This window comes from Mesoflavibacter sp., from assembly GCF_964226795.1.
Classification (GTDB): Bacteria; Bacteroidota; Bacteroidia; order Flavobacteriales; family Flavobacteriaceae; genus Mesoflavibacter; species Mesoflavibacter zeaxanthinifaciens.
Window position 1 is genome coordinate 173015 of record NZ_CAXQQP010000005.1, and the last position, 57671, is coordinate 230685.

The following is a 57671-nucleotide window of genomic DNA, read 5'->3' on the forward strand; positions in this document are numbered from 1 at the left end:
AAGATGCTTTTTCATATTCTAAGACATCTAATCCAGCACCTAAAATTTTGTTAGATTTTAAAGCACTTACTAAATCTGAAGTTATAACACTTTTACCTCTTGCGGTATTAATTAACCAAAAGGGTTTTTTAAAATTATTAATAAAGTCTTGGCTGACCATACCAATAGTTAAAGGCGTTTCTGGTGTGTGAAGACTTAAAACATCTGCTTCTTCTTGAAGTTTTTCTAAAGAAACTTGTGTAGCATTTTCATCCTCTACATTATCTTTTATATCATAACACAAAACGTTGACATCAAAACCACGAAGTTTTTTTGCAAACGCTTTACCCATGTTACCATAACCGATAAGTCCAACGGTTTTTCCATCAAGCTCGATACCTCTATTATCTTCGCGTAGCCATTTACCGTTACGTACTTCGTTATCTGCTTTATTTAATTTATTAAACAAGGATAAAAGCATAGCTAAACTGTGTTCTCCAACAGCATTACGGTTGCCTTCTGGAGCAGAAATTAGTGTAATACCTTTACTTTCGGCATAATCACAATCTATATTTTCTAAACCAGCACCAACGCGACCTATAAATTTAAGATTGGTTGCTGCGTCTAAAAATGTTTTGTCAATACTAAACCTACTTCTTATGATAAATCCATCATAATCTTTAATTTTTAGCTTGATTTCTTCTTTTGATGAGGTGTAATCTTCATCATTAATAAAACCTAAATCATTAAGTTGATTAAGTAATAAAGGATGATTGATGTCTAAGTGTAAAATTTTCATTTTAGTTAAAATCCTAAAATTATTTTGGCGACTAAAAAGTATAAAAATACACCAAAAATATCATTGCTTGTTGTTATAAAAGGTCCTGTTGCTACTGCTGGATCTATTCCTTTTTTATCTAAAAAAATTGGGATAAATGTACCTATTAATGCTGCCATAATAATTACAGTGATTAAGGCAATACCAATGGTGAAAGATACATTATATGGCGCACCAAATATAAAATGAGTGATAATAAATGCTAATAAGCCAATTGCTATACCATTAACTAAGCCTAAAAGTAATTCTTTTAGAAGTCTTTTAAATACATTGTTGCCAATGCTACCATTTGCAAGACCTTGTACAATAATTGCACTAGATTGGACACCAACATTACCAGCAGTACCTTGAATTAATGGCACAAAACTAAGAAGGATAATATATGGTCCTAAATTACCACTAAAACTATCAATAATACTTGCTGCACCAATACCACCGACAACACCAATTAGCAGCCAAGGTAAACGTGCACGTGTTAATTTAAATATACTATCATCTGCCTCTACATCTTGAGAGATACCTGCTGCCATTTGATAATCTTTATCAGCTTCTTCACGAATAACATCTACAATATCATCAATGGTTATACGACCCAGTAAAGTACGTTCTTGATCTATAACCGGTATTGCTTCTAAGTCATATTTTTGCATTATTCTTGCCACTTCTTCGGCTTCTTCATCTACAAAAACATAGTCTACATTTGCGTTAGAAAGTTCTGCAATTTTTTGTTCGCTTTTAGCGGTAATTAAATCTTTTAAAGAAAGTCTACCTACTAGTTTTTCTTGTTTATCTACAACGTAAATAGAGTGTACGCGTGTAACATCTTTTGCTTGACCACGTATACGACGTAAACAACCGGCTACTGTCCAAGTTTCGTAAACTTTTACAAGTTCTTTTGCCATTAATCCACCAGCAGTATCTTCGTCATACTTTAAAAGTTCTTTAATTTCGGCTTTGTGCTCTAAATCTTCAATTTTAGAGATGACTTCGTGCTGTCTTTCTTCTGGTAATTCGGCAATAATATCTGCAGCGTCATCGGTATCTAGCTCTTCAATTTCTTCTGCAATTTCTTTGGCAGAAAGATTTCTTAGGACTTTCTCTCGATTGTCTTCGTCAAGCTCCATTAAGATATCTGCAGTTGTTTCAGAATCTAAAAGCTTAATCACATACATGGCTTCTTCTAGATCGACTTCATCTAGTATTTCAGCAATATCAGCATAATGGTATTCGTCAAGTAGTTTTTTTAATTCTTTATCATTTTTTTGTTCGATAAGAATTTCTACTTGTTCTATAAGCTGATCTGTTAACTGAAATTGTATGTTTTCTTTTTCTTCCAAACGCAGATATTATTTGTCGTTTTCAATTAATTGGGTAAGCGTTATAAATTGATCAACGCTTAGTTGTTCTGGACGCTGGTCAAAGATACTATTTGCTTTTAAATTATCAGACAAATTGAAGGTTTTTAAACTGTTACGAAGTGTTTTGCGTCTTTGCTGAAAGGCTTGTTTTACAACCTTGAAAAATAAAGTTTCATCACACGGTAAACTATAATTGTCTTTTCTTATTAAGCGCAACACACCAGAATCTACTTTTGGTGGCGGATTAAAAACGTTTGGTGGTACAGTAAATAAATACTCTGCATCATAAAATGCTTGGGTTAATACAGAAAGAATGCCGTATACTTTAGAGCCTTCTTTAGAGCAAATACGCTTGGCAACTTCTTTTTGAAACATTCCAGAAAATTCTGGAATTTGGTCGCGCATTTCTAAAGTTTTAAACACAATTTGTGTTGATATGTTGTAAGGGAAATTACCCGATATTGCAAATGGTTGGTCCCCAAAAGTTTCTTTTAAATTGTATTTTAAAAAGTCTTTTTCTAAAATACGTGGCGCTAAATGCAAATAGTTATTTTTTAAATAATCTACACTTTCTGTATCTATTTCAATAACATAAGTTGTTATTGGTTTTTCTAATAAATATTTGGTTAGTACGCCCATTCCTGGACCAATTTCTAATACTTGATCGTAACCATTTAAGGTTAAGGCGTCTGCTATTTTTTGTGCTATACTTTCGTCTTCCAAAAAATGTTGACCTAAAAACTTTTTGGCTTTGACTTCGGTTTTATTTCTATGGTTTTTAGACATAATTTTTTTTGAAAGTTTTAAAATTATAATGAAATTTAGATTATTTAAAATCTACAGAATACTCGTCTATAACTTCAAGTTCTGTCCTAAAGGCAAGCATTTTATCTGCAAATTTTTGTAACCCATCTTGTCTTAATTGTTCTGCATGATTAGCATAATAATCTTGTAATGCTTCTTTGGAATGTGCACGATATTGGATAGAGTAGGTTTGTCCGCCCATTTCTTCTTCTACTAAAACCTTGGTTAATTTGGCTTCTGTAAATTTTCCTGTGGCTAATACTTGAGGAATATGCTCTTTTATCCAAACAAGCCATTCGTTATGCACAGAGTCGTCTATGTTTACGGTTACGTTATATATAATCATTTTGTTTTTTTTAGTTAATATCATCACCACGAAGTTTTCTAAACTTTTTACGCGCCTCTACATAAAAAATACTATCTGGATGATCAAAAAGAATCGTTTCGTAATAGGGTTTTGCTTCTTCGGGTTGGTTATAAGTGTTGTTTAATAATTCGGCTAAATTATAAAGTGCATTGTCTAATAAAATGCTGTCTTTGAAGTCTTTAATTATGCGCAGGTAATTAGCTTTGGCGCTGTCGTAATCGTGTTCTTTTTCAAATAATTCAGCTTGTTTTAATAAAGCTTGCGGGACAATAACCTCGGTTTTATGCGCTTTTAAAATATCGTTTAAAATAGCTATGGCTGGTTTATTTTTATTTTGAAATGCTAACAAATCTGCCTTAGCGTATTTTTTTAAAGCAGTTTGTGTACTGTCTTCGGCACGATTATCACTAATTAACAGTTTTAAATCTAATGCATCATTAGCGGTTAGTTGTGATGTAGATGCTTTTAAAATTTTAAGCTGAGATTCTGCCCATTTAAAATCGCCTTTATAATAGCTTGCTTTAGCAACTCTAAATCTAGCTTCTTGAGAAATTGGGCTGTTTTTTAAGTTACGTTGAATTTGAGTGTAATAAATTAAAGCTTGATTAAACTTTTCTTGAAATACTAGAATATCACCAAGTTCAAGTTTGACTTCGGCTAAATAAATCTCAGGAATATTATATTTTAACGTGTTTTTTAATATTGAAATAGCTTCTTCAGGCTGCTCTAAATAAAAGGCTAAAAAATGAGCATAAGATTTTTGAATGTTTAAAGTTTGAGGTGTTTTACCGTATTGCTCTAAAATTGAAGTATACGATTTTTCGATATCATTATAGTCTTTTGGTAAAGCTATTTCGGTCTTTAATTCTATAATTTTTAGTTGTGCTTCTAACTTAGTTGAAATCTCTTGAGATGTTTCTACAACATATTCAAAAATAGAAATAGCCATCTCGTAATCTTTATTATTTTTAGCAATAAATCCAAGTTCGATAACACGATCTAAACTTTCTTGTTGTCTTTTATAAATGGCTTTTTCTTGGGCAAATGCTTTGTTGTAGTCTTTTTGCTGAATAAATAACCAGCTTAGCATTTCATTCCACATTAAATCTGGATTTTGCTGTATTTTTTTCAACAAGGTTTTTCTTAAGATAATATTGCCTTCGTTGTCACTATCTTCTGCGATAAATTCGCTTATATATCGCTTTATTGTGTCTAGATACGTTGGGTTTGCAGAGATAAAATTTAAATAGCTATCAAACATTTTTTCTATGTTAGATTGCTCTCCATAAATACGTGCTAATTGCAAATTAAAGTTTAAGCTAGGTTGTAATTGCATAGCTTTTGTGTATGCTTGAATTGCTTCTTCTAACAATGAATGATTTTGAAATACACGACCTATGCTGTAGGCATTTGTAGGTCTTTGCTCTAGTGTAGCTATGGCTTTTTGATAGTTTTTATTAGCGTTAATTGTATCTTTTTGTAATTGATAGTTGTAACCAAGTTCTACTAATAAATTTGGAGATTTGCTTGTTTGTAAAGCTTTAATAAGTCTTTGCTCAGCGTCTTTATACAGTTCTAATTCTTGTTCAATTTCAACAATTTTAAGTAAGTAGTTAGTGTTGTTAGGCTTGTCTTTAAAAAGCCTTTTGTAGCTAGAAAGTGCTTTTTCAAATTCGCCGTTTTTAAAATATTCATTTGCAACAATTTCGTCTTGAGCGTAAGAACACAAGCAAAAAAAGAAGATTAATATTGTTAAAACGCGCTTTAAAAACATAGGGTAAATATAACAAATCCGATAGGGACATTATGTAAATATAATGCAAAAAAAATGCCTGAATTTAATCAGGCATTTGCCAATCTAATAAAAGTGCTATTAATCATATATTCACTATAAGATTCAATTACTAAGATTGGGGTATATCTATGTAATAAATTTTTAGTTTTTGGCTAAAACAATCCCATGTTTAGACTCTGAAGAGATGCTAAAATCTGTATTAAAAATTTTAGTCATTATTACAATAAAGAGAATACATAGTAAAATTCTAGCTATAGTCTTCATAATAAATGTAGGTTTTAATTAAGAAAACAATCAAATAAAAGGTTTTTTTAAATCTTAGCAAAACTAATAACTCAAAAATCGTTAAAAAACGTCGATTTTTAACACTTTAACGATTTCGATGATTGTTTTGTAAGGAAATAGTGACTTTTATCGGTGATTTTAGTCAATCCACTCAAAACCAGTATAAGGCACTAAAACATCCGGTATTTTAATTCCTTTTTCGGTTTGGTAATTTTCTAATATACCTGCTAAAACACGAGGTAAAGCTAATGAGCTACCATTTAATGTATGAGCAAGCTCGTTTTTTCCTTCTTTATTTTTAAATCTAAGCTTTAAACGATTAGCTTGATAGGTTTCAAAATTAGATACACTAGATATTTCTAACCAACGGTCTTGAGCAGTAGAAAATACTTCAAAATCAAAAGTTAAAGCAGATGTAAATCCAATATCACCACCGCATAATCGTAAAATACGATAAGGTAATTTTAACTCTTTTAAAATCTCTTTTATATGATTAACCATGCTGTCTAGAGCATTATAAGAATTATCAGGATGTTCTACTCTAATAATTTCTACTTTATCAAATTGGTGTAAGCGGTTTAAGCCACGTACGTGTGCACCATAACTTCCAGCTTCACGTCTAAAACAAGGTGTATATCCTGTAATACCAATTGGTAAATCACTTTCGTTTAATAATACATCTCTAAAAATATTAGTACCTGGTACTTCTGCTGTAGGGATAAGGTATAAGTTGTCTCCTGTAACGTGATACATTTGTCCTTCTTTATCTGGTAATTGACCTGTGCCAAAACCAGATGCTTCGTTTACTAAATGAGGAAACTGAAACTCTGTGTATCCTGCTTCTGTATTTTTATCTAAAAAATAAGCAATTAAAGCACGTTGTAATCTTGCACCTTTACCTTTGTATACAGGAAAACCTGCTCCAGTAATTTTATTACCAAGCTCAAAATCGATTATATCGTATTTTTTAGCTAATTCCCAATGTGGTAAAGCTTCGTTGTGTAATTGAGGTATTTCTCCTTCTTTATAAATCTCTTCGTTATCTTCATCGGTATTTCCCGATGGGACACTGTCGTGTGGTACGTTAGGGATTTGATAAAGCAATTGGTTTAAAGCGTCTGCCTTTTGGTTTAACTGTTCTGATAAGGTTTTAGAGCTTTCTTTTAAATCGCCAGTTTTAGCTTTAAGTGCATTAGCTTCTTCAGCTTTACCAGATTTAAACAACATACCAATTTCTTTGGAGATACTGTTAGATTCTGCCAATACATTATCTAATTGTGTTTGTAGTGCACGGCGTTCTTCATCTAAAATAATTACTTGGTCAATTAAAGGTTTAGCATCAATATTTCTTACAGCTAAACGTTTTATAACCGCTTCTTTGTTCTCTCTAATAAAAGGTAGTTGTAACATTGTTTTTTTATTATTTGGGCGTTACCTAAAGGTCAGGCTTTCAGTTATATCTTTTTTTGCCATATGTGGCAGCAAAAAAAGGATGCCACTTCAATCCTTAACGCAAATAAGTAACGCTAAAATTAAGTGGTAAAAGTAGTAAGATTTTGGGTTTATAAAAACAAATTATTTATCTAATTGAGAAGGTAATAACCAATCACTGTGTTTGTGCCAATACCAAGGGACAGCAGCTAAATCTACATTTTTGTCAATAAGACGTCTATAAGGTCTACCATTAACGCTAACTTTTGCGTCTACAAAGACCATAATGTCTTTACCGTTTTTAGCGTATTCTTTCTTTAAATGCTGTGCAAATTGCCATATCACATCTGGTTTACAGCTAGCAGATCTAATTTGCTTTTTGGTTAGATAGTTAGACATTACAATAAACTCTGACTTATTAGTTGCTTTATCTATAATTTTATAACTAGTTCTTCCGGATTTAGATCTTAACATCATTCGCCAAGATAGTCTGTGACCTTCTTCTGTCCATAACACATTGTCTGTAAAAACATGTTGTCTTAAAGGAAGTGCTATTTGAATGACAAAGAATATAACACCTATACTAACTAAAATAGGTTTGTAGCCTTTTACAATAATTTCAGCTTTTGTGTAAAGTGGTTTATTTTTTAAGAATATGTTTTTGATTTTTTCAGGTTCAAAGAAGAAAAGTGAAAACGCTAAAGCTAAATAAGGAAATATACCTACTTGAAAAACAATTGAATTAAATAAATGAAAGAAAATAGAGGCAACAAACATATATTTTCTTGTTGGCTTATAAAGTAGTAGTGGTATTACTAATCCATCATAGAGTATTCCTCCATATGCAATTAATTGAGCTATAAATTTATATTGAAGTAAATCTCCAATTATCATATAATTAGCCTTACTAGCCATTAATTGTTTAGGTACCGATAGGTCTAACCAATCAGGATATATTTTTGCAATAGAAGCGTAAGTGTATAGTATAAATAATTGTATAACAAAAACCCATTTTACCCAACTAGGCATGCTAATTTGCTTGATATTTGGATTTATTTTTGCATCTAAAGAAGCGTATCTATTTGCAGGCAAAAGCACCATTATGGCGCTTAACAGCATTAATAAATAATAATGGTTGTTATATGAAGTTTTTTGCATTAAATAAGTACATGACCACATTAAAGTAAATGCTAACATGCTTAACCTATATTTATAACCAAGCATTATTAATAAGCCAAAAATACCCATCAATACATAATACACATACATCCAATTACCAGGTAAAGGTTGTAAAAATTCAAAACCAATAAAATTGAAAGTAAACTTAGGTTCTACTAAAGTACGTGTAACCCAACCTGTAAAAATAGCGCCAACAGATTCTAAAAAACAAAGAGCTCCAAAAATAATACGAAACACTATTAGAGAACTATTATCAATTTGTTTAAATAAGAATTTGTTAAGCATGAGATTTTATAAATTCTAAAGCATTGTTTTTATCAATATGAAGCTGGCTTTGTAATTCTTGAACAGAATTAAACTTCTGTTCATCACGAAGTCTTTGTAATAATTCTATTTTTAAATTTTGTCCGTAAAGGTCATTATTAAAATCAAAAAAATGAGTTTCTATAGTTTGATGTTTGCCATTTACTGTTGGGTTGTGACCAATATTCATCATACCATAGACTGTAATATTATCTATTATTGACTTTACGATATAAACACCATGTTTTGGGATAAGTTTATAGGTTTCTTCTATGTGTAAATTAGCTGTTGGATAATTAATAGTTTGACCTAATTTTTTCCCATCAATAACTTTACCAGTAAGCATAAAGTTGTAGCCTAAATAAGTATTAGCAGTTTTTATGTTGCCTTCTTGTAAAGCGGCTCTAATTTTTGTAGAGCTTACCGCAACATCGTTGATGTCTTGTTTAGAAATTTCTTCGACTTCAAAATCAAAATCCTTTCCAAATTGTTTTAAATCTTCAATGTTAGCATTTCTATTTCTACCAAAATGATGATCGTATCCAATAATGATATGTTTTGCTTTAAGATGATCTACAAGAATGTTTTTTACAAAATCTTCGGCTGTTAGTCTAGAAAATTCTTTCGTGAATTCTTTTATGACTAAGTTAGAAATACCGAATTGTTTAAGAATGTCTTTTTTCTCATCAATTGTATTGATAAGTTTAATATTGGCATCTTTTTGTAAAACCATCCTAGGATGCGGGAAGAAGGTTAATAGTGAAGGTGTAAGATTTTTGATTTCTGAAATTTCAACCAAACGTTTGATGATTTTTTGATGTCCAATGTGTACACCATCAAAGGTGCCAATGGTTAAGACTGTATGGTTTGAGTTTTTGTTTTTCACTATTTAATTTCTAGATATACAAAAATAAAAAAGCCAATTGATTTTACTCAATTGGCTTTAGTTATTTATTTCCTAAACTATTTATTTTTTAATAAAAGGTAAAGTTAAGTTTCTATTTGATTTAGAAATTTTTATAAAATACATTCCGTCGCTAAAAGGTGTTGTATCAATTGTTAAATCACTAGCATTATTAATTTTATTGTCAATTAATAATTGACCTAACATATTGTAAACCTTATAAGAGTCTGGCATGTCATTTTGGTTATCTACTTTAATGTTTAAAACAGAAACTGTTGGGTTTGGATAGATAGAGATGCTATTAGCTAATTCAAAATCGTTATTTGATAAAAATGCTAATTGACTACCAAAGTAATAAGTACCAGCAATACCCATACTAAGGTTTGCAGTAAGCTTATAATCTGATCCAAAAGTAGAGTTTGTTACAGCAACAACTTCTCCTGTAGTTTCGTTTAATACAAATAAATCATTTATAGTATTACCAGTTGCAGTTTCCCATGCTGAAATTTCTGCTTGAGTAAAGTAGAAATTAATTGTAGCAGCATCTGAAGTACTAGCATTTGCTGTAGTAATGTCAAATGTTTTAGCAGTAACATAACCAGCAGGATCAGTACCACCATTATATGCTACAGCATCTGCTCCTGCAGTCGCTACGTCTCTAGATACAGCAACAGTAGTACATCCGTAATTAAATCCAGAAGTATTATCTATATCTGTCATAATATCTCCCGTTGTTACGTCTGTAGAGTATACTAATCCAGAAGTTAATAAGTTAAATTGATCTGGAGTAGATGTATTAACGTCTGTTTGAACACTAGTATCAAAAGTAGCGCTAACTTTTACATCATCAAGCTCTATAGAGAATTGATCTGATACGTTATGATGTCTAAATCCTACATAAATAGTTTGTCCTATAAAGCTAGATATATCTAATGTTCTTGTGGTTAACGTGTTTATTCCATCAAGAGTACTTTCGTTAAAGCTTGTTGGAGACGCTTGTAATGCAGTTATAGTATTAGAAGTTGCTACGTAAACTGTATAATTTTCTACATCCCAGTCTGGATCAACAGCTGCAATTTTCCATTGTAATTGTAAAGATCCTGTAACAGAAGTTAAATCTATAGCTGGTGTAATTGCCCAGTTATCTGGTGTTAAAGCTCCAGTAGTACTTACCCAAGAAAAAGATCTTAAAACAGAAATGTCTCCAGCACCTAAACCAGAATCTGTTAAAGTAACAGGAATCCAATTGTTTGTGTCTCCATCAGAATCAATAAATGACCAATCAGAAACATCACCATCGTTAAAATCGTCAAAGAATACATCTGTAGTTGTAGTTGTTGTTACAGCTTCATCATCATTAATAATCATTGTTTCGTAAACATTTGAAGATGCAGTTACGTTTCCTGTAGTAGAAACATTTACAGATAATGAAATTGTTTCATCAGCTTCTACAAAGTTATCATTAAAGATTCTTAGTGTAACTGAGTTACTTGGAGTTGTTGAACCAGAAGCAAAAGTTACAGAGTTGTTAATAAGTTCGAAGTCTTCATTTTCTGTAGCAGTTCCTGTGTTAACTAAACTAGCAGTTGCAGAAGCGTTACCTGCTATAGACATTGTTAAGTCAATTGTGATGTCTTGAAAGTTACAATCACTTCCTTCTGTAACATTTTCAGGTAAAGCTGTAGTTACATATACTGTTGGTGATATAGAACAAGCAGTTGAAGAGTTTAACTCGACACGTCTTGGTGCATTTGCCATAATGGCTTGTATACGGTCTTTTTGATCTTGAGTAAACGTATCCATACAAGCATCGTTAGTATAATCCATGTAGTTTTGTACTTGATCAAAATCAGGGTTGTCAGTACAAGAGTTGTTAAAAAGATTACAAGTGTAGTTGGCAGCTGCAGCATTTGGTGTGTCAGCACAATAGTCATCTACACTACAATTTCCGTCTCCCCAAATATGACGTAAACCTAACCAGTGACCAACTTCATGAGTCATTGTTCTTCCTAGGTTGTAAGTACCATCAAGCATAAAAGTACCATCGTTTTCAGCAATGGTTCCCATAACATAATAACCAGCTACTACACCATCAGTACTAGCCATTCCGCCAGTAGGATTTAAACCAGGTAAATTAGGTGTATTGTCAGGAAATTGAGCGTAACCTAATAATCCTCCTAATCCAGGATTAAAAAGGTCATTAATAGGATTCCCTCCTGGATTTATTGTCCACATGTTTAAATATTTGGTAGGGTCCCATTGTGTAACAGACTTCATAGACTCCACATTAGGTCTAGTTTCCCAATCAGTTGGGTCTGCAGGTGTTTGACTATTACTATAAGGTGTTATGTTATGTCTAACAATACCTGTAGTAGGTGCGCCATTAGGATCTACTTGAGCAATACAGAAGTTAATTTCAACATCTACAGCAAGACCTGTAGTGTTTGCTCCACCAGGTGTTCCAGCAAGACGTCTGTAATCTTCATTTAAAACTTGAATTTGTGATAATGCTTGAGCATCAGTAATGTTTGGTCCGGTACCAACTGCTTCACCTGTATGAACAACATGTATTACAACAGGAATATTATAAATTACTTGCTGCGATTCAGATCTTTGACTTGCTCTGTTTGCTTTTATTTCAGCAATTTTAGGAGCTAACCAATTTTCAAAATCAGTTCTGTCAGCTCTGTTGCGATATTGTTGCTGTAAAGCCTTTTCGTTTTCGTCAGTCAAACATCTTGCAAATCCAGTTTGGTTTATAGATTCTTTAGTTTGATCTGTAAGTTGGAAGTTCTGACCGTTAGTTGCTTTTTTATTTTGATTATTTTGAGCTTTTAAGGAGAAGCTTACAAATAAAATAAATAATAAAGCACTTAGAGTAGAGTTTTTCATTTATAGAATTTTTAAAATTATAGCCCAAATTTACTTAAAAATTAATTATTAGTAAGTTAATTTAATGGGTTTGTTTTAAATATTAACTATTTTTATAAGCAATTGAAATTTTAAATTATGAAACAACAACTACTTTTAACTGTCTTCATTTTATCTTTTTTTTCTGGTTTAGCGCAAAATTCATGGAAAAAAATATCAAGTAATAGTATTGAAAATGTTAACTTAAAGAAGTTTGATTCTAATAGTTCAGTTTTATTTAGTCTGGATATTGAAGCTTTTAAAGCAAAACTACAAAGCGCTCCATTAAGGTCAAGTTCTAATGGTCAGTCCAGTACAATTGTGTCGATACCTGATGAAACTGGTAAAACACTTCAATTTAGAGTTGTGGAAGCTCCTGTTTTATCTAAAGAATTATCGATACAATATCCTAATATAAAAACCTATTTAGGTTCTCTTGTAAACGATGTTACTACTAGAGTTAGGTTTAGCGTAACTCCGTTAGGTGTTAATGTTATGATTACACGAGCAAATCAAGAATTAACATTAATACAACCAGTGTCTAGATTTTCTAATGTAGAACATATAGCTTACAAAAGAAAATCTATAAATGAAGATGTTAAGAGGTTTGAATGTCTAACTGATGAAACTAAAAATAGAGATCAAAACATAGGTCAGTCTAGAATAATGGATGCAAATGACCAGTTATTAAGAGATTATAGAATTGCAGTTTCTACAAACGGAGAATATACCCAATTTTGGGATGATGGTAACGCAGCAAACGGAGACGCTCAACAAGATGCTTTAGCGCAAGTTGTATCTACATTAAACAGAGTAAATGAGGTTTATGAAGTGGATATGGCAATAACATTTACATTAGTTACAGGAACAGAAATTATTTTTCCTGATCCAACAACAGATCCTTACACGGGTAGCTTTAATAGCCAATTGCAAAACGAATTAACAAGTACCGTAGGAGAAGCAAATTATGATATTGGACATTTATTTGCTTATGGAGGTAATAATGGTAATGCAGGATGTATTGGCTGTGTTTGTGAAGATAATCAAAAAGGAAGCGGGTTTTCTTCTCACTCTTTCTTAGATAATGATGGTGGAGCTTACATGTCAGACTTTTTTGATATTGATTATGTGCCTCATGAGATTGGTCATCAAATGGGAGCTAATCATACCTTTGCTTTTAATACAGAAGGAACTGGTGTAAATTCAGAACCAGGAAGTGGTACAACAATTATGGGATATGCTGGTATTACTGGTGCAAATGATGTGCAAGATCATAGTGATGCTTATTTTCATTATCATAGTATTAATCAGATTTTAACAAATGTAGCATCAGCACCAAACAATTGTGCAACAACAACAGCTATTACAAATAATCCTCCAGTAGCTAATGCTGGTTTAGATTATACAATACCTAATGGTACTGCTTTTGTCTTAAAAGGAGCTGCTACTGATGCGGATTCTGGAGATGTATTAACTTATACTTGGGAACAAATAGATAGCGGATCTACAACTAGTACGTCTTTTGGACCAGCGCATACAGGTCCTGTATGGAGATCTAGACCACCAAGTACTAATCCAGATAGATATATGCCAATAATTGAAAGAGTTATTGCAGGTGAATTAACAGAAACTAACCCTGTAGAAACTTTTGATAATAGTTCTTGGGAAACCGTATCTACCATAGGTAGAACGTTAAACTTTGCTTTAACTGTAAGAGATAGATCAGATGCTGGCGGAGTTGGTCAAACACCTCAAAGCGATTTTGATACCATGACCGTAACAGTAGATGGTAGTTCTGGACCATTTGCTGTCACTTCTCAAACTTCTGCGGTTACATGGGACGCTGGTTCTACAGAAACAATCACATGGGATGTAGCTGGTACAGATACTGGTTCTGTTAACACACCTACAGTTAATATAAAACTGTCTACAGATGGTGGTTTTACTTATCCTTTTATATTAGCTACTAATGTGCCAAATGATGGTGCGCATGATATTACAGTTCCTGTAACTGGCGGAGATACTGCTACAGCAAGAGTAATGGTAGAAGGTAATAACAATATTTTTTATGCAATTAATACTACTAATTTTAACATACAAGAATCAGAATTTGTTATAACAGCAAATAATACTCCTGTTGATGTTTGTAGTCCTAATGACGCTGTGTTTAATTTTACTTACAATACTTTTTTAGGTTTTTCAGGAACAACCACTTTCTCTACTTCTGGTTTACCTGCAGGTACAACTGCAACTATAACTCCTACAACAGCTACAGCAGACGGAACAGCAGTAACAGTTACAGTAACAGGTATCGGAGGTTTGTCAATAGGTAATTATCCGTTTACGCTAACAGGTACATCAGGTTCAATTACTAGTTCTGCAAATGTAGAATTCAATGTAAATGACACAAATTTTTCAACCATTAACACTTTAACACCTGCTTTAGGCGTGACAGATGTAGCGCCATCTAATGCTGTGTTTACATGGGATGCAGACCCAAATGCGACTTCTTATGAGTTAGATATTGCTACAGATTCTGGTTTTACTTCTATAATAGATAGTCAAACATTAACATCAAATAATTACACATCAACAAGCTTAGCAACTCAAACAATGTATTGGTGGAGAGTTAGAGCTGTAAACGATTGTGGTAATGGTGCTTATGCTACTTCAAATTTTGAAACAGCAAACATAGCGTGTAATACATATACTTCTAATGATACACCAATTGCGATACCAGATAGTAATACCACAGGAATATCTTCTATAATTACAGTTACAGATGTTAGCTCTATAATAGATGTAAATGTTACAATTAATATTACTCACTCTTATGTTTCAGACTTAACGGTTTCATTAGTTAGTCCTGCAGGTACAGAGATAGATTTAAGTTTTGAAAATGGTGGTTCGGGTATGAATTATACAGACACGGTATTTGATGATGATGCTGCTAACCCAATTGCAAGTGGTACAGCGCCATTTACTGGTGTTTATCAACCTACCGAAGCGCTTTCTATATTAAACTCTGAGTTTTCTTCTGGAGATTGGACATTAAAAGTTATAGATAGCTACGGTTTTGATACTGGAGATTTAGTAAATTGGTCAATCGAGATTTGTGGCTCTCCGCAGAATGATACAGATGGAGATGGTATACCAGATGGATCTGATAATTGTGTAAATACTCCAAATTTTGATCAAGCAGATGTAGACGGAGATGGAATAGGAGACGTGTGTGACGATGATATTGATAATGACGGTATTTTAAATACTTCAGATAATTGTATCTATACTTCAAACGCAGACCAAGCAGATGCAGATGGAGATGGTGTTGGAGATGTATGTGATGTAGAATGTACTGTTTATAGTGCAACAGATTTACCAATTACAATTGCTTCAACTGGAGCAGATGCTAATTATACTTCCGTAATTAATATTTTAGAAGATGCACCTATTGCAGATGTTAATGTTACGATAAGTATTAATCATACTTGGAATAGTGATTTAGATATTTCTTTGATAAGTCCTGCAGGAACAATTATAGAGTTAACTACAGGAAATGGAGGTAGTTCGGATAATTATACTAATACAGTTTTTGATCAAGATGCGACAGCTTCTATTACAACAGGTAGTGCTCCTTTTACAGGAGTGTTTATACCAGAAGGTGATTTGTCTTTATTAAACGGAGAAATGTCTGCAGGAAATTGGACCTTATCTGTAGATGATACTTATGGTCCTGAAGATGGAGGAACAATTTTATCTTTTGATTTAGAGTTGTGCTTGTTTAGTGCTTTATCAATTGGAAATGATGTTTTAAATAACACTGAGTTTAGTGTTTATCCTAATCCTAATAATGGAGAATTTACCATTAAAATGAAAAATACAGTTTTTAAAGAAGATGTAGAAATTTATGTTTATGATATAAGAGGAAGAAAAGTATTTTATCAAAGTTTTAAAAACTCAAATGATTTTATTCAACAAATTAGATTAAATGATGTTGAGTCAGGAATGTATATACTTAATGTAATAGATGGAGAAAATACTAAAACTAAAAAACTTATTATAGATTGATTTTTAGCATAGTAGTAAAAAAAAGGGAAGCTAATTTAGCTTCCTTTTTTTATTTACCGTTAAAGGTATTCATTGTGTTATTAACTCCAGCTGTGCCAAAAGATTTAATTAGTTCTATACTTTTATCTAAGCGTTCGGGTAGTTTTTGGTTTTCTTCTTCATCCCATTCTCCTAAAACATAGTCTACTTGTCTACCTTTACTAAATGCGTCGCTTATACCAAATCTAAATCTATTGTATTTAGTAGTGTTTAATTTTTCTTGAATATCTTTTAAGCCATTATGTCCTCCGTCACTACCTTTAGTTTTTAAACGTAAAGTTCCAAAAGGTAGATTTAAGTCGTCTGTGATAACTAATAAGTTTTCTAAGGGTATTTTTTCTTTAGTCAACCAATATTGCACAGCTTTTCCGCTAAGATTCATATAGGTGCTGGGCTTTAAAAGTATAAATGTTCTTCCTTTAAATTTATAAGTGGTAACACCTCCTAGTTTAACTGTCTCAAAAGTTAATTCTTCTTTAGACGCTAATTGGTCTAAAATTTTAAAACCGATATTATGTCTTGTATTTGTGTACTTTTCGCCAATATTTCCTAAGCCAACAATTAAAAATTTTTTCATAGGGTTTTGTTTATTAACTAATACAGTTGGATTTTTTTAAATAATTTTTTGAAAAAATCACACATCTTATTAAAGTTTTTTTTCAAAAATAAAAAAAGCATCCTGAATTATCAGAATGCTTTATTTATGAGTTTAAAAAGAGTTTATTCTTTTACAGCAGCAACATCGTCTGTTTCAGTTGCTGGTACGTCTTCATCTTCATCTTCATCGTCAGCAGCAACAGCCATAGATGCTCTAGAACGTCTTACTTGACAAACTACAGTGTTGTCTGGGTGCATAAATTTGAAGTCTTCACTGTTTAAAGCAGTAATATAAAGCTTATTACCAATCTTTAAATCTGTAATATCTGCTTCGATGTAATCAGGTAAATTACCAGGTAACGCTTTTACACGTAAGCTACGTTTGTTTTTACGTAAAACACCACCATTTCTTACACCTCTAGAGTTACCTGTGAATTGTACAGGAATTTCCATTGTTACTTCTTTGTTATCAAATAATTGATAGAAGTCAATGTGTAAAATATTATCTGTTACTGGGTGAAACTGAATGTCTTGTAAAATAGCATTGTAAGTGTCACCATTTTCCAGCTCAATCACAACTGTATGCGCATTTGGCGTGTATACTAGTTTTGAGAAGGCTAATTCTGGTGCAGAGAAATGCACTGGGTTGTCTCCTCCGTATAATACGCAAGGAACCTGACCAGCATTACGTAAGGCTTTTGTTGCTTTTTTGCCCACGCTTTCTCTTTGAGATCCGTTGATTGTAATTGATTTCATAATTGTTATTTATATTTATTTAATTATTTCTACATTATAAATTTTGAGCTTATTGATGCATTATGGTGTACGTTATGCATTACTTCTGCAAATAAATTTGCGCAGCTTAAAACTTTTACTTTTTTGCTTTCTTGTTTAAGAGGTATAGAATCTGTTACAATTAACTCTTCTAATCTAGAGTTTTCTAATCTCTCATAAGCGGTGCCAGATAATATTGGATGAGTACAAATCGCTCTTACGCTTTTTGCTCCTCTTTCCATCATTAAATCGGCAGCTTTGGTTAATGTTCCAGCAGTATCAACCATATCATCAACTAATACAACATTTTTACCCGTTACGTCACCAATAAGTTCCATATGAGAAATTACATTGGCTTTAGCACGTTGCTTATAGCATATTACTACATCGCTTTGCAATGCTTTAGAGTATGCGTAGGCACGTTTTGATCCTCCCATATCTGGAGAAGCTATAGTTAAATTGTCTAAATTTAACTCCTTTAAATAAGGTAAAAATATAGTAGATGCAAATAAGTGATCTACTGGTTTTTCAAAGAACCCTTGTATTTGGTCTGCATGCAAATCCATTGTTATAATGCGAGTTGCTCCTGCAGTTTCCAACATTTTTGCAACTAATTTTGCTGCAATTGGTACTCTTGGTTTGTCTTTTCTGTCTTGTCTAGCCCAACCAAAATAAGGTAGTACTGCTGTTATGTGTCTTGCAGATGCACGTTTTGCGGCATCTATCATTAATAACATTTCCATTAAATTTTCAGAACTAGGATTTGTAGATCCAATTATGAAAATTCTTGTTCCTCTTATAGATTCTTCATAAGAAGGCTGGAACTCTCCATCGCTATACGTTGAGGTAATTATTTTACCTAGATTAGTACCGTAAGCAGCCGCAATTTTTTCTGCTAAAGTTTTACTTTGCGTTATAGAAAATATTTTGGCTTCTGTTGTTGTACTAGACATAGTAATGTGTTGTTAAGCAGCACTTAAGACTACAGATTTTTATTTGAGGTGCAAATTTAGTATAATTTTTCAGCTTTAAAAGACATTAGTAGCTATTTTTAGTATAAAAGATTAAAATTATATTTAATTTTGCACTTCCTAATTGCTCAAGTGGCGGAATTGGTAGACGCGCCGGATTCAAAATCCGGTTTCTTCGGAAGTGTGGGTTCGATTCCCACCTTGAGTACAAAGTCTTCTAAATGTGTTGTTTAGAAGACTTTTTTTATGAGGATTGTCTGTTTTGGATTATTGAAGCGACTACTATATTTTCAAATGGTTTCTCAGGGAATTTTAATCGATCTATCAATAATTTTGTGGCTTTTCTTCCTATTTCTATACCATTTTGGCTTATAGTAGACAATTCTGGAGTTAGATGAGATGCTGTTCTTTCACTAGAATAGCCAATAATAGCAACGTCTTTAGGTATTTCTAATCCTTTTTCTTTAACAGATTTTAGACCAGATAATGATGATTGAATATCTAATGCTATTATAGCATCTGTTTGATTATTACTTAAAAATAAATCTGTTTCTTTTTTTATACCTTCTTCGGATGATGATACTACATAAGACTCTAAAAACTCTATTCCGTTTTCATTAAGGGCTTGTTTATAACCTGCTATTCTTGATTTACCAACTGTTAAGTTGCTAATAGTTGATACTAGTGCTATCTTTTTTCTTCCAGATTTTATTAAATGTGATGTAGCTTTGTAAACTGCTTCTTTATCATCTACCAAAACTTTATCACAATTAATATCTTTAACTACTCTGTCAAACATGACAATAGCTTTTTTGTTATCTAGAGCAGATGTAAAATGGGTATATTCTTTTTTAATTTGAGTTTCTTCAGAAGCGGTTACTATAAAACCGTCTACAATTCCGTTTGAGAAATGGTTTAAGTTATTAGATTCTTTTTCTAAAGATTCATTAGTAAGACTAACAACTAAGTTGTAGTCTGTTTTTGCAATTTCTTGTTCAATACCATATAAAACTTGTGCAAAAAAGAAGTTTTGTACACTTGGGATAACTACAGCTATGGTTTTGGTAGTTCCAGATTTTAAATTTCTAGCTAATACATTAGGTTGATATTTATGAAGTGCAGCAAGTTCTTTTACTTTAGTTTTGGTATCATGACTAATTTCTGGGCTATCATTTAATGCTTTAGATATTGTTGATATTGAAACACCTAATATTTTTGATAACTCTTTTAATGTGATGCTTTTCTTCATTTTTTCTGAATTTCCCAAGTATTAAATTTACAAATTCCTACTATAATAGCAAGAATTAATATTGTTTTTTGTTTTATCTAATTGCTTCTTTAAAAAAGAAAGCTGGTCTGCCTTTAGCTTCTGGTTTATATTTAAAAATAGATCCTGCTAGAGGATATTTTTCTCTTTCTTCATTTGTCATATCGTTGGTAGACGTTGTGATATATAAAACATCCAAGTTTTTGCCTCCAAAAGCACAAGATGTTACATTATGTGCAGGTACTTCTATTTTTGAAATTAGCTGTCCTGTTTTTGGATTAAATTGCGCTACAGCATTACCATTCCATAAAGCAACCCATAACATATCATTTTGATCAATAGTCATTCCGTCTGGATAGCCTAAAGATTCTGGGACATTAACTGCTACTTTTTCGTTAGAAATTGTACTGGTCTTTATGTCGTAATCATAACTTTTAATGGTTTTGGTTGGTGTGTCTATATAATACATGGTTTTTGCATCTTTAGACCAAACAATTCCGTTAGAAATTGTAACACTATCAATCATTTTTGTTGTAGTTCCGTTAGGTGCTACTTTATATAAGCTTGCTTTAGGTGAAGATTCTTTTAAATGCATAGAACCAACCCAAAAATTTCCTTGTGGGTCACACTTTCCGTCATTAAAACGGTTCTCGGTCATCGAAGCTTCAATATCAGAAACTTGATTTAATTTTCCGTTGTCTAAATTTACCTGATATATACCATCTTCAAGAGCTATAACCGCTTGCTGTTTTGTGTAAGGGACAACGGTTCCTATTTTTGATGGTATTTTAATTACGTTATTATTTTTTGTTTTAGGGTTATATATATTTAGTGTTTGCCCTTCAATATCTACCCAGTATAATTCTTCAGTTTTATAATTCCATATAGCGCCTTCACCTAATTTAGAGCTAATTTTATATTCTAAAGTAGCAATATTAGTAATCTCATTTTTTTCTACTGGTGTTTTATTTTCCTTACAACTAGTTAAGGTTAATATTGAAAATAGAAGTGTAAGTGCTATAAATTTAAAAATTGTTTTTACCATTAGTATTAGATGCGAATTGAGTATTTTTTTGGCGAAGATACAACCAAAAATAAGTTTTAAGTTTTGACACAAGTAAATATTGAAATTACTTTTGCGTTTTTTTACTTTTTGTATATTTACCCAACCCTAAAAATAACACCTAATGTTTAACGACTTTTGGCAAACTGTACAATATGGAATGAATCATGTGCTAGATATTAACGCATATGACCATGTATTATTTTTAATCGTATTAGCTGTACCTTATTTATTTAGAGATTGGAAACGCGTTTTATTACTGGTTACCATGTTTACAGTAGGACATACTTTATCTTTAATTTTGTCTGTTTATGGTCATGTACGTGTACAAGCAAGTTTGATTGAGTTTTTAATACCAATTACCATTTTAATTATGGCAGTTTACAATGTGTTTACTGCTGGTAAGCAAAAAAATAGCCAGAAAATAGGTATTCTATTTGTGTCGACATTGTTTTTTGGTTTAATACACGGTTTTGGTTTTGGAAGAGAATTTAGAATGAACTTAGAATCTGGCGATAATAAATTTATAGCTTTATTAGAGTTTGCTTTAGGTATAGAAATAGCGCAAATAATAATAGTCTTTATTGTTCTATTTTTAGGATACATATTTCAAACAATATTTAGGTTTTCTAAAAGAGATTGGATGATGGTAGTCTCTTCAATAGTAATAGGACTAGTAATTCCGATGTTAATAGATAATTGGATTTTGTAGTAATTAAATATTAAAAAGAGCCAATTTTATCTAAAGTTTTCATAAAACTTATCCTTTTAAATTGTAATTAAAATACTAACCTTATATCTTCGTTATAGGTTTGGGTTAGGTTTTTTGTTTGTCTACCTAAACATCCGACAAAAACTAACTACATGTCCAAAAAAAAACAATTAAAATACGATAAGGCGTATTTGCGTATAGCTAAAGAATGGGGAAAATTATCTTACTGTAAACGCAAACAAGTTGGCGCAGTTATTGTAAAAGATAGAATGATAATCTCTGATGGTTATAACGGAACACCAACAGGTTTCGAAAATTTTTGCGAAGATGAAGAAGGTTACACCAAATGGTATGTTTTACATGCCGAAGCTAATGCAATATTAAAAGTAGCCTCATCAACGCAATCCTGTAAAGGAGCAACATTATATATAACACTATCACCGTGTAAAGAGTGTAGTAAGCTAATACACCAAGCAGGTATAATACGCGTAGTATATAATCAAGGATATAAAGACGATTCTGGTATAAAATTTTTAACCAAAGCAGGTATACAAGTAGAACATATAGAACAATTAGAAGAATAATGTCAAAATTTAAAGTTTACATACCATTTATAATAGGACTAGCAGTAGCAGCAGGCATATTTATTGGTGGTAATTTAGACTTTGGAGACACATCAGATAAACTATTTACATCAAACAGTAAAAAAGACAAGTTAAATAGGCTAATTGATTATATAGATTACGAATACGTAGAAGATGTCAATACAGATAGTATAGTAGACGTTACCGTAAACGGAATATTAGATAACTTAGATCCACATTCGGTTTATATTCCTAAAGATAAAATGAAACGTTCTGCCGAAAACATGAAAGGAAATTTTGTGGGTATTGGTATTAATTTTTACACATTTAAAGACACAATAACAGTAATAAAAACTGTTGAAAACGGTCCAAGTGCTAAAGCAGGAATAAAAGGTGGCGACCGTATACTAGAAGCAAACGGAAAATCTCTTTTAGGCGAAACAAATGATAGTTTAGTAGAAACTTTACGAGGTAAGCGTTATTCTGAAGTCAAGTTAAAAGTCTACAGAAAAGGCGAACCCAAACTTTTAACCTTTAACGTAACAAGAGATGTTGTACCTATAAAAAGTGTAGATGCAGCATACATGTTAACCGAAGATTTAGGTTACATAAAAATTAATCGTTTTGCAGAAAGCACTTACAAAGAGTTTAAAAAAGCATTAAAACGTTTAAAAAAAGAAGGTGCAAATAGTCTAGTTTTAGACTTAAGAGAAAATCCTGGAGGATTTTTAGAAATAGCTGTGAATATTGTTGACGAATTTTTAGAGGACAATAAACTTATTGTTTATACAAAAAACAAAAAAGGAGATATAGAAAAAAGCTACTCAACATCTAAAGGAGATTTTGAAAATGGTGAACTTTTTGTAATGATAGACGAAAATTCAGCATCAGCTTCAGAGATTATTGCAGGCGCTTTACAAGATAACGATAAAGGTACAATTGTAGGAAGACGATCTTACGGAAAAGGTTTAGTCCAACGCGAAATGCAATTAGGAGATGGTAGCGCAGTACGTTTAACAGTATCTAAATATTATACACCAACAGGGCGATCTATACAAAGGTCTTACGCTAATGGTAATACAGATTACTATGATGATTATTCGTACAGAATGAAAAGTGGTGAGCTAATTGACGAATCTAAAATTGAAGTGGCAGACTCTTTAAAATTTACAACACCAAAAGGAAAAGTGGTGTATGGTGGTGGCGGAATTATACCAGATGTTTTTGTGCCTTTAAACAGAAAAATGGAAAACGAAACACTTAGCTTTTTAGAAAGAAAAGGTTTTTTTAATAATTTCATTTTTGAAGAAATAGAAAAAGACCGCAATTATTACTCTTCTATATCAAGACAAGACTTTTTTGATAATTATTTAGTAGAGGATAATATGATTAAAGATTTTGAAGAGTATTTGAAAATTAAAACAAGATCTAACATTGTTTTTGTAGCCTATAGAGAAGAAGTTAAGCATTACCTAAAAGCTACAATAGCAGAACAGCTATATGGTTTTGGTGCTTACCATAAAATACTTAACAAACACGATGATATGATTGATAAGGTAATCCAATTACATCAGAAAGTAGAAGTTGAAGAGTAATCTTTTCTGTAAGACTAAAATCACCTACGCCTTATCATGCACTTTAGTGTGCTTGCCATTATTCCAAATTGTTAAAATATCTGTAGCAACATGTGCACCGCTACCAGATGCAATTGCAAATTGACTACGCCAACCAGCTAATGTACCTGCTACATATAGGTTTTTTTTAACTAAATGATCTTTGTTTTCTAACCAGATTCTATCTTTTTCAATAACAGCTCTAGGATGAGGTTTTATGTAACTTTCAAGACCTTCAATGTCTAATAAATTAGTATATCCAACAGCAACTACTACACGTTTAGTGTCGTAGCTTTGTTTATTAGTGGTTACAGTAAAGCCAAAGTTAGTTTCTTCAATTTTTTTTACTTTTTCTTTTTCTATTTGCTCTACTTCTGGATATAAGTTAGCTAATTGCTCTTTTCCATCTTTAAGAATATCATCACCTAATGTGCCAGGTTGTAATCCTAATACGTTATTAAATAATGCAGTTTGTAAATGCGAAGCTTTTTGATGCATAATAATAGCAACATTTTTTCCTTCTGCAAAAGGTTTTTTTAACCCAGAACCTAAAACCAATGCACAAGAAAGTCCAGCTGCGCCACCACCAATAATAATTGTATCTTTCATCTTAAAGTCCTTTACTTTTAGCTTCAATTTTTTTAGAAATACGTAAAATTTGAAGTAACATTATAGCGCACAAAGAGGCAACAATTGTAATTAGAGCAATTAAACTTTGTCCTTCTAGTAAAGCGTCAAGATTTAATTGTGTAGCGTTAAAAATAATTAATGCTACAGCTAATAATGTAAGAATATGTATAAAGATTTTCATTAGTTTAAAGATGTATAAATGCTTTGTAAAAGTTTATACAAAAATACAATATTTAAGCTAATAAGATTTTAATGTTATCGGTAAATAGTTTTACAGCAATAGCTAATAATACTACACCAAAAACTTTTCTAATAATTTGTATACCGTTTTGACCTATTAGTCGCTCTATACGTCTTGATGTTTTTAAAACAATGTAAATAACTATAACATTTAAAACTACTGCTACAATTATGTTTTGGATACTATATTCTGCACGTAACGATAATAATGTTGTTAAACTTCCAGGTCCAGCAATAAGCGGAAACGCTAACGGAAAAACAGAAGCTGTCATTGGATTAGTTTCTTCATCTTTATAAAGGGTGATGCCTAAAATCATTTCTAAAGCAATAAAAAACAAAATAAACGCACCTGCAACAGCAAAAGAGTTAACATTAATACCAATTAGATTTAATATACTTTTACCTAAAAACAAAAATGCAATCAAAATAATACCAGCAATAATAGCTGCTTTTTCACTTTGAATATGACCAGCTTTTTTACGTAAATCTATAATAATAGGAATATTACCTACAATATCAATTACAGCAAAAAGGACCATAAATACGGTAAAGATTTCTTTAAAACTTAACGACATAGTATTAGGGTTTAAATTTGGCGCAAAATTAGTTTTAATTCGTTGAAATTCAAGCGAAATATTGATTTCTTTTTAAGGTCTTTTTTTTGAAACAAATAGCTCTATATTTGCAAAAAATATTAAATCAAAATGTTTCAGTTAGGAAAAACTATTGTTTCTGAAGATATTATTGAAAAGGACTTTGTCTGTAATCTATCGGCTTGTAAAGGTGCATGTTGTATAGATGGAGATGCTGGTGCACCTTTGTCTAAAGAAGAGGCAGATATTCTTGAAGAAATCTACCCGAAGGTTAAACCTTTTTTACGTAAAGAAGGTATAGAAGCTATAGAAGCACAAGGAACATCTACAACTAACGACTGGGACGAAATTGAAACACCCTTAATTGACAATGCAGATTGTGCCTATGTTATTTTTGATGACAAAAAAACTGCGCTTTGTGGTATTGAAGAGGCTTTTAATAAAGGTGAAATAGATTGGAAAAAACCAATATCTTGTCATTTATATCCAATACGAGTTAAAGATTATACAGAGTTTTCTGCAGTAAACTATGAACGCTGGGATATTTGTGATGATGCTTGCTCACTAGGTAAAGAATTACAAGTACCAATTTATAAATTTGTAAAAGACGCTTTAATAAGAAAGTTTGGAGAAGATTGGTACAGCGAGCTAGAAAAAGTAGCTGATAAAATGAGGTAGTTTATTGTAAACAATATAAAATAAAAAAGAGTAGATTTATGTCTACTCTTTTTTATTTTCAAATTATAGATTTATAATTTACATATCGTTAGCTTCTAGCGTTTCACTAGAGGCCATTAGTGCAAAAAACTTATCAATATTTGGTAATATTACAATGCGTGTTCTACGGTTTCTAGCGCGGTTTTCTTTACTGTCGTTATCGGTTAGTGGTTGGTAACTGCTTCTTCCAGCTGCAATTAATTGCTCTGGCGGTACACCATAGTCTTTTTGTAATGCTCTAACAACAGAAGTTGCACGTAGTACACTTAAGTCCCAATTATCTTGTATTTTGTCTGTATTAATGGTTCTTGAATCTGTATGACCTTCAATCATAACATTTAAGCTTGGTTCTGACTTAATTACATCTGCTACTTTTTTTAATACTTTATTGGCTTTGTTATTAATTCTATAGCTAGCTGTATTAAATAGCATTTTATCTGAAATTGAAATCATTACTACAGTTTCGTCAATATTTATTGATATGTCATCGCTTTCATCAATTTCACTTTCATCAACAAATTTTTTAAGGTTTAAAGATAAAGCTAAGTTCATAGAATCTTCAAGAGTCGTTACATACTTCATCACTTCTGGGTCTACCTTACTTAAAGTTTTACGCATGCCAATTTTTGATTGTTCTGAAATAACAGCTTTGTTACCAACTGCATCAAATTTTGTTTTGTTTTCTTCTGTAAGCTCTCCAACTTCTTCGGTAAGGTTATTAATTTTAGAGTTGTAATTTTGAACTCTAGCTTCTATAATGGCAAACTTTTTTTCAAGTTCTTCTTTTTCTACTCTGGTTTTAGTTAGTTCACTTTTAATTTCACCTTTTTCTTGTTCTAAGGCTAAATATTTCTTTTTTGAAACGCAAGCAGTTAAAAATATTGCGCTTAGTGCTACTAATGTTAGTTTTTTCATAAATAGTTTAAATTTTTGAGTTACTTTATTTACGCTCTCTAACATGGTATAGATGTTTAAATTTTGTTAAAGTCAAAATTTAAGCATTAAAAAAGCCTCAATTATTGAGGCTTTTTAGTTGATATTTTTAATTAAAGTGATTTATTCTTCTTCGTTTTCAGCCACTCTAGCTGGTGGTACCTTACTGTCAAAAGCTTGATTGTATTCGTCTAGTAAGTTCATTGTAGCACTAAGTAAATCTTTAGTTTCTAATAATAAACTAAAATAAAGTGTTGTATTTTTAGGTGAAGATTCTTCAGTACGAGTACGTTCAACCTGCATTTGTATTTTTTCTTTTACCAAGTCGTACACTTTACCTCTGTTGTTTAAAATGCGTGCTATATCTTCAAAAGAACGAGATTTAAAAGCATCTTTTGTATCCATTAATAGCTTTTCTAAAGCTTCGTCTACTAACTTTAGTTCTTTAAGTTGGTTGAATTTAAGTTTTTTGTGGTTGTTATGTACATGTTTGTAGCTAATCTTAGATATGTAATCTAATGATTGCGTCATGTCTTGTAAGTAACCCAAAATGTTAATGTAAAAACTACTTGCTTCAACACTAGACTCGTCTAAGTTTTTAATAAAATAGAAAATATGATCTCTTAAATCATCAACTTCATTAGATAGTTTTGTGATTTGTCTTCTATTTTTCTTTAACGCATTTATATCTTGTTTAGCTAAGCCATTAACTGCATTGGTGTAAATTTTGTTTCCTCTCTTTACAACATTAGCTATGTTATCGGCACTTTCATGAATTACTCCTTGGACAGAGCTACTTTCTGCTTTAAATAAGCTGTCTTCTTCTTTAGCTTTTGAGTTTTTCTTGTTATGAGCTATATAATTTCTTACTAATAATGTAAATGCAATAAGTAATAATATAGGTGTCATAACCTTTACATTAAGATGTAGTAAGTAAGCAATTAATGCAGATGCGACAAAAGCTATAAAAGCGGTAAAAAACCATCCGCCTATTACATTAATTACACCAGCAACACGATACACAGCACTTTCTGCGCCCCAAGCACGATCTGCTAAAGATGTACCCATTGCTACCATAAATGTAACGTATGTTGTGGATAATGGTAACCCTAAAGATGTAGCTAAAGATATTAGTACTGCAGCAACCATAAGGTTAACAGCTGCTCTAGCTAAGTCAAATGCAGGTATATCTTCTTCTTTTAATGTTAAATCAATAGCAGGAGTTTCAAATTGCTTATTTATTTTTTCTTGCCACGAGTTAGGTACAACATAAGAGTACATCTGAGACATTAACATTGCAGATCTAACAAATCCACGGGATAAAAAGTTAGGCTGAAAACGTTCCTTTGTGTTACTTTGGCTAGATAAGTCTAAAGATGTTTTTACTACGTCTTTTGCTTTACTAGAAAACCATAAGGTAACTACCATTATCATACCTGCTATAAAAAGAAGTAGGGTAGGCGTTTCTACAGCTTTAGATAAAAATTTCATTGATAATTCTGAAGCTGGTAAACCTTGTGCAACATACTCTTGATACGATTGCCAACCCGCAATAAATACACCAACAAAGTTTACTAAATCGTTTCCTGCAAAAGCAAGTGCTAAGGCAAACGTACCTACTAAAATTATGATTTTATATATGTTTTGTTTTAATGCGGTTATTAAACCAAAAGAAATAGCACTCCATACAACAAGGTTAATCCCTATAATGTTTATAACATTACTTTCTAGGTATTCTTTAATGGTTAGACCATTGGTATATTCAAATTTTAAATCGGCATAAGGTGTACCTTTTATCCCTTTTATTAAAATAAAATATGTAATTGCAGTTAATGCAATACCACCAAATAAAGCGCCAACCCAATTCGCTTTTTCTTGAAAGTTGTAGGATAAAAGTAAACGGGTAAACCATTGTACAATAGCACCAACTGTAAATGCAACAACCACCGAGAGTAATATACCAAGGATAATTTTTGTTGCAGTAGATGTATTGATATAGTTTATTAATTCTGAAGAAGTTCCGCCATCAGACCAGATTTTAATTAAAGAAACTGCAACTGCAGCACCTAATAATTCAAATACAATAGAAACTGTTGTTGAGGTAGGCATACCAACAGAGTTGAAAAAGTCTAGTAGTAATATGTCTGTAATCATTACCGCCATAAAGATGATCATGATTTCATCAAACATAAATTCGCCAGGATTAAAAATTCCTTTTCTAGCAACTTCCATTAAACCACTAGAAAATATGGCACCTAAAGCAACACCAATACTAGCAACAATCATTATAGTTTTAAAAGAGATAGCTTTAGAGCCAATAGCTGAATTTAAGAAGTTTACAGCGTCATTACTAACTCCAACAACAAGATCTGCAATAGCTAAAATAGCTAAAGCAATTATCATGAATAAGTATATGTTTTCCATTAATTATGGTTAATTTATTATGGCAAATTTCATCTTTTATCTTCAACGTAATGTTAACTTAATGTTATGTTCTTTTTTAGTTTTCTATAATTTTTAAGTAAAATATCCCTTAAAACTGCTAATATTTTATGTAATTGATTGATTTTTAATGTTAAATTTTAATTTTCAAACACTTGATAATCAATATTTTATCTTTTTAATGTTAAGTTAATGTTATGTAAAGGTGTCTAAATTGTAAAAAATAAACTATATTTGTTATGTAAACATTAATAATAATCTTAAAAAAATATATACTATGAAAAATTTAATTTTGGCTTTTGCGGTGTTAATTACAGGGTTTGTTTCAGCTCAAGAAGTTAATAAGCCAACAATGGAGAAAAAAGGAGATTTAATCCAAGCAACATACTATCATGATAATGGTGCTATTGCACAACAAGGTTTTTTTAATAAGAATAATAAGTTACAAGGAGTTTGGACAAAATATGATGCAAATGGTGATAAAATTGTAGTAGGTGCTTATGACAATGGTAAAAAAGTAGGGAAGTGGTTTTTTTGGACAGACGATACTTTAAAAGAAGTAGATTATTCATCGAACAGTATTACTTCTGTAAACACTTGGAAAAACACTTCTGCTGTAGCAGATAGAGATTAATTTATATTTTTAGAAATAAAAAAAGCACCTCAAAAAGGTGCTTTTTTTTATTTTTTAAAATTAGCTTATTCAGCAGTCCAACCTGCTCCCCAAGTAGCATAATCATTAGTTGCTCCGTTTCCTTCACCTACGTAGAAGTCTGCATCTGTAAAAGATACTGTTGTGTCATTTTTTACTTTAGTAGTAACATCTACAAATGTTACATTAGTAACTTGTAAATCGTCACTAATAACACCATTACCTGTGTCTTGATCATCAAGATCAAAACCTTCGATGTATCCTGTAATATGTACGTTGTTAAAGATACCTTGTGTTCCTGCTCTTAGTCTTATAGCTTCTGCATGTCCTGCAGCTGTACCTTGACCAACAATTGTTAAGTTGTTAACGGTTGGTTTAGAGAATGTACCTGTAGCGTTGCTAAAATCTGTGTTGTATCCATCAGCTTCAATAGCTTTATCGTCAGTAATTCTGTTAGATATATATACGTTTGTTAACGTACCAGAGTAACCTTCTGTCCAGTCTACAGAGTCGTCTTCTGCATTGATAACAGAAACATAATTAGCATTTACTGTACCACCAAAAAACTCGATACCATCATCTTTACCTGCGTAAGCTTGGATGTAATTAACATCTGTACCGTTACCTACACCGTAAAAAGAAATACCATTGTTTTCAGATTGTCCATCTGCAGCTCCACCAGAATACTCTACACGTACATAGTTTAAAGATCCAGAATCATCATCAGAAATATTTCCTCCGTATGGTAGACTAGCAATTTCTGAAGTTGCTGTGTTTGTTCCTGTTACAGAGTTTATTGGTGCTCTTCCTAATAAAATTAATCCTCCCCAATCTCCTGCAGCTGGGTTAGCAGCATCAGAAGTAAATACTATAGGGCAATCTTGAGTACCATTAGCTACAATTTTAGCACCTTGAGAGATTGCTACATAAACGTCTGCTCCAGAAGCTAAAGCTTCAATAGTCATACAAGCAGGAATAGTTAATGTAGTACCACTTGCCATGATTAAAGAACCATTAATTTTGTAAGTGTTATTTGCGTCTAAAGTTAAATCTTCTGTGTAAGTACCAGATAAGAAAATTGTTTGAGGATCTGTTGTACCACCGCCAGAGTTGTTATTTGTAACACTATTGTCATTAATTACAATATCTGAAGTGTCGTCTGTAGAGCATGAAAATATCATAGATACTAATGCTAAACCAAGAATTATTTGTTTTTTCATTTTTTTAGTTTTTAATTTTTATTCTTAATTGTGTTATTGATATTTAAAATTTGTATTTAAGTTGAAGTCCTAAGTTGATACCTCTTTTATAATCTGTTACACCTTTACCATTAGCAGATGTAACTAAAATGTCACCTTGATTTTGGTCTTGTCTAACGTATTGTATTGAAGGGTTTAGTAAATTTTTTGCACTAAGATTAACTTCAAAATTGTCCTTAATAGTGTTTTTCCAAACAAAATCTAAAGTAGGAACACTTTTTTCTATAATATTACCAAGATCTCCAGATCCTAATGCATCTATTCTGTCTGAAAAGTAAGAGAATACTACGTTAGCTACCGGTTTGTAGTTGTTAAAAGTAGGAGAGTAGCTTATATCTGCATTTAAGATTAAAGGAGAAGCGCCTTGTAACTCATCTTCACTTTTATTAAAAGCTAAGTCAAAAGTTCCGTCTATATTTTCGTATAAATCTTGTTTAGTGTCCATGTAAGTTGCGTTTACACCAAAAGCTAAAACAGCGTCTTCGTTTTCGTCTTCAATAATGTTCTTTCTCAACTCTACTTCAACACCGTAAACTTCAGCTTTATCACCAGTTCTTACGTAACGTTGTGTTCCTGTAGCATCACCAACAACAACTAAATTAATTGGATCGTTAATTTGTTTTGCAAATACACCAACTGAGAATATTTCACCTCTTCCAAAGAAAGATTCAAATTTTAAATCGGCGTTATAAATATCAGAGTATCCTAAAGCATCAGGGTTACCTCCATATCGTACAGATACATCTTCATAAACAAACGGAGCTACTTCTTTAAACTCTGGTGTAGATACTGTTTTACTTGCAGAGAAACGTAGATTTTGGTCTTCGTTTATAGCGTATTTAATGTTTAAACTAGGTAGGATAAAAGTTTCTTTAGATGTTTTAGAATCGTTACCATTGTTACCTAAGTTTATTACATCATAGGCTATGTTTTGTTCAAAGCTTTCTATTCTAATACCAGGAACAAATAACCATTTTTCTCCAACTTTTATTTCAGCATCTAAATATCCAGCATAGATGTCTAGTTTACCTGTGTACGTATTTTCAAAAAGTCCTGGTCTATTTGTGTTAGATAAAGTTGGGTAAGGTTTAATTACTTTAATTTCGTAAATACCACCACTACTTGCATTTAGATTTAAATTATCTAGGTTAAAGACAGAATTTAAGTTGTTTATATCTGTAATTTCGTAGCTACCATCAACTATATCGTAACCATATCTTATGTTATTAAATAATCTTTTCTTGTTACGACCATTATAACCGATATTGAATTTTAATTTTTCATTAGCTTCATAAGACAGATTTAAACGTCCGTTGTACTCATCATCCTCAATTTTTTGAAAATAACGTTGATTATCAAAAACAACATTACTGTAGAATGTTGGGTTAGTAGAAGGATCATTATCTAAAGCATATTGATAATTTTCTACGCTAAAACGCTTTCTGTCTGGTTGATCAGAAAATACTTTGTTGTAACCAAATCCCCAATCTAACTCAAATTTTCCTGATTTGTGATTTCCTAATAATTGATTAACAAACATTTTAGTTTGATCAAACTGAACATTTTGTTGGTAAAACCCTTGGTCTGTATTTAAAATTGCATCTCTATTTCTACCTGTTCCATCAATACCAAAATAACCGACAACATCTGAAGAACTATTAATAAATACTGAATTAAAACTTATGTTATTATCACTGTTTATTTTGTAGTTTAAGTTCGCCATAGCAGTAGTAGTTGTAGAATATTCATATTCTTCTGCAGCTTCAAATGCTTTTTTCTCAACAGTAGAAAAATCTACAGCTTTACCGTTTCTGTATTCGTAGTTATTTTCAAATCCTCCTGTAACAAAGAAACTTAATCTTGAACCGTTTTCAAATGAATGAGAGCTTCCTCCAGATGCTCCATAAGCCACATTGATAGGTGAGTTTACGTTTACAGGATCAACACCGTGAGATAATATAACAGCAAAAGGGTTGTGATCATATCTTCCGTAGTATCCAAAATAACCAGTCCCTTCACTTCTTACAAAGTTTTTGTCTATAGCATTTGTGTTAAAACCAGAACCAGTAAATACATCTACAAAACTTCCACCTTTATGTTCTTTAGAAGTTACATCTACATTACCAGCAGAGAAATCTCCGTAAAATTGAGCTGCATATGCTTTACTAATAGATACATTTTGAATTACATCTGAAGAGAATAAATTTAAGTCAATGTTCTTTTTATTAACATTATTTGATGGTAAAGACAAACCGTTCATAGTTGTATTAAGGTAACGATCACCTAAACCTCGAACATATACATTACTAGATCCTTCTTGTTTAGAAACACCAGATATTTTAGCGACTGCACCAGCCGCATCACTTACTCCTTTTCTTGATAATTCGTCTGCACCTATTATTTGTTTAATTTCAACAGCTTTTTTCTGTTCTAATAAAACTGCAACTTCACTTTCTCTTTTAGTAGTTGTTTGAATAACAACTTCTTCTAAAGAAGCAGCATTAGCGCCCATTGGGACATTTATTTCGGTGACTTTACCAGCTTCAACAGTTGCTTCTATTGTTTGAGTTTCGTATCCCACAAAGCTATACTCAATTACATAATCACCTGGCTTTAGATTATCCAACATGTAAAGACCAGCATCATCTGTAGTAGTACCTTTTGAAGTGCCTTTAATTAGAATATTAGCAAAAGGAAGTGGTTCGTTGTCAAATTCTTTATCAGTAAGTTTACCAGCTATAGAACCAGTGTCTTGAGCGTTTGCGTATACACTAAAAAATGTAAATAATAATAGAAATATTTTTTTCATTACGTTGTTTAAATTCTTGGTGCAAAGAAACTATCAAACTGTAAAGTCTAAGTTAACTAGGTATTAATAGTAAATCACTAAAAAGTTAGCTTAATGTTATGAGATATGTTGTTTGTTTATTACTAGAAAACGTTTAGTTAACATTGAAAAGAAGAACATTTTACATGTCAAATACTTATATTGCAGCTTAAAAACTTATATAATGAATTGGGAACAATTACTATCCTTAAAGCGCTTTGGTGATACTAATAAACGACTAAGAAAAGAACAAGATGAAACTCGCTTAGGTTTTGAAGTGGATTATGATAGGGTTATATTTTCTTCAGAGTTTAGAAGTCTGCAAGATAAAACTCAAGTTATCCCATTGTCTCAGACAGATTTTATACACACACGTTTAACACATAGTTTAGAAGTAAGTGTTGTAGGACGCTCTTTAGGAAGAAAGGTTGGTCAAAAGATTTTAGAAAAACATCCACATTTACAAACCACTTTAGGATATCAAGCAAATGATTTTGGAGCAATTGTTGCTGCTGCTGCTTTGGCTCATGATATAGGAAATCCTCCATTTGGACATAGCGGAGAAAAAGCTATAGGAGAGTTTTTTATAAATGGTGAAGGAAAAAAATATCAATCAAAACTATCTGATAAAGAATACCAAGATTTATGTGATTTTGAAGGCAATGCTAATGGTTTTAAAATCGCAACACAAAGTAGGTCTGGCAGAGAAGGAGGATTAAGACTTAGTTACGCTACTTTAGGTGCTTTTACAAAATACCCTAAAGAATCATTACCTAAAAAGCCAACTAATCAGATATCAGATAAAAAGTATGGTTTTTTTCAAAGTGAAAAAGAAGCGTTTGTTGATGTAGCTGAAGAATTAGGTTTAATAAAAAAATCTGACGACCATTTAAGATACAATAGACATCCCTTAGCATTTTTGGTAGAAGCAGCAGATGATATTTGTTATACAATCATAGATTTTGAAGACGGTATAAATCTAGGTTTAATCGAAGAAGAGTTTGCTTTAGAGTATTTAATTAATCTAGTTAGAGACTCTATAAATACTAAAAAGTATGCTTTGTTAACTAATACCCAAGATAGAGTAAGTTACTTAAGAGCTTTAGCTATTAATAGTCTTATAAACGAAGCTGTACAAATATTTATGACTAATGAAGAAGATATTTTAAAAGGAGATTTCAATATCAGTTTATTAGATAAGAGTAAATATGAAGCTCAAATAAATGACATTATAAAGCTGAGTGTTGAGAAAATTTATCAATCAAAAGAAGTGTTAGAAAAAGAAATAGCTGGCTATCAAATAATAAATACACTTTTAACAACTTACACTAAATCTATTCAGAATAATTTTGAAGAAGGACCAACATCTAATTATGATAAATTAATTTTAAAGAGTTTGCCAGAAACACTTAGTAAAGAAGGAAGTATATATCAAAGACTTTTAAATATTTGTCATTATGTAGCTTCATTATCTGATAGTCAAGCCATTCTTCAATATAAAAAGATAAAAGGATTTACATTATAGAATATTTTATATTATTTTAGCAAAAAGATTAATTATTTAATATTATGAAAAAGAAATTACTAATAATTTTATTATTAGCCTTAGGGATATTTGCATTATATCAAAATTTCTCTGAAGATAATTCTGCTTTAAAACAAAACAATCAAGTTAGAAATATCCATTCAGAAAACTTAGAAAAAAGCCCATTTAAAAACACTTTAAAACTAAGTAAGTCAGAAAGAAAGGCTCAAGGTTTAACACCAAATAAATTTTACGAGCAAGAATGGGAACTTACAATGAATCCTCTATTAGGACGACCAACACCAGAAAAATTACAACCATTAAGAGATAGCATAAATGCTGCTAGACTAAATACATTAGCTGCAGGAAGAGTACCGGGTGATGCTATGAATAATGGATGGGTAGAAAGAGGACCAAACAATGTAGGAGGAAGAACAAGAGCTATAATGTTTGATCCAAACGATGCATCAAATGAAACTGTTTTTGCAGGAGGAGTTAGTGGCGGTTTATGGAAAAACACAAACATATCAAATCCAGAATCATCGTGGCAAAGAGTTAATGTGCCAGAAAACTTAGCTGTATCTTGTATAACATACGATCCAAACAATAGTAATGTCTTTTACTTAGGAACAGGAGAATCTTATGTAGGAGGAGATGTTAACGGAAGTGGTGTTTGGAAATCTGATGATGCAGGAGCAACATGGACAAATGTTTTTGGAGGTATTACAGGTGATACATCATTTCAATCTGCATCTAATATTTCTGTTAATTCACCTTCAGATGTAGCAGGAGACTATTTGTCATACCCAACAACTGCTTTTGGACCAGAAATTACATCTGTAATATCGGCAAATATAGTTTTAGTAGATGATGGAACAGGATTACCAACAGAAGGATGTAGCGCATTAGTTAATGGTGCTCAAATATCGGGCAATATAGCTTTAATAAGAAGAGGTAACTGTAACTTTACTCAAAAAGTAAAAAATGCTCAAAATGCAGGAGCAGTAGGAGTTATTATGATGAATAATGTAGTAGGTCAACCTATCCCTATGGGAGGAGATGATAATACAATTACAATACCATCAGTAATGATTTCTAAAACAGATGGAGATATACTAGAAGCTTCAATTCTTGCAGGTAGTACAATGACAGGTTCTTTAAATCCTGTGTCTAGTTCGTTTACAGGAAATTTAGTCCCAGGTATTCAACACATTAATGATATTAAAATAAGAGATAACAATGGTGTTTCTGAAGTTTATGTAGCTGCAGGAGATGGTTTTTACGGATCTGCTAACGCTACTACGTATTTAGGTGGTCCAGAATTTGGACTATACAAATCAACAGATAATGGAAACTCGTGGTCACTAGTTTCTTTACAATCACTTGCAGGAGGCGTTCAGTATTGTCCAAATGATATAGAAATTGGAGCTGATAATAAAATTTGGGTTTCTACAATTAATAGTTATGTTTTTGGTGAAGGAGGAGGAACAATCTTATCCTCAACAGACGGAAATTCTTTTAGTGTAGAAGAAGTTGTAGCAGATGCAGATAGAACTCAAATAGCAGTTTCTTCATCAGATCCTAATAAAATCTATGTCCTAGCAGAAGGAACAACTGCTCCAGTTATAATGATTAAAACAGAAGACGGTTTCTCTTCAACTACTAATATGGCTTTACCAAATGATGCAGATACTGGTATATCAGCAAATGACTTTACTAGAGGTCAAGCCTTTTACGACTTACTTTTAGAAGTAGATCCAGCAAATGACGATATAGTATATGCTGGAGGTATAGATTTATTTAAGTCGTTTAATAGTGGTACTTCTTGGTCTCAATTATCTCATTGGTATGGTGGTTTTGGCTATCAAGAAGTTCATGCAGATCAACATGCCTTAGTTTTTGGAAACAATAGTTCTAGTGTCATGTTAGTAGGAAATGATGGTGGAATTTACTATTCATCAAATGCAGGTGTAGTCTTAAGTCCAAGAGATAAAGATTTTAATACAAGTCAATTTTACACTGTCGGTGTAGCTCCAACAACAGCTTTTAACGGAGATTATTTTGCAGGAGGTTTACAAGATAATGGTACGCAATTGTTTCAAAATGCAAATTCAAATGGAGCGGATAGTTCTGTAGAAGCATATGGAGGTGATGGTGCTTATACATTTTTTGATCAAGGAGACGATAAGTATTTTATTAGAAACTACGTGTACAACTCAGGTATTAATTTATTTAATTTAGAAACTAATACTAACGTAACAATTAATAATGAAAATGCTTCTAACGGAGCTTTTATTAACCCACAAGCATTAGACTCTAATCTGGATATTTTATATTCAAATTATTCTAACAACCTTAGTACTGTAATAAGAAGATACTCAGGCATAAAATCTAGCTCAACTTTAACGTCTTCAGATTTAACAAATTCTGAATTTGATAGTACACCAACTGCTTTAACAGTTTCTCCTTTTACAACAACATCTTCAACCTTATTTGTAGGAACAGTTTTAGGAGATATTTTTAAAGTAGAAAATGCAGATGGTAGTAGTCCTACTTGGACAGAGTTAGAACTTAATAATTTTATAGTAGGAAGTGTGTCTGATATTGAGTTAGGTAATAATGAAGACGAAATTTTTGTTACCATTCATAACTACGGAGTAGAAAATATCTGGTACACAAATGACGGAGGAGCTAACTGGCAGACTAAAGAAGGTAATCTTCCAGATTTACCAGTAAAGTCAATATTAAGAAATCCTTTAAATAATGAAGAAGTAATTATAGGTACAGAGTTAGGTGTTTGGTATACAACCAACTTTTCTGATGCTAATCCAACTTGGAATCCTGCATTTAACGGAATGTCAAATGTTAAAGTTTTAGATTTAGATTTAAGAGACGATAATATGGTTTTTGCAGCTACTTATGGTAGAGGTATATTTTCAGGACAGTTCTCTTTTGATCCAAATGGAGATGATGACAATGATGGTGTTGTTAATGGTGTAGATAACTGCCCAAGTGTTGCAAACGCAGATCAATCTGATGTTGATAACAACGGAATTGGAGATGTTTGTCAAGATACAGATCAAGACGGAATATTAGATATAAATGATAATTGTCCAACAATAGCTAATCCAGACCAATTAGATAGTAATAATGATGGAGTAGGAGATGTTTGTCAGGATTCAGATGGAGATGGTGTCGTAGATTCTATAGATAATTGTGTTGATACACCTAATCCAAATCAAGAAGACGTTAACAATAACGGGATAGGAGATATTTGTGATACTAGTTATGCAGCTCAAGATAACATTTCAATAGAAGTAGTTTCAGAAACATGCGAAGGACAAGATAACGGTAAGATAAATATTAATGTAAATGAAACATATGTAACTTATACGGTTACCGTTAATGGTCCAGGAACAAATATTTCAGAACAGTTAACAACAAACAACTTAACTATAGAAAACTTAACTGTAGGTGGACCATATACTATATGTGTGTCTGTTAACGAATATGACCATGTTCAATGTTCAGAAGTAAGTGTTGAAGCTGCAGAAACAATAGAACTAGAGCTTATAGAACAAAATAATGGAGAAGATATTGAGGTTAACATGTACAGAGGTACAGCGCCTTACACAGTGATTTTAAATGGTGAAGTTATTTTAATAACTAGTCAAGACAATATAATATTAGAAAATTTAAAGTCTGGATTGTTAGAAATTAAGACAGCTCAAGCTTGCGAAGGTACTTTTACTAAACAGATTAACATTATAGAATTTAAGGCTACACCAAACCCAGTGGTAGATAATTTAAAAGTTATACTGCCAAATGGTCTAGATGTAAACGCTCTTCCTGTAAATGTTTATGATATAAATGGAAGATTAGTTTATAGTAACTCTTTTGATATTGCGAATAATAAAGAAATTTATATTCCTTTCCAATCACTAAGAAGCGGAGTTTATTTTGTAAATATTCAGTCAGAAAAAGCACCAAAAACTATAAAAATCATAAAAAAATAATAAGATGAAAAAGAAATTATATAACATAATAACTGTATTATTTTTTAGTGTTGTAATTACTTCTTGTGGAGGAAGTGATGGAGATGGTGGTGATGGAGGAGTAGCTCATACTCCAGATACACCAAATACAGCGCCAAGTGCAGTTAGTCAATTAATCTATCCAACATCAGATTTATTATGTATAGATAGTACTGTTAATTTTGAATGGGCAGCAGCTACAGATCCTGATGGAGATACAGTAAGTTACGAATTGAGAGTAGCGTTAGATAATAATATGACTAATTTAGTTGAACAAGTTACATCTACAACAACTACAAGAACATTAACTTTACAACCTGGTACAGCTTATTATTGGACAGTTACAGCTAAAGATGCAGAAGATTCTGCAAGTCCATCTCAGGTTTTTGCATTTTATACAGAAGGAGAAGGTGTTTCTAATTATGCACCGTTCTTAGCGGATTTAGTAAGTCCTAATGAAGAAGATGCAGTTGTGTCTGGAACAACTTCTTTAAATTGGTCTGGAGCAGATGTAGATATAAACGATACATTAACTTATGATGTATATTTTGGTACATCTAACCCTCCAACTACAGCAGTTAGCACAGACTTAACAGCAGAAAACTTTGATGTAAGCACAGATCCAGCAACGACATATTACTGGCAAGTAGATACTAAAGACAATTCTGGCACTAAAACAATAGGTGCTGTATGGACATTTACAACAAATTAATTGTTCTTAAATTTAAAAAAAGCAGACCTAATCAGTCTGCTTTTTTTATGCTTTCAAATAAAATTTTTAAACTTTCTGAATCAATACCGTTAAGTTTCTGTAGTTCTTCAGTTGTGCCATGTTCTATAAATTCATCTTTAATTCCTTTTGTTATAAAGTTGTTTTTATAGTTGTGCTTTGCAGCAAGCTCTAAAATAGCACTGCCAAATCCACCAGAAACAGTTCCGTCTTCAATAGTGATAATTGTGTTGTGGTTTTTTAATATTGAATGAAGTAAAGCCGCATCCAATGGTTTTACAAAGCGCATATCGTAATGAGAAAAAGTTTCAGGGTTTTCAATACTGTTAAGTGCTTCAGTAACATTTTTTGAAGTCGTTCCAATAGATAGCACAGCAACTTCTTTACCTTCTTTTAATTGCTCGCCTTTACCAATTTCAATTTTAGAAAATGGTTGTTTCCAATCTATTGTAATTCCTCTACCTCTTGGATATCTTATGGCAATTGGGTGATTTAGTCCTAATTGAGCAGTGTAAAGCATGTTACGTAATTCAACCTCATTTCTTGGTGCAAAAATGATCAAGTTTGGGATGCAACGTAAATAGGCTAAATCAAAAACACCATGATGTGTTGCGCCATCTTGTCCCACTAATCCTGCACGATCCAAACAAAAAATAACAGGTAAGTTTTGTGTAGCAACATCATGTATAACTTGATCATATGCACGTTGCATAAATGTCGAATAAATATTACAAAACGGAATTAACCCTTGTGTAGCCATTCCTGCAGCAAAAGTAACTGCATGCTGCTCGGCAATACCAACATCAAAAGCACGGTTAGGAAACGCTTCCATCATGTATTTTAAAGAGCTTCCGGTTGGCATAGCTGGTGTGATACCAACAATTTTTTGGTTCGTTTTAGCTAATTCAACTATAGTATATCCAAAAACATCTTGATATTTTGGTGGTTGAGGTTTAGTTTGGGTTTTTGCGATAAGCTCGCCAGATTTTGCATCAAATTGTCCTGGAGCGTGGTATTTTACTTGGTCAGCTTCGGCTTGTTTAAGACCTTTTCCTTTGGTGGTAATAACGTGAAGAAACTTTGGTCCTTTAACAGATTTTAACCGCTCAAGTTCGTTAATTAAAGCTGGTAAATCATGTCCGTCAATTGGTCCTGAATAGTCAAAATTTAAAGCTTCAAAAATATTATCTTGTTTTTGAGTGCCTTTTTTAACGTTGGTTAAATACTGTTTTAAAGCGCCAACACTTGGGTCAATTCCAATAGCATTATCGTTTAAAATAACTAGTAAATTAGCTTTACTTACGCCAGCATGATTTAAACCTTCAAACGCCATACCACTAGCTATAGAAGCATCTCCTATTACAGCAATATGTTGTGTGTTTAAATCGCCTTTTATTCTTGAAGCAATTGCCATACCTAATGCTGCCGAAATAGACGTAGAGGAATGCCCGACACCAAATGCATCATAATCACTTTCTTTACGCTTAGGAAATCCAGAAATACCATTTAATTGTCTGTTGGTTTCAAAAATATCACGTCTTCCGGTTAAAATTTTATGTCCGTAAGCTTGATGACCAACATCCCAAATTAATTGATCTGTTGGTGTGTTAAATACATAATGTAAAGCAATAGTAAGTTCGATTACGCCTAAGCTAGCGCCAAGATGACCTTCTTTTGTGGCAACAATATTTATGATAAATTCACGCAATTCTTTAGCTAAAAGTAATAGCTGTTCTTGATTTAAGGTTTTTAAATCGTCTGGCGAATTTATATGTTGAAGTATTTTGCTCATTATACTACAAATGTAGTATCTTAAATTGTATTTTTACGCTTATGATACAACCTTTTGATGATACTTATTTTATGAAAAAAGCCTTGCAAGAAGCGCAAGAGGCTTTTGATAAAGGTGAAATTCCTGTTGGAGCTGTAATTGTAATTAAAGATCGCATTATCGCTAGAGCACATAATCTTACAGAGCGTTTAAATGATGTAACGGCGCATGCCGAAATGCAAGCCATTACTGCTGCTGCTAATTTTTTAGGTGGAAAATATTTAAAAGATTGTACTTTGTATGTCACTTTAGAGCCTTGCCAAATGTGTGCTGGCGCATTGTATTGGAGTCAGATTAGTAGGATTGTTTATGCAGCTAGAGATGAACAACGCGGATGTATTAATTTAAACACCAAATTGCATCCTAAAACTAAAATTGAAGGTGGAATTTTAGCTGAAGAAGCTTCTGCTTTAATGAAACGGTTTTTTGTAAAAAAACGAAATCTTAACTAATGGTCTTTATGTTGGCTGGAATGTGCGTTAGCGATTGAATAATTGTTGGAGCACATCTTTGATTGCGACTTGTGAAAGCGCGACCCGATAGGGTAACGCTAAAATTATAATTTACGTTTATCGCCTTCTTTGTCTCGCATCTCTTGAAGTTTTTCTTTGGTAAGCATGTAATCTTCAACTTTTTTGTTTTTCCAACGGTGATAAGAAAACAACGGAATAACCACAAAAAATAAGCCTAAAACGCCAAAGCCAATTAACTTTTGGTTGTCTACATTGTCTAATGCATAACCGCAAATTATTGATGCTAAACTGGCTATAAATGTTAATAAAATTAAGTATTTCATTGAGGTGATTTTAAGATTTTGTAAAGTTAATTAATTGGCGTCTGTATGCTGTTAATAATTTAGATTTTGAGACAAAACCAATGTATTTATGGTCTTTAACGACAGGTAAATTCCACGCATTAGAGTTTTGAAATTTAGTCATTACATCTTTCATAGAATCGTTTTTATAATCGATAATATCTGGCGCATTGTGCATTAAATCTTCTACAAAAGTGGTATCGTATAAGGCTTGATTAAACATGATTTCTCTAACATCATCCAATAAAATTATTCCGACTAAAGTCTTATCTGTTTTTATGACAGGAAATAAATTTCGAGTAGATTTTGCAACGCCTTTATGAAGCATTTCTCCTAAAGTCATTTTAGGATTTAGCGCTATAAAATTAGTTTCTATTACACTATCTAAAGTCATTAAAGTTAATACGCTTTGGTCTTTATCATGTGTTAAAAGTTCGCCTTTTAAAGCAAGTTCGCGAGTATAAATGGTATAATCAAACGCATTTTTTTTGATTATAAATGACATGGATACAGCAATCATTAAAGGAATAAATAATTCGTAACCGCCAGTAATTTCGGCAATTAAGAAAATAGCAGTTAAAGGCGCATGTAATACACCAGCAATTAGTCCTGCCATACCAATTAAGGTAAAGTTGGTTTCTGACACGTAAAATCCTAAACCAAGATTGTTAATGACTTTAGCAACTACATTACCTAAAGCGCTTCCCATAACCATAGTTGGAATAAAAATTCCTCCTGCTCCGCCAGCCGCAAAAGTTGTTGTCATTGCAATAGCTTTAAAAATAGTAATACCAAAAAGTAAGGCAATTACAACCCAAATATTATCCTTAAAAGCATCAAAAGGCGTTGTGCCAAGCGCGCTTAAATGATCGCCAGCAAGTAGATTGTTTATAAATCCAAAACCTTCACCATAAAGTGGCGGAATTAAAAATAACATACCACCAATAGCCAATCCACCAACTATTAATTTTAAGAGTTTGGTTTTAAAACGCTCAAAAAATTGAAGGATAAAAAAGTACATTTTAGTGAAATAAATAGAAGCGAATCCAGTACCTATACCTAAAACCACATAAAATAAAGTATCTTTTATTTGAAACTTATCCGAAAAATTAAAGTTGAACAGTAAGTCGTCTCCTAAAAAGAAGTAAGACGTTAATACGGAAGAAACCGAAGCAATTAATAACGGTAATAATGAAGCAAAAGTTAAATCTAAACTAAACACTTCTACCGCAAAAATAATAGCCGCAATTGGTGATTTAAATATTGAAGAAATTGCTCCTGCAGCAGCACAACCAATTAATAACGTTCTTGTTTGTTGATTAACATGAAATAGTCGTCCTAAATTAGAACTTATTGCAGATCCAGAAGCTATTGCTGGTCCAAGTAATCCAACAGATCCACCAAAACCAACCGTTAAAGGTGCAGTTATTAATGGAATATAAATTTTAGACCGATCTATTAATCCGCTTCTTTTTGATAGTTTAAATAGAATTGAAGGAATAGCATGTTCTATATTTTTCTTTGAAATGTATTTGACAAACAGATACACTAAAAACAATCCTATAACCGGTAAAATAAAGTAAACTTGGTTTTTAGAAAAGACAGCTAAATTATCTAAAGCACCTTCTATAGTAAAGGTGATGTTTCTTAACGTTACTGCAGCAAGACCTGCTAATAATCCAACTAAACCACTTAAAATATAAGTAAAAGTTTTTTCGGAGATGTGCTTTAACCTCCATATAAAAAAACGTTTTAAAAGCGATTGTTTAGGCATACTTAAAGTTAATCAAAAAATCCTGCAAAGGTTGCAGGATTTTTTTTGATTTATGAATTAAGTTTTAAACTTAAATTAAGTTCGTCTAATTGTTCATCATCAATTGGTGCAGGCGCATCTATCATGACATCTCTACCAGCATTGTTTTTAGGGAATGCAATAAAATCTCTAATGGTTTCTTGTCCGCCTAAAATTGCTACTAACCTATCTAATCCAAATGCAAGTCCGCCATGTGGTGGCGCACCATATTCAAAAGCATCCATTAAGAATCCAAATTGCGCTTTAGCTTCTTCTTCGCTAAAACCTAAATGTTTAAGCATGATGGCTTGAGTTTCTTTATCATGAATTCTTATTGAACCACCACCAATTTCGTTTCCGTTTAACACTAAGTCGTAAGCATTAGCTTTAACTTCGCCTGGTTTAGTATCTAATAATTCTATTTGACCAGGTTTTGGAGAGGTAAACGGATGGTGCATGGCGTGGTAATGACCAGTTTCTTCATCAAGCTCTAATAATGGGAAATCGATTACCCAAAGTGGCGCAAATTCGTTTGGTTTACGTAAACCTAAACGTTCTGCCATTTCCATACGTAAAGCACTAAGTTGTGCGCGTACTTTGTTTGTGTCTCCTGAAAGTATACAAATTAAATCGCCAGCTTTAGCGTCCGTTTTTTCTGCCCATTTAGCAAGATCGTCTTGATCGTAAAATTTATCTACTGAAGATTTGTAAGTTCCGTCTTCGTTACATTTTACATAAACCATACCTAAAGCACCAACTTGTGGACGTTTTACCCAGTCTATAAGCTTGTCTATCTCTTTACGAGTATATGATGCAGCACCAGGTACTGCAATACCAACAACTAATTCGGCATTATTAAATACACCAAAATCTTTGTGTTGAGCAACATCGTTAAGCTCTCCAAACTGCATACCAAATCTAATGTCTGGTTTGTCGTTTCCGTAAAGGCGCATAGCATCGTCATAAAGCATACGTGGGAATTTTTCAACTTCAACACCATTGACTTCTTTTAACAAATGACGTGTTAAATCTTCAAAAACATTTAATATGTCTTCTTGCTCTACAAACGCCATTTCGCAATCTATTTGCGTAAATTCTGGTTGTCTATCTGCACGTAGATCTTCGTCTCTAAAACATTTTACAATTTGAAAATATTTATCCATACCGCCAACCATAAGCAGTTGCTTAAAGGTTTGTGGTGATTGCGGAAGCGCATAAAACTGTCCTTCATTCATTCTACTTGGCACCACAAAATCACGTGCACCTTCTGGTGTAGATTTGATTAAATAAGGTGTTTCTACTTCTATAAATCCTTGGTTTGATAAAAAATTTCTAACCTCTTGTGTGACTTTAGATCTAAAAATCAAGTTGTTTTTTACGGGATTACGTCTAATATCGATGTAACGATATTTCATGCGTAACTCTTCGCCACCATCAGTTTCATCTTCTATAGTAAAAGGTGGTAATTTAGATTCGTTAAGAATGGTTAATTCTTTTACTAAAACTTCGATATCACCTGTTGGTATATTTTTGTTTTTAGATTCACGTTCGATTACGGTTCCTTCAACTTGAATCACAAACTCACGACCTAACTTTTGTGCTTGTTCCATGATGGATTTAGGCGTACGTTCTTCATCAAAAATAAGTTGAGTAATTCCGTAACGATCACGTAGATCTACCCAAATCATAAATCCTTTATCTCTAGATTTTTGTACCCAACCAGAAAGGGTAACGTCTGTATTTATATGTGATGCTCTTAACTCACCACAGCTATGACTTCTATACATAATTATGTTTTAGTAGGTGCAAATTTAAGCAATAAAAAAACCGAAGCAAGTGCTTCGGCTTTTTTATTTAGAAGTGATTAAGGGATATTAAATGTCTTCTGCGATTACTTCTGTTTTATTAGAAGAGAATTTATTTCTAATCCACATTTTTAATTTCATTGTTAAGAAGAATAATACCGGAACAACAATTAATGTTAAGAATGTTGCAACAAACAATCCATAAATTACTGTCCAAGCTAATGGTCCCCAAAATACAACGTTGTCTCCTCCCATATAGATGTTTGGATCAAACTCGCTAAACAATGTAAAGAAGTTAATGTTTAATCCTATAGCTAGTGGTATTAATCCTAAGATTGTAGTAATAGCGGTCAATAATACAGGTCTTAAACGTGCTTTACCAGCTTTTACTATGCTTTCAAAAAGATCGTCGTTGCTTAAATATTCGTTGTCGTCTAAGTCTAATTCGTTTTTCTTTCTATCTATTAAAAGTTGTGCGTAATCTAATAGTACAACACCATTGTTTACCACAATTCCGGCAAGCGAAATAATACCAACCATTGTCATCATAATTACGAATGCTTTACCAGTTATAACTAATCCGCCAAATACACCAATAAAACTTAGGAAAATAGCTAACATTATAATAGCTGGTTTTGAAACCGAATTAAATTGGAAAATTAAGATGAAAAAGATTAATCCAAGTCCTGTAAAAAATGCACCCATTAAAAATGCCATTTGCTTGTTTTGCTCTTCTATTTGACCAGTATAATCTATTTTGATGTTTTCTGGTAAACCTTCAAAACTTTTCATTTCGTTTTGAATTTTTGTTACAATTGCGCCAGCATCTGTGTAACCTGGTGCTAATGCAGAATATACCGTTACAACACGTTTAGTGTCTTTATGTTTAATGGCACTAAACCCTGAATTGTTTTCGTAAGATGCAACTGCAGAAACAGGAACGCTTACTATTTGTCCAGTTGTATTTCTAAATGTGATATTTTGATTAAATAACGCACTTGTATTGTATCTGTTATCTTCGTTAAAACGAACATAAATATCATAATCGTCTCCACCTTCTTTATAAATCCCAGCTTTAGAACCGAAGATTGAATTACGTAATTGTTGCCCAACTTGCGCAGAGCTTATTCCTAATTCTCCAGCTTTTTCACGGTCTACAATAACTTGCATTGATGGCTTGTCTTTATTTACATCAATTTTAAGCTCGTCAATACCAGCAATGTTTCTTGAGTTAATAAACTCTCGCATTTTTTCGGCAGTAGCAATTAACTCGTTATAGTCTTCACCTTCAATTTCAATATTAATAGGAGCACCAGCAGGCGGACCATTTTGGTCTTTTTCTACAGAAATTAATACACCTGGATAAATACCAACAAGCGCTTCTTGTACTTTTTGTCTTAAAAGCTCACTATCTTCACCACGACGGTATTTATACTCGCGCATTGATGCAGTAATCTTAGCTTTATGAGGCATTTCGGCAGCAGATCCACCATCGGTTTGTGGGTTACCAGCACCTTCACCAACTTGAGAAACTGCACTTTCTACCATAAAGTTATAGTCGCCATCTTTATATTGATTGTTGTCTAAAACTTTGTAGACGCGTTGCTCAATTTCTTTGGTAATAGCGTTTGTTTTTTCTATTGCAGTTCCTTGTGGATATTCTATATAGACAATGATTTGATTAGGTTTATTGTCTGGGAAAAATTCAACTTTAGTACGTTGTGATCCTAATGAAATACCGAAAGCCACAAATGATAGAATAAGTAAAGCAAATGTGCCTAAACTTAATATGTATGGTTTTTTACCTGATAAAGCCCAACGTAATTGTTTTTCGTACCATCGCTCTAACTTAACTAATGTTTTATTTTGAAAGTTGTTTGCCCAACCACGTAACACTAATCTGTAAACCCATAACATTATTGCGGTAAATACCATAAGTGTACCTAAACCACGATAGCTACCGCCAACTATTAAGACTAAAATTCCTATAACAGCCATGATTACTGTTGTACGAATAATTTTATTTAATGGCATGTCTTTATCTTCTGTACTCATAAATTGAGATACTAATACTGAGTTGAAAAATATAGCTACAAACAGCGATGATCCTAATACTACCGAAAGTGTGATAGGTAAAATCATCATAAATTCTCCCATAATACCTGGCCATAAACCAAGCGGTACGAATGCAGCAACAGTTGTTAGTGTAGAGATAATAATAGGGAAAGCAATTTCTCCAATTCCTTTTTTGGCAGCTTGCATACGCGTCATGCCTTCTTCATCCATTAAACGGTAGACGTTTTCTACAACAACAATACCGTTATCTACTAGCATACCAAGCCCCATAATTAGTCCAAAAAGTACCATGGTATTAAGACTTTGTCCTAATAATTCTAAAATCATTAAAGACATAAACATAGACATTGGTATAGCAAAACCAACAAATATGGCGTTTTTAAATCCTAAGAAGAACATTAAAACGGTAACTACTAAAAGAACACCAAAAATAATGTTGTTTACAAGGTCATCTACCTGACCAATGGTTACAGAAGATTGGTCGTTTGCTATGGTAACAGTTAAATCTTGAGGAAATACATTGTCTTTTGCATTTTTTACAATGACTTGAATTTGCTCTGCAGCAGCAACCATGTTTTTACCAGCACGTTTTTTAACGTCTAACATCACTACTGGATGACCAAATTCTCTTGCAAAGGTTGTTTTGTCTTCTTCTTTAAAAGATACTTTAGCGATATCTTTTAGGTAGATAGCGTTTCCGTTTTCAGATTTTACAACAAAATTTTCTAATTGAGCAGGATATTCTATTTCTCCTAAAATACGAATGGTACGTCTTTGTCCGCTTGCTTTTAAATTACCAGCAGACATAGTAACATTACCATTATTTATAGCGCCTATAATATCGTTAAAAGTAACTTGAGCAGCCATCATTTTGTAAATGTCTACAGCGACTTCAACTTCTTTTTCTTGTGCACCACGAATGTCTACTTTTTTGATTTCTAAAAGGTCTTCAATTTCATCTTGAAGATATTCGCCGTAATCTTTAAGTTTTTCAATTGGGTAATCACCGGAAATGTTAATGTTAAGAATTGGCATTTCTTCAGAAAGGCTTAACTCGAATACATCAGGTTCTACTTTTGCACCATTAAAAGTTGGCCAATCCTCGCCAGAAGTTTTGGTGTCAATTTCGTCTTTTACCTTTTGTTTTGCTTGTTCTACAGTTATGTTTTCGTCAAATTCTACCATTAACATCCCATAATCTTCTTGAGAAGTAGATGTAATTTCGACAACGTTGCTAACTGTTTTAAGCTCGTCTTCTAATGGATCTACGATAAGTTTTTCTATGTCTTCTGCTGTGTTACCAGGGAAAACAGCGCTTACGTATATTTTAGTCTCGTTAACTTCTGGGAAGTTTTCTCTTGGCATACTGAAAAATGCAGATACACCTAAGTAAAATATGACCAGAATAAGTACATACATTGTGGTTTTATTGTTAATTGCCCACGATGATAGTGCAAACTCTTTGTCTACTTTTTTATTTTTTTTCTTTTTAGTCATTGGTTGATTTTTTAGTATTTAATGACTTTAACTGTTTGTCCGTCTTTTACGCTACGAGCACCTTCTTTAATAATTTCGGTACCGTTTTTAATGCCTTCAAGCACTTCTATAACATCACCTTGTGTTTTACCAGTTTTGATGATTACTTTAGTAGCAATACCTTCTCCGTTTTTATTTTTATCTTTAATAGTATAAAGGTATTGCTCGCCTTCTGCATTTTCAGATATAATGCTTAGTGGTACTAAGAGCGCTTCTTTGTTAGTATAATCGTTAATTTTTAATTTGGCAGTTAAGTTTGGTTTAATGTCTTTGTCTTTATTAGGAACAGGAACTTCAATTTTAAATGTTCTGTTAGCTGGGTTTATATAATCTCCGGCTTGTCTAATTTTGGTGTCAACAGTTTTGTTAATTACAGGAATTGAGACTGTAACATCTTTACCTTTGGTTACATCTGTTATGTAACTTTCTGGTACATCTGTTTCTATGTACATATCATTTAGATTAACAATGCGCATAAGCGGTGTTTGTCCTGCAGCAACAACGCTTCCTTGTTCTGTAATGACATCGTCAATAGTTCCTGAAAAAGGAGCTTTTACACTAGTTTTTGAGACTTGTTGTTGTAGTTGATTAACAGCTTCTTGTTGCGCTTCGTAATTTGATTTTGATTGTAAGTATTGTATCTCGCTACCAATGTTTTGATCCCAAAGACGTTTTTGACGCTCAAAAGTTGTACGCGCTAAATCTGCTTGAATTTTTAATTGTGCCAATTGTTGGCTTAATCCGCCATCATCAATTTTTGCTAATAATTGTCCTTTGCTTACTTTTTGTCCTTCTTTAACGTATACATTTGTTAGTATGCCATTAAATTCTGGTGTAATAACTAATAGGTTTTTTGTGGTTACGTTACCTTGAATTTCTAATTGGTGATTAAAAACTTCAGTTTTGGCTGTAATTGTAGTAATTAATGGTACTTTTTTTACAGTGTCTATTTTTGCAATAGCTTCATCTAACTGTTTGATTTTTGCATTAATTTCTTCTTGATTTTCTACAAGCTCTGCGCGTTTAGCTCTAATGGTTTCTAGATTATTAGTTTCTAAAACACTTTCTACGGTATTTTTCTTTTTATCACCGCCACAAGCTACTAATAATAGCGATGTAAGGATTATTAATTGTATATGTTTCATTGTTTTAAGAGTTTAGTATTTGGTTGTTGTGTTGGTTAATGTTTCTAATTCTGCTTTGGTGTTAATTACGTCTAACATAGCTTGTAAAAATTCTTGTTGTGCTGTGTATAGTTGTGTTTGTGCTTGTCTTAGTTCAAAACTAGAGCCAACACCTTCAAAAAATTTGGTTTGATTTTTATTTTCGATTCTCTCGGCAAGATTAAGATTTTGCTTTTTGTTTTCGTATTCTTCTGTTGCTAGAATAAAATCGCTTTTAGCAGCTTCAATTTGTAATTTTAATTGTTGCTCGGTTTCATCTAGATTTATTTGAGCTTTTTCTAAGTTAATTTGTGCACGTTGTGTTGCTGCACTACGCATACCAGAACTAAAAATTGGGATGTTTAATGAAGCGCCAAATGTAGCTGTACCAATCCATTTTTGCTGATCTGATAAGAATTTAAACTCGTTATTATTCCCAATATATGCACCGCTTAAAAAGGCACTTAAAGTTGGTAGTGCTTTACTTTTTTCAAGTTTTAACAGTAATTCTTTAGAGGTTTTATCGTTGGCAGCTATCTTATAATCAATTGTGTTTTTTACATCTGCATCTTCTATACCGTCTTGAAGTATGTTTTTTACAGTTAGACTTTCTAAGTCGTCGGTTAAAATTATTGGAGTATTATAGTCTAGACCTATAGTTATACTTAACATTTGATAGGCTAGGTTTTTTAATCTTTTAGTATTGTTTAAGTTACTTTGCACACTAGATAATGTTATTTGTAATTGCTCTACACTTTCTTCTTCTTCTAATCCATTTTCATAGATTTTAGTGGTTTCATCTAAATTTTTCTGAAGAATTTTAATGTTATTCTCTAAAATTGAAACACTTTCTTCTGCCATTAATACGTTTCCGTAGGCATTAATTACTGCTTTTCTAACTTCTAAATCTGTTTTTGCTTTAGAGTTTTTAGAAATTTCTAAATAGACTTTTGCAGATTGTAATCCAACTAAATAAGAACCATCAAATAGTAACTGACTTAATGTTGCCGAGGCATTAACAGAGTTTTTTGCTCCAAAATCTGGGATACCATCTTGGTTAAAATCTACAGATTCAAACTGTTGTTTGATAAGGTTTTGATAGTCAACAGCAGCGTTAATTTGAGGTAATCCTGTTGCGGTAGTTTCCCATTTTTGTTTTTTTGCTGCTTCGATATCTAAAGTAGCATTTTTAGCTTGCCTGTTATTTTCTAAAGCAAAATCTATAGCTTCTTGTAAGCTAAAATTTTGTGGTGTCTCTTGGGCAAACCCAAAGTAAGACACTGTGATTATTAGTAATTTGAATAACGATTTCATTTATATTCTTTTGGTAGTTTTTATGATTGATTTATTTCTGTTAGTTCTTTTAAAATATCTAAGCCTTTTGATGTACAAATTCCACGAACGTGATATTCTAAATAATTATCCATTAACATGTTCATTGAGAAATTTTGTAAAGGAAATAATTCTCTATCCTTTAAAGACATCATACTATTAAAGTATAGTCTAGATATAAATTGAATGTTGATGCTTTTTCTATATAATCCTAATTCTACACCGCGATTTAAATTATTTACAACACAATCTTGCATTAAGTAATATTGCTTTTGCTTTAACGATTCGAAAATTTTTGGATAATACTTTTGAAGTTGATGTTGAGGTGAAGATTTTTCGTCTTTCAAATGTTCCATTATAAAACGTTTGATTTCATAAATTTCTTCAATAGGATTTTTCTCTAAAGAACAAATACAATTAATGCCTTTAGATATCATATCAAACATATGCAATGTTGTAGCTTCTACTAGCTTTGTTTTATTATCAAAATGTTGATATATAGTTTTTTTTGAAATACCTAAAGCATTAGCTATATCATCCATTGTTACACTTTTAAACCCATAGTTTAAAAATAAATCTGCTGATTTGTCTAAAATATTCTCTCTCATAATCTGGGCAAATGTACGTCAGGAAACTTTAAAAACAAAAAAAGTTTCCTAAGTTTTAATGATTTTTTAACATGCGATTATTTTAGTTTAATATGTCTAATTGCTTTATTTTTGCAGGATGCAAAATATCTCTAATTATCAAAAAGCGTTTATAGCGTATTTACAGCAATACGCAAAGCCAAAACAGCCAGAAAACTTATATAATCCTATAAATTATATTCTAGAATTAGGCGGAAAAAGATTAAGGCCAGTACTAACTTTAATGACTGCCGAAATTTTTGATGCTAACCATAAAGATGCTTTTGATGCAGCATTAAGTGTAGAGATTTTTCATAATTTTTCATTAGTGCATGATGATATTATGGATGATGCACCATTACGTCGTGGACAACAAACTGTACATGAAAAATGGGATATTAATACAGGTATTTTGTCAGGAGATGCAATGCTAATTATGGCTTATCAACTATTTGAAAATTATGAGCCTAAAACGTTTCAAGCATTAGCTAAATTATTTAGTAAAACAGCTCTGGAGGTTTGTGAAGGACAACAATACGACGTAGATTTTGAAACAAGAGATGATGTTACTATCTCAGAATACTTAAAAATGATTGAGTATAAAACAGCTGTGCTAGTTGGTGCAGCTATGAAGATGGGAGCTATTGTAGCAAAAACGTCTGAAGAAAATAAAGAAAGCATCTATCAATTTGGAAGATTGTTAGGTATAGCTTTTCAGCTTCAAGATGATTATTTAGATGCATTTGGCGATCCAAAAACGTTTGGAAAGCAAATAGGAGGAGATATAATTGAAAATAAAAAAACATATCTGTATTTAAAAGCATTAGAGTATTTGGATGCAGATAAAAAAAGGCAATTAGAGCAATTATATTCGGTTCAATTAGAAGATAACAAAGATAAAATAGAAACTGTAAAACAGTTTTTTGTAGAAAGTGGATCTGCAAAAGCAACTCAAAATGCTATAGAAGAATATACAAATAAAGCATTTAAGATTTTAGATGAATTAACTATCTCTGGAGAAAAAAAACAGCTATTAAAAGATTTTGGAATGGGATTAATGACAAGAAAAGTCTAATGAAATTACCAGCAACATTTGAAAACTTAATTGAAGACGCCACAAAATTAAATTTGTATAAAAAATTAGTCTCTCAACTAAATAAAGATTTTTTATACGCTAATCTAGATTTAGATTTTGATGAAGATATCTTACCAACTAGTTTGAAGTTGTTGTTGCAAGACACGATATATAGATTAATACAAGAAAAATTTACAGAATATCTTAATTTGCTATATATAATTGATGTGCCAGAACATCAAATTAAAGCTTTAGATGGTAACGATGCTTTACAGTTAAGTGAAAACGTTTCATTTTTAATCCTAAAAAGAGAATGGCAAAAAGTATGGTTTAGACACCAATATTCTTAATGTCTAAACCATTATTAATTTTAGAGTGTTCTAAAATATTCTAAAACAACTCTAGCATCTTTTTCTGTCAAACCTTGATTGATCATTGGTGTACCGTTAAATTCTTTAAGTAAGTCTTTTGCTAAAGGATCTTTTTCAAGCATTTCTTCTGGGTTTAAAATCATGTTCATAACCCATTCTGGCGTGCGTCTTTTTAAAATGTCTTTAGGAGCTGGACCAATAAATTTTTTATCAGCTCTATGACAAGCAGTGCACATTTTGTCGTAAACTTCTTTACCATGAGCAACCATTTTTTGATCAATGTCATCAGTAAGTTTAAGCTCTTTAATTGGTCCAACACCTTTATTAGTTAAATCTATAGTGTTAGAAGCTAATTTTTTATTTGTTGTAGTTTTTTCGGTTTTAGTTGAAGAAGTACGTTTGTAAGAAAAACCTTCTTTCTTTTTTTCTTCTTTGCCTCCACAACTAAAAATTAATATTGTTGTTAATAATAAAAGTGTAGATTTTAATTTTGACATAATTCAGATATTTTAATTTGATCAAAAATAAATCTAAGTCTAAAAGATTAAGGTGACTAAAATCACATAAAAATTAAAATAATTTTCATAACACTTAAAAAAGAACTCTAACAAAAGGCATCCATGAGTTTGCATAAATACTTTTGTTATCGTCATATAAAACGTCATATCTTATGCCAAAAGTAATGTTGTTTGTACGGTAACCAGCACCTATAAAAAGAGCAGGATACCAATAATTATCATCTAGATTATTAGAAAAGTTACCTTCAAACTTTCTATTAACATTTAAAGCTTCAAATTCAGTAGAAAGTTGTATTTCATTTATAGGATTGTAAATTCCAATAACGCTACCTCCAAAAATTGTAGATTTATAAACATTTTTTTGTCTATTATACGTCCCATTTAAACCAACACCTAATCCATATTTACTATTAAATTGATAGATAGCATTAGGTGCTAAGGTGGCGCTAAAAAAACCATCGCCTGTACTTAAACCAAAACCGCCACCAAATCTTACGTTTTCCCAGAAATCACTTTTGTTTTTTGTTAAATTTCCTTGACAAAATGATAAACTCGTAAAAAACACACTAAATATTAGCAATAATTTAAAATGAAGTTGTTTTAAGTGGATATTTTTCATAATCATCAATTTAGTTAAATGTAAACGTTATAAATATAATAAAACCATCGCTATATTTGGTAAAAGTTGTATTTTTGATAAAATTTTGTTGAAGCGAACACGACTTACACATAATAATGGATAAATATTCCTTTTTAAACGCAGCACATACAGCATATTTTGCTGAATTATACGATCAATATTTAAAAAACCCTGACTCTGTAGAGCCAAGTTGGAGAGCATTTTTTCAAGGTTATGACTTTGGAAGTGAGAACTATGGAATGGAAGGAGAAATTGTAGAAGGTGTCTCGGCACAAATACCAGAGCATCTTCAAAAAGAATTTCAGGTAGTAAATTTAATAGATGGTTACCGTAGTAGAGGTCATCTTTTTACTAAAACCAATCCAGTTAGAGAGCGTAGAAAATACGCGCCAACATTAGAACTAGCAAATTTTGGTTTGTCTGAAGCAGACTTAGATACCCAATTTAATGCAGGTGAAATTTTAGGTATAGGCACACAATCTTTAAGAGAAATTTTAAAACACTTAAATAGTATTTATTGTGATTCTATTGGTATTGAATATATGTATATACGTCAGCCAGAAGAAATTAAATGGATACAAAATAAGTTAAACATAAACGATAATCAACCAAGTTTTACTGCCGATCAAAAAAAGCATATTCTAAAAAAGTTAAACGAAGCTGTTTCTTTCGAAACCTTTCTGCACACTAAATACGTTGGACAAAAACGTTTCTCTTTAGAAGGAGGAGAATCGTTAATCCCTGCATTAGACGCAGTAATAGAAAAAGCAGCAGAGCTAGGTGTAGAAGAATTTGTAATGGGTATGGCACACAGAGGTCGTTTAAGTACCCTAACAAATATCTTTGGTAAATCTGCAAAAGATATTTTTAGCGAGTTTGATGGTAAAGATTATGAAGAAGAAGTCTTTGACGGAGATGTTAAATATCATTTAGGTTGGACAAGTCAACGTAGTACAGATACAGGAAAAAAAATAAATTTAAGTATAGCGCCTAACCCTTCGCATCTAGAAACAGTAGGAGCAGTGGTAGAAGGTATATCTAGAGCAAAACAAGATCAAAAACATAAAGATAACTTTAGTAAAGTGTTACCAATTGTAGTACATGGTGATGCAGCAATTGCAGGTCAAGGTTTAGTTTACGAGATTGTTCAAATGGCTCAACTTGACGGTTACAAAACAAATGGAACTATCCATGTTGTTGTAAATAACCAAGTAGGATTTACAACAAATTATTTAGACGCCAGATCTAGTACCTATTGTACAGATGTTGGTAAGGTAACCTTGTCGCCAGTATTACACGTTAATGCAGACGATGCAGAAGCTGTAGTACACGCAATGTTATTTGCTTTAGATTTTAGAATGAAATTTAATAGAGATGTATTTATAGATTTATTAGGTTATAGAAAATATGGGCATAACGAAGGAGACGAACCTAGATTTACCCAACCAAAACTATATAAAGCAATTGCAAAGCATGCAAATCCTAGAGATATCTATGCAGAGAAGCTAATTAATAGCGGAGTTATAGATAAAGATTACGTAAAGCAATTAGAGACAGATTATAAAGACAAACTAGAAGAAAAATTAGAAGATTCTAGAAAAGAAGATAAGACAATCATTACTCCATTTATGGAAGACACGTGGAAAGATTTTGTACGTGTAGACGAAAA

General features: G+C 32.0%; 45 protein-coding genes and 1 tRNA gene (2 of these 46 running past the window's edge). 14 read left to right on the top strand and 32 right to left on the bottom strand.

The features are described from left to right. From ACEQT4_RS03075 to ACEQT4_RS03120, 10 genes are all read right to left on the bottom strand, one after another. Positions 1-778: the 5' portion of a 2-hydroxyacid dehydrogenase gene (locus ACEQT4_RS03075; RefSeq protein ID WP_370225963.1), read on the bottom strand. 158 nt of this gene lie to the left of the window's left edge; 778 of the gene's 936 nt are visible here — the first part of the coding sequence; its start codon is at positions 776-778; its stop codon lies off the left edge, out of view. A 5-nt stretch (positions 779-783) separates the two neighbouring features. Beyond that, positions 784-2154, bottom strand: coding sequence for a magnesium transporter (gene mgtE / locus ACEQT4_RS03080; RefSeq protein WP_304140625.1), 1371 nt, complete (start codon positions 2152-2154; stop codon positions 784-786). A gap of 9 nt (positions 2155-2163) precedes the next feature. Continuing rightward, entirely contained in the window at positions 2164-2961 is a 798-nt protein-coding gene (rsmA, locus tag ACEQT4_RS03085; protein ID WP_370225964.1) for a 16S rRNA (adenine(1518)-N(6)/adenine(1519)-N(6))-dimethyltransferase RsmA, read from the bottom strand. A 40-nt stretch (positions 2962-3001) separates the two neighbouring features. Further along, complete coding sequence (locus tag ACEQT4_RS03090; RefSeq protein WP_027879557.1) at positions 3002-3325, bottom strand: DUF4286 family protein; 324 nt, start codon at positions 3323-3325, stop codon at positions 3002-3004. Between the two features lie 10 nt (positions 3326-3335). Next, positions 3336-5120 carry a tetratricopeptide repeat protein gene (locus ACEQT4_RS03095; RefSeq protein WP_370225966.1) on the bottom strand — a complete coding sequence of 595 codons (1785 nt, stop codon included), beginning with the start codon at positions 5118-5120 and terminating at the stop codon, positions 3336-3338. A 162-nt stretch (positions 5121-5282) separates the two neighbouring features. Next, complete coding sequence (locus ACEQT4_RS03100) at positions 5283-5405, bottom strand: hypothetical protein (RefSeq protein WP_276202111.1); 123 nt, start codon at positions 5403-5405, stop codon at positions 5283-5285. Positions 5406-5564: 159 nt separating this feature from the next. Further along, positions 5565-6836 (bottom strand): serine--tRNA ligase, encoded by a 1272-nt coding sequence (gene serS / locus ACEQT4_RS03105; RefSeq protein WP_370225967.1) that lies wholly within the window; start codon positions 6834-6836, stop codon positions 5565-5567. Positions 6837-7001: 165 nt separating this feature from the next. Beyond that, positions 7002-8321 (bottom strand): HTTM domain-containing protein, encoded by a 1320-nt coding sequence (locus ACEQT4_RS03110; protein ID WP_370225968.1) that lies wholly within the window; start codon positions 8319-8321, stop codon positions 7002-7004. Next, on the bottom strand, positions 8314-9225 hold the full coding sequence (locus ACEQT4_RS03115; RefSeq protein WP_370225970.1) for a bifunctional riboflavin kinase/FAD synthetase: 912 nt from the start codon (positions 9223-9225) through the stop codon (positions 8314-8316). Before ACEQT4_RS03115 ends, ACEQT4_RS03110 begins: the two co-directional genes overlap by 8 nt. 81 nt (positions 9226-9306) lie before the next feature. Then, on the bottom strand, positions 9307-12135 hold the full coding sequence (locus ACEQT4_RS03120; protein ID WP_370225971.1) for a M43 family zinc metalloprotease: 2829 nt from the start codon (positions 12133-12135) through the stop codon (positions 9307-9309). Between the two features lie 117 nt (positions 12136-12252). Between ACEQT4_RS03120 and ACEQT4_RS03125 the strand changes: the two genes are divergently transcribed. Then, on the top strand, positions 12253-16221 hold the full coding sequence (locus tag ACEQT4_RS03125; protein WP_370225972.1) for a reprolysin-like metallopeptidase: 3969 nt from the start codon (positions 12253-12255) through the stop codon (positions 16219-16221). 49 nt (positions 16222-16270) lie between these two features. On the opposite strand, the gene pth is transcribed toward ACEQT4_RS03125, so the two are convergent. The 3 genes from pth to ACEQT4_RS03140 form a co-directional block, all read right to left on the bottom strand. After that, positions 16271-16837 carry an aminoacyl-tRNA hydrolase gene (pth, locus tag ACEQT4_RS03130; RefSeq protein ID WP_370225973.1) on the bottom strand — a complete coding sequence of 189 codons (567 nt, stop codon included), beginning with the start codon at positions 16835-16837 and terminating at the stop codon, positions 16271-16273. Between the two features lie 143 nt (positions 16838-16980). Then, on the bottom strand, positions 16981-17613 hold the full coding sequence (locus ACEQT4_RS03135; protein ID WP_027879551.1) for a 50S ribosomal protein L25/general stress protein Ctc: 633 nt from the start codon (positions 17611-17613) through the stop codon (positions 16981-16983). A gap of 29 nt (positions 17614-17642) precedes the next feature. After that, positions 17643-18584, bottom strand: coding sequence for a ribose-phosphate pyrophosphokinase (locus ACEQT4_RS03140; protein ID WP_223077988.1), 942 nt, complete (start codon positions 18582-18584; stop codon positions 17643-17645). A 144-nt stretch (positions 18585-18728) separates the two neighbouring features. On the opposite strand from ACEQT4_RS03140, the gene ACEQT4_RS03145 reads away from it, so the two are divergent. Continuing rightward, positions 18729-18810 (top strand) — tRNA-Leu (locus ACEQT4_RS03145). A gap of 36 nt (positions 18811-18846) precedes the next feature. Here the strand turns inward: ACEQT4_RS03145 and ACEQT4_RS03150 are convergent. Further along, positions 18847-19851, bottom strand: a complete 1005-nt coding sequence (locus tag ACEQT4_RS03150) for a LacI family DNA-binding transcriptional regulator (protein WP_370225975.1) — start codon at positions 19849-19851, stop codon at positions 18847-18849. A 73-nt stretch (positions 19852-19924) separates the two neighbouring features. Further along, positions 19925-20914, bottom strand: coding sequence for an SMP-30/gluconolactonase/LRE family protein (locus tag ACEQT4_RS03155; protein ID WP_370225976.1), 990 nt, complete (start codon positions 20912-20914; stop codon positions 19925-19927). A gap of 142 nt (positions 20915-21056) precedes the next feature. Between ACEQT4_RS03155 and ACEQT4_RS03160 the strand changes: the two genes are divergently transcribed. The 3 genes from ACEQT4_RS03160 to ACEQT4_RS03170 all read left to right on the top strand — a co-directional run bounded on the left by ACEQT4_RS03160 (position 21057) and on the right by ACEQT4_RS03170 (position 23823). Next, complete coding sequence (locus tag ACEQT4_RS03160) at positions 21057-21644, top strand: HupE/UreJ family protein (RefSeq protein WP_370225977.1); 588 nt, start codon at positions 21057-21059, stop codon at positions 21642-21644. A gap of 152 nt (positions 21645-21796) precedes the next feature. Beyond that, positions 21797-22228 (top strand): dCMP deaminase family protein, encoded by a 432-nt coding sequence (locus ACEQT4_RS03165; protein ID WP_027879546.1) that lies wholly within the window; start codon positions 21797-21799, stop codon positions 22226-22228. Further along, positions 22228-23823 carry a S41 family peptidase gene (locus ACEQT4_RS03170; RefSeq protein ID WP_370225979.1) on the top strand — a complete coding sequence of 532 codons (1596 nt, stop codon included), beginning with the start codon at positions 22228-22230 and terminating at the stop codon, positions 23821-23823. Before ACEQT4_RS03165 ends, ACEQT4_RS03170 begins: the two co-directional genes overlap by 1 nt. 24 nt (positions 23824-23847) lie before the next feature. Here ACEQT4_RS03170 and ACEQT4_RS03175 read toward each other — a convergent pair whose 3' ends face one another. The 3 genes from ACEQT4_RS03175 to ACEQT4_RS03185 are packed head-to-tail and all read right to left on the bottom strand — an operon-like array spanning position 23848 to position 25286. Continuing rightward, positions 23848-24450: an FAD-dependent oxidoreductase gene (locus ACEQT4_RS03175; protein WP_106677319.1), complete on the bottom strand. Its 603-nt coding sequence runs from the start codon at positions 24448-24450 to the stop codon at positions 23848-23850. Between the two features lies 1 nt (position 24451). After that, positions 24452-24652 (bottom strand): hypothetical protein, encoded by a 201-nt coding sequence (locus ACEQT4_RS03180; protein WP_304142519.1) that lies wholly within the window; start codon positions 24650-24652, stop codon positions 24452-24454. Between the two features lie 52 nt (positions 24653-24704). Beyond that, positions 24705-25286: a MarC family protein gene (locus tag ACEQT4_RS03185; RefSeq protein WP_027879542.1), complete on the bottom strand. Its 582-nt coding sequence runs from the start codon at positions 25284-25286 to the stop codon at positions 24705-24707. A gap of 129 nt (positions 25287-25415) precedes the next feature. Between ACEQT4_RS03185 and ACEQT4_RS03190 the strand changes: the two genes are divergently transcribed. Next, complete coding sequence (locus ACEQT4_RS03190) at positions 25416-25982, top strand: DUF3109 family protein (RefSeq protein ID WP_370225980.1); 567 nt, start codon at positions 25416-25418, stop codon at positions 25980-25982. 78 nt (positions 25983-26060) lie between these two features. Here ACEQT4_RS03190 and ACEQT4_RS03195 read toward each other — a convergent pair whose 3' ends face one another. Further along, on the bottom strand, positions 26061-26936 hold the full coding sequence (locus tag ACEQT4_RS03195; protein ID WP_106677509.1) for an OmpA family protein: 876 nt from the start codon (positions 26934-26936) through the stop codon (positions 26061-26063). A 141-nt stretch (positions 26937-27077) separates the two neighbouring features. Then, complete coding sequence (locus ACEQT4_RS03200) at positions 27078-29378, bottom strand: inorganic phosphate transporter (RefSeq protein ID WP_370225981.1); 2301 nt, start codon at positions 29376-29378, stop codon at positions 27078-27080. Between the two features lie 295 nt (positions 29379-29673). Here ACEQT4_RS03200 and ACEQT4_RS03205 point away from each other — a divergent pair, with 295 nt between their 5' ends. Further along, positions 29674-30030 carry a toxin-antitoxin system YwqK family antitoxin gene (locus tag ACEQT4_RS03205; protein WP_027879538.1) on the top strand — a complete coding sequence of 119 codons (357 nt, stop codon included), beginning with the start codon at positions 29674-29676 and terminating at the stop codon, positions 30028-30030. Between the two features lie 65 nt (positions 30031-30095). Here the strand turns inward: ACEQT4_RS03205 and ACEQT4_RS03210 are convergent, their stop codons facing one another. Both ACEQT4_RS03210 and ACEQT4_RS03215 read right to left on the bottom strand, forming a co-directional pair. After that, a complete protein-coding gene (locus ACEQT4_RS03210; protein WP_027879537.1) occupies positions 30096-31268 on the bottom strand; it encodes a hypothetical protein in 1173 nt (390 codons plus the stop codon). Between the two features lie 43 nt (positions 31269-31311). Further along, a complete protein-coding gene (locus tag ACEQT4_RS03215) occupies positions 31312-34116 on the bottom strand; it encodes a TonB-dependent receptor domain-containing protein (protein WP_370225983.1) in 2805 nt (934 codons plus the stop codon). A 202-nt stretch (positions 34117-34318) separates the two neighbouring features. Here ACEQT4_RS03215 and ACEQT4_RS03220 point away from each other — a divergent pair, with 202 nt between their 5' ends. The 3 genes from ACEQT4_RS03220 to ACEQT4_RS03230 are packed head-to-tail and all read left to right on the top strand — an operon-like array spanning position 34319 to position 40405. Continuing rightward, positions 34319-35659, top strand: coding sequence for a deoxyguanosinetriphosphate triphosphohydrolase (locus tag ACEQT4_RS03220; protein ID WP_370225984.1), 1341 nt, complete (start codon positions 34319-34321; stop codon positions 35657-35659). A 44-nt stretch (positions 35660-35703) separates the two neighbouring features. Then, positions 35704-39675 carry a thrombospondin type 3 repeat-containing protein gene (locus ACEQT4_RS03225; protein WP_370225985.1) on the top strand — a complete coding sequence of 1324 codons (3972 nt, stop codon included), beginning with the start codon at positions 35704-35706 and terminating at the stop codon, positions 39673-39675. Positions 39676-39679: 4 nt separating this feature from the next. Next, positions 39680-40405 carry a fibronectin type III domain-containing protein gene (locus ACEQT4_RS03230; protein WP_370225986.1) on the top strand — a complete coding sequence of 242 codons (726 nt, stop codon included), beginning with the start codon at positions 39680-39682 and terminating at the stop codon, positions 40403-40405. A 31-nt stretch (positions 40406-40436) separates the two neighbouring features. Here the strand turns inward: ACEQT4_RS03230 and dxs are convergent, their stop codons facing one another. Then, on the bottom strand, positions 40437-42215 hold the full coding sequence (gene dxs / locus ACEQT4_RS03235) for a 1-deoxy-D-xylulose-5-phosphate synthase (RefSeq protein ID WP_370225987.1): 1779 nt from the start codon (positions 42213-42215) through the stop codon (positions 40437-40439). 41 nt (positions 42216-42256) lie between these two features. Between dxs and ACEQT4_RS03240 the strand changes: the two genes are divergently transcribed. Continuing rightward, positions 42257-42706, top strand: a complete 450-nt coding sequence (locus ACEQT4_RS03240) for a nucleoside deaminase (RefSeq protein WP_370225989.1) — start codon at positions 42257-42259, stop codon at positions 42704-42706. A 104-nt stretch (positions 42707-42810) separates the two neighbouring features. Here ACEQT4_RS03240 and ACEQT4_RS03245 read toward each other — a convergent pair whose 3' ends face one another. The 7 genes from ACEQT4_RS03245 to ACEQT4_RS03275 all read right to left on the bottom strand — a co-directional run bounded on the left by ACEQT4_RS03245 (position 42811) and on the right by ACEQT4_RS03275 (position 53380). Next, positions 42811-43050, bottom strand: coding sequence for a hypothetical protein (locus ACEQT4_RS03245; protein ID WP_370225990.1), 240 nt, complete (start codon positions 43048-43050; stop codon positions 42811-42813). Positions 43051-43060: 10 nt separating this feature from the next. Continuing rightward, entirely contained in the window at positions 43061-44842 is a 1782-nt protein-coding gene (locus ACEQT4_RS03250; RefSeq protein ID WP_370225991.1) for a chloride channel protein, read from the bottom strand. Positions 44843-44892: 50 nt separating this feature from the next. Next, the gene (aspS, locus tag ACEQT4_RS03255) at positions 44893-46647 is read right to left on the bottom strand and encodes an aspartate--tRNA ligase (RefSeq protein ID WP_370225992.1); all 1755 of its coding nucleotides are present in this window, start codon (positions 46645-46647) and stop codon (positions 44893-44895) included. Positions 46648-46734: 87 nt separating this feature from the next. After that, positions 46735-50238, bottom strand: coding sequence for an efflux RND transporter permease subunit (locus ACEQT4_RS03260; protein WP_370225993.1), 3504 nt, complete (start codon positions 50236-50238; stop codon positions 46735-46737). An 11-nt stretch (positions 50239-50249) separates the two neighbouring features. After that, positions 50250-51422 (bottom strand): efflux RND transporter periplasmic adaptor subunit, encoded by a 1173-nt coding sequence (locus ACEQT4_RS03265; protein WP_370225994.1) that lies wholly within the window; start codon positions 51420-51422, stop codon positions 50250-50252. Positions 51423-51434: 12 nt separating this feature from the next. Continuing rightward, a complete protein-coding gene (locus ACEQT4_RS03270; protein ID WP_370225995.1) occupies positions 51435-52754 on the bottom strand; it encodes a TolC family protein in 1320 nt (439 codons plus the stop codon). A gap of 20 nt (positions 52755-52774) precedes the next feature. Then, entirely contained in the window at positions 52775-53380 is a 606-nt protein-coding gene (locus ACEQT4_RS03275) for a TetR/AcrR family transcriptional regulator (RefSeq protein ID WP_304142474.1), read from the bottom strand. Positions 53381-53498: 118 nt separating this feature from the next. On the opposite strand from ACEQT4_RS03275, the gene ACEQT4_RS03280 reads away from it, so the two are divergent. Both ACEQT4_RS03280 and ACEQT4_RS03285 read left to right on the top strand, forming a co-directional pair. Continuing rightward, a complete protein-coding gene (locus tag ACEQT4_RS03280; protein WP_370225997.1) occupies positions 53499-54473 on the top strand; it encodes a polyprenyl synthetase family protein in 975 nt (324 codons plus the stop codon). After that, the gene (locus tag ACEQT4_RS03285; RefSeq protein WP_370225998.1) at positions 54473-54823 is read left to right on the top strand and encodes a hypothetical protein; all 351 of its coding nucleotides are present in this window, start codon (positions 54473-54475) and stop codon (positions 54821-54823) included. Before ACEQT4_RS03280 ends, ACEQT4_RS03285 begins: the two co-directional genes overlap by 1 nt. A gap of 20 nt (positions 54824-54843) precedes the next feature. On the opposite strand, the gene ACEQT4_RS03290 is transcribed toward ACEQT4_RS03285, so the two are convergent. Together ACEQT4_RS03290 and ACEQT4_RS03295 are read right to left on the bottom strand one after the other, a co-directional pair. Beyond that, the gene (locus ACEQT4_RS03290; RefSeq protein WP_370225999.1) at positions 54844-55341 is read right to left on the bottom strand and encodes a cytochrome c; all 498 of its coding nucleotides are present in this window, start codon (positions 55339-55341) and stop codon (positions 54844-54846) included. Positions 55342-55435: 94 nt separating this feature from the next. Beyond that, a complete protein-coding gene (locus ACEQT4_RS03295; RefSeq protein WP_370226000.1) occupies positions 55436-55981 on the bottom strand; it encodes an alpha-ketoglutarate decarboxylase in 546 nt (181 codons plus the stop codon). 116 nt (positions 55982-56097) lie between these two features. On the opposite strand from ACEQT4_RS03295, the gene ACEQT4_RS03300 reads away from it, so the two are divergent. After that, positions 56098-57671 carry the 5' portion of a 2-oxoglutarate dehydrogenase E1 component gene (locus ACEQT4_RS03300; protein WP_370226001.1) on the top strand. Its footprint extends 1183 nt past the window's final position, so only the first 1574 of its 2757 coding nucleotides appear in the window; it begins with the start codon at positions 56098-56100; its stop codon lies beyond the right edge, outside the window.

What these genes read in the sequence shown, in the direction of transcription:
- ACEQT4_RS03090 (WP_027879557.1), bottom strand. Translation starts at nt 3,325, where the DNA reads ATGATTATATATAACGTAACCGTAAACATAGACGACTCTGTGCATAAC.
- ACEQT4_RS03260 (WP_370225993.1), bottom strand. Translation starts at nt 50,238, where the DNA reads ATGACTAAAAAGAAAAAAAATAAAAAAGTAGACAAAGAGTTTGCACTA.
- ACEQT4_RS03200 (WP_370225981.1), bottom strand. Translation starts at nt 29,378, where the DNA reads ATGGAAAACATATACTTATTCATGATAATTGCTTTAGCTATTTTAGCT.
- ACEQT4_RS03155 (WP_370225976.1), bottom strand. Translation starts at nt 20,914, where the DNA reads ATGGTAAAAACAATTTTTAAATTTATAGCACTTACACTTCTATTTTCA.
- ACEQT4_RS03165 (WP_027879546.1), top strand. Translation starts at nt 21,797, where the DNA reads ATGTCCAAAAAAAAACAATTAAAATACGATAAGGCGTATTTGCGTATA.
- ACEQT4_RS03265 (WP_370225994.1), bottom strand. Translation starts at nt 51,422, where the DNA reads ATGAAACATATACAATTAATAATCCTTACATCGCTATTATTAGTAGCT.
- ACEQT4_RS03220 (WP_370225984.1), top strand. Translation starts at nt 34,319, where the DNA reads ATGAATTGGGAACAATTACTATCCTTAAAGCGCTTTGGTGATACTAAT.
- ACEQT4_RS03120 (WP_370225971.1), bottom strand. Translation starts at nt 12,135, where the DNA reads ATGAAAAACTCTACTCTAAGTGCTTTATTATTTATTTTATTTGTAAGC.
- ACEQT4_RS03225 (WP_370225985.1), top strand. Translation starts at nt 35,704, where the DNA reads ATGAAAAAGAAATTACTAATAATTTTATTATTAGCCTTAGGGATATTT.
- ACEQT4_RS03175 (WP_106677319.1), bottom strand. Translation starts at nt 24,450, where the DNA reads ATGAAAGATACAATTATTATTGGTGGTGGCGCAGCTGGACTTTCTTGT.
- ACEQT4_RS03230 (WP_370225986.1), top strand. Translation starts at nt 39,680, where the DNA reads ATGAAAAAGAAATTATATAACATAATAACTGTATTATTTTTTAGTGTT.
- ACEQT4_RS03215 (WP_370225983.1), bottom strand. Translation starts at nt 34,116, where the DNA reads ATGAAAAAAATATTTCTATTATTATTTACATTTTTTAGTGTATACGCA.
- ACEQT4_RS03125 (WP_370225972.1), top strand. Translation starts at nt 12,253, where the DNA reads ATGAAACAACAACTACTTTTAACTGTCTTCATTTTATCTTTTTTTTCT.
- dxs (WP_370225987.1), bottom strand. Translation starts at nt 42,215, where the DNA reads ATGAGCAAAATACTTCAACATATAAATTCGCCAGACGATTTAAAAACC.
- ACEQT4_RS03190 (WP_370225980.1), top strand. Translation starts at nt 25,416, where the DNA reads ATGTTTCAGTTAGGAAAAACTATTGTTTCTGAAGATATTATTGAAAAG.
- ACEQT4_RS03240 (WP_370225989.1), top strand. Translation starts at nt 42,257, where the DNA reads ATGATACAACCTTTTGATGATACTTATTTTATGAAAAAAGCCTTGCAA.
- ACEQT4_RS03295 (WP_370226000.1), bottom strand. Translation starts at nt 55,981, where the DNA reads ATGAAAAATATCCACTTAAAACAACTTCATTTTAAATTATTGCTAATA.
- ACEQT4_RS03185 (WP_027879542.1), bottom strand. Translation starts at nt 25,286, where the DNA reads ATGTCGTTAAGTTTTAAAGAAATCTTTACCGTATTTATGGTCCTTTTT.
- ACEQT4_RS03170 (WP_370225979.1), top strand. Translation starts at nt 22,228, where the DNA reads ATGTCAAAATTTAAAGTTTACATACCATTTATAATAGGACTAGCAGTA.
- ACEQT4_RS03180 (WP_304142519.1), bottom strand. Translation starts at nt 24,652, where the DNA reads ATGAAAATCTTTATACATATTCTTACATTATTAGCTGTAGCATTAATT.
- ACEQT4_RS03195 (WP_106677509.1), bottom strand. Translation starts at nt 26,936, where the DNA reads ATGAAAAAACTAACATTAGTAGCACTAAGCGCAATATTTTTAACTGCT.
- ACEQT4_RS03135 (WP_027879551.1), bottom strand. Translation starts at nt 17,613, where the DNA reads ATGAAATCAATTACAATCAACGGATCTCAAAGAGAAAGCGTGGGCAAA.
- ACEQT4_RS03275 (WP_304142474.1), bottom strand. Translation starts at nt 53,380, where the DNA reads ATGAGAGAGAATATTTTAGACAAATCAGCAGATTTATTTTTAAACTAT.
- ACEQT4_RS03205 (WP_027879538.1), top strand. Translation starts at nt 29,674, where the DNA reads ATGAAAAATTTAATTTTGGCTTTTGCGGTGTTAATTACAGGGTTTGTT.
- ACEQT4_RS03140 (WP_223077988.1), bottom strand. Translation starts at nt 18,584, where the DNA reads ATGTCTAGTACAACAACAGAAGCCAAAATATTTTCTATAACGCAAAGT.
- ACEQT4_RS03285 (WP_370225998.1), top strand. Translation starts at nt 54,473, where the DNA reads ATGAAATTACCAGCAACATTTGAAAACTTAATTGAAGACGCCACAAAA.
- ACEQT4_RS03095 (WP_370225966.1), bottom strand. Translation starts at nt 5,120, where the DNA reads ATGTTTTTAAAGCGCGTTTTAACAATATTAATCTTCTTTTTTTGCTTG.
- serS (WP_370225967.1), bottom strand. Translation starts at nt 6,836, where the DNA reads ATGTTACAACTACCTTTTATTAGAGAGAACAAAGAAGCGGTTATAAAA.
- ACEQT4_RS03280 (WP_370225997.1), top strand. Translation starts at nt 53,499, where the DNA reads ATGCAAAATATCTCTAATTATCAAAAAGCGTTTATAGCGTATTTACAG.
- ACEQT4_RS03270 (WP_370225995.1), bottom strand. Translation starts at nt 52,754, where the DNA reads ATGAAATCGTTATTCAAATTACTAATAATCACAGTGTCTTACTTTGGG.
- ACEQT4_RS03245 (WP_370225990.1), bottom strand. Translation starts at nt 43,050, where the DNA reads ATGAAATACTTAATTTTATTAACATTTATAGCCAGTTTAGCATCAATA.
- ACEQT4_RS03290 (WP_370225999.1), bottom strand. Translation starts at nt 55,341, where the DNA reads ATGTCAAAATTAAAATCTACACTTTTATTATTAACAACAATATTAATT.
- aspS (WP_370225992.1), bottom strand. Translation starts at nt 46,647, where the DNA reads ATGTATAGAAGTCATAGCTGTGGTGAGTTAAGAGCATCACATATAAAT.
- ACEQT4_RS03150 (WP_370225975.1), bottom strand. Translation starts at nt 19,851, where the DNA reads ATGAAGAAAAGCATCACATTAAAAGAGTTATCAAAAATATTAGGTGTT.
- ACEQT4_RS03100 (WP_276202111.1), bottom strand. Translation starts at nt 5,405, where the DNA reads ATGAAGACTATAGCTAGAATTTTACTATGTATTCTCTTTATTGTAATA.
- rsmA (WP_370225964.1), bottom strand. Translation starts at nt 2,961, where the DNA reads ATGTCTAAAAACCATAGAAATAAAACCGAAGTCAAAGCCAAAAAGTTT.
- ACEQT4_RS03210 (WP_027879537.1), bottom strand. Translation starts at nt 31,268, where the DNA reads ATGAAAAAACAAATAATTCTTGGTTTAGCATTAGTATCTATGATATTT.
- ACEQT4_RS03250 (WP_370225991.1), bottom strand. Translation starts at nt 44,842, where the DNA reads ATGCCTAAACAATCGCTTTTAAAACGTTTTTTTATATGGAGGTTAAAG.
- ACEQT4_RS03110 (WP_370225968.1), bottom strand. Translation starts at nt 8,321, where the DNA reads ATGCTTAACAAATTCTTATTTAAACAAATTGATAATAGTTCTCTAATA.
- pth (WP_370225973.1), bottom strand. Translation starts at nt 16,837, where the DNA reads ATGAAAAAATTTTTAATTGTTGGCTTAGGAAATATTGGCGAAAAGTAC.
- ACEQT4_RS03160 (WP_370225977.1), top strand. Translation starts at nt 21,057, where the DNA reads ATGTTTAACGACTTTTGGCAAACTGTACAATATGGAATGAATCATGTG.